The organism is Sphingomonas pseudosanguinis (assembly GCF_014196255.1).
Taxonomy (GTDB): Bacteria; Pseudomonadota; Alphaproteobacteria; order Sphingomonadales; family Sphingomonadaceae; genus Sphingomonas; species Sphingomonas pseudosanguinis.
In genome coordinates, this window is the sequence record NZ_JACIDH010000020.1 from 1 (window position 1) to 54,804 (window position 54,804).

The window sequence follows — 54,804 nt, forward strand, 5'->3', positions numbered from 1 at the left end:
AACCAAAAGAAATCGGCCATCACACCGCCTCCTCACAGAGGCAGTGAATCACCATCACGCACATAACGGAAGCCAGTTATTGGGTCCGGACCCTAGAGTGGCACTCCCAAAAAGCGCCGATTGCAGGGTCCGCCATACCCAACCCCCGTTCAGCCTGAGCGCAGTCGAAGGCCAAGGGAAGCTCTTTCCCAAAAGGGATCGCGGCTCGGGCGGAAGCATGGGCTTCGCCGTCGCCCAGGCTGAACGGCGGTTGGGGAGGTGCCATGCTCCTCTTCCCCAAAAAGAAAAGGGCGGCCTCCCTATCGGAAGGCCGCCCCAGGCGCTCACATTGGCAAATCCGGTCTCAATGCTTCACGTCGCGCCAGACATTCTGATACGCGCCCCAGGCCAGGAAGCAGAACACCAGGATGAACAGGAACGCGCCGATCCCGGCGGCATGGCGCGATTCCAGCTTGGGCTCGGCGGTCCAGGTCAGGAAGGCGGCGACGTCCTTGGCCATCTGGTCGCGGGTCGCCAGCGTGCCGTCGGCATACTGCACCTGACCGTCCTGAGTGATGGGCGGCGGCATCGCGATGTTCAGGTTCGCGAAGTACGGATTATAGTGCAGCCCGCTCGGTGTCTTGGCGTCGGGGAACTTGCGCAGCAGCTCGGCCGGCTGGTTGCGATAGGCGTCGGGGCCGACCAGCGAATAGACGTAATCGGTGCCCTCATGCCGCGCCTTGGTGATCAGCGACAGGTCGGGCGGCAGCGCATTGTTGTTCGCCGCGCGTGCCGCGACCTCATTGGCGAAGGGCGAGGGGAAGCGGTCGGCGGGGACGTTCTTGCGCGTCGTCGCTTCGCCCGTCTCGGGGTTGATCGACGGCTGCTCGATCGCCCATTGATTGGCGATCGCCTTCACCTCGGCCTCGTTATAGCCCAGATCGGCGAGGTCGCGGAACGCCACCAGCCGCAACGAGTGGCAGGCCGCGCAGACTTCCTTGTAGACTTGGAAACCGCGCTGGAGCTGGCGACGATCGAACCGGCCGAAGATGCCGTCGGACGCCAGATGCGCTTCCTTGGGATGAAGGTGGAATTCCTCCTCGGCGGTGGGAGCGGGCGGCTCGGAGATGAGTCCCGACACGCTGCCCCACAGCGCGATGGCGAGGACGAAGGTGAAGGCCGCCCCGACCAGGAATGCGATGCCACGAACCATGTTCTTTTATCCTCTCTCGGTTCGCGTCAGGCCGAGGCCGAAGGGGTCAGGGCCGACTTGGTGGGGGCCGTGCCGCCATGCTTGGCCAGCACCGCCTCGGTGATCGAGTTGGGCAGCGGCGCGGGCCGCTCCGTCCGGGCGATCCAGGGCAGGATCACCAGGAAGTGGAGGAAATAATAGGCCGCCGTCAGCTGGCTGAGGATGATGAAGAAGGGCGTTGCGGGCGAACCGCCGCACCAGCCGAGCAGCAGCACGTCGACCACCAGCACCCAGAAGGCGACCCGCGCCTTGGGCCGGAAATTGTTCGACCGCACCGGCGAGCTGTCCAGCCAGGGGAGGAAGAACAGCAGCAGGATCGACCCGAACATCGCCAGCACGCCCCACAGCTTGGCGGGCAGGATGAAGTCGGCGGTGAAAGCGCGCAGGATCGCGTAGAAGGGCCAGAAATACCATTCGGGCACGATATGCGCCGGGGTCGAGAGCGGGTTGGCCGGGATGTAATTGTCCGGATGGCCCAGATAGTTCGGGAAGAAGAACAGCAGGCTGGCGAAGACCAGCAGGAACACGCCCAGGCCCACCGCGTCCTTGGCGGTGTAATAGGGGTGGAAGGGCACCGTGTCCTGCTCGCCCTTCACATCGACGCCGGTCGGGTTGTTCGAGCCGGGAATGTGCAGCGCCCAGATGTGCAGGATGATGACGCCCGCGATGACGAAGGGCAGCAGATAGTGGAGCGAGAAGAAGCGGTTCAGCGCGGCATTGTCCGGCGCGAAACCGCCCAGCAGCCAGATGCGGATGGTGTCGCCGACCAGCGGGATCGCCGAGAAGAAGCCGGTGATGACCTGCGCGCCCCAGAAGCTCATCTGCCCCCAGGGGAGCACATAGCCCATGAAGGCCGTCGCCATCATCAGAAGGAAGATGACCACGCCGAGCAGCCACACCATCTCGCGCGGGGCCTTGTACGATCCGTAATAGAGGCCGCGGAAGATATGGGTGTAGACGACGATGAAGAACATCGACGCGCCGTTGGCGTGGGCATAGCGCAGGAACCAGCCTGCATTCACGTCGCGCATGATGCTTTCGACCGAGTCGAACGCGACGCCCGCATTGGCGGCATAATGCATCGCCAGCACGACGCCGGTGATGATCTGGATGGCGAGCGCGGCACCCGCCAGCACGCCGAAATTCCAGAAATAGTTCAGGTTGCGCGGCACCGGATAGCCGGCACCCACCGCATTGTAGACGAGGCGCGGCAGCGGCAGCTTCTCGTCCAACCAGCGCATGACCGGCTGTTTGGGTTGATAATGCTTGGCCCAGGGAAAGCTCATGTCTCGGGTCTCCCTTAAGCGGCCGCGCCGACCGTGACGGTCGTGTCGCTGTCGAATTTATAGTCGGGCACCAGCAGGTTCAGCGGGGCCGGACCCTTGCGGATGCGCGCGGCGGTGTCATAGGCCGAGCCGTGGCAGGGGCAGAAATAGCCGCCATAGGGGCCCTTGTTCTCGCCCTCGCCGGCGCCCAGCGGCACGCAACCCAGATGGGTGCACACGCCCAGCGTGATCAGCCAGTTCTTCTTGCCCGGCTTGGTCCGCTCGGCCAGCGTCTGCGGATCGCGCAGCTCGGACAGCGGCACCGCATCGGCCTCGGCGATTTCCTTGGGCGTCAGGTTGCGCACGAACAGCGGCTGCTTGCGGAAGCTGGCCTTGATCGCCTGGCCCGGCGCGATCTTGGACAGGTCGATCTCGGTCGTCGCCTGCGCCAACACATCGGCCGACGGGTTCATCTGGTTGATCAGCGGCAGGACGATCGCCACCGCGCCGACACCCGCGAACGACACGGCCGCGATGTTGATGAAGTCGCGACGGCGGGGATCATGGACCTCTTCCTGGAATGGCTCCGGCGCCTCGCCGGGGGGTACGGTATTGTCCGTCATCGCCATTCGTCCTGTCCCTCCACCTTCGATCGCGTGCGCAAACGGTACGCTCTTGGACGGTCGTGCCGGATTGATCCCGGTCATGCGCCGTCCTGTCACAGCCCGCCCATGATGAACGGTACGTCAGGTTAGCCTTGCTTGGCGGGCTTTGCCAATCCCCTTTGGGCCAATCCCCCCTTCGACCGGCCGGTTCAGCGCCGGTGCAGCGATGGGCGCGCAGGAACTGTCGTCATCACGGCGGGTTGACCGCTGATCGACGCGGATGACGGACCCCTGCCGCACCCGCCACGGATCGACAGGGGCATGGAGAGACAGGATGGTCTTGGGCAAGACGTGGAGCGCGTTGGTCGCGGCCGGTTTGCTGGCGCTGGGCGGATGCACCGATGGCTATGGCTATAGCGGCGTGTCGGTCGGCGCGGGCTATGGCGGCGGCTATGCGCCCGGCTATTATGGCGGCGGGCTGGGTTACGCGCCGTCCTATTATGGCTGGTACGACAATTTCTATTATCCGGGCACCGGCGTCTATGTCTACGACCGCTACCGCCGTCCCTATGCCTGGAATGACGGGCAGCGCGCCTATTGGCAGGGGCGCCGCGACGCATGGCGCGGCGGCGCGATCCGGGATCAGTGGCGCGGCTGGGGCCGGGGCGGCTGGCGCGGGCCGGTGCCCGGCGCGGCACCCGGCTGGCGTGGGCGCGGGGGCGTCGTGCCGACGCCGGGCGCACCGCGGGCCGAGCGCTGGCGCGGCAATCGCGGGACGCCGGGCACGTGGCGCGGCGGCCGCTGGGGCGGCGGGCGCGGCGGACGCGGCCCGCGCTGATTAGACTCTGATCCAGCAAAGCCGGATCAGTGCGGCACCGGCCCACTCCCCCTCCCGACCCCCAAAGCGTATCCTGAATGGATGGTCGGATGGGGAGCTGGCCAGTGTTGCTTCTACGTGAGTGGATCAGACTCTATAGCAGGATGACATAGAGTGAACTCACCCCTCCCCTTCAGGGAAGAGGCCGGGGGTGGGGCGCCTCCACAGGCGAGCAGTTCGCGGCGATGCCCCACCCCAACCCCTCCCCTGAAGGGGAGGGGCTCGCGTTGACTCGGCGCAATGTCATCACGCTCTAACCCGCCGGTTTCGTCCGCACCAGCAGGGTCGGGCGGAACCGCATCACGGCGACATCGCCCTGATTGAACACGGTCAGCTGGCTGATGACGAACCCCATTTCGGGCCGGCTGGCCGAGGTCCGCGTCTCCAGCACCTCGGTCTCGCAGCGCAGCGTATCGCCGGGATAGACGGGCTTCAGCCAGCGAAGCTCGTCGACGCCGGGCGACCCCAGGCTCTGAAAGCCCGTCTCGCGATAATAGGCGACGATCATCGCCATCGTCATCGACGCGGTGTGCCAGCCGCTGGCGGACAGCCGGCCGAAATGGGTGGCGGCGGCGGCTTCGTCGGACAGGTGGAAAGGCTGCGGGTCGAAGCGCTCGGCAAAGGCGATCACCTCGTCGCGGTCGACATGGCAGTTGCCGAAGCTCGCCTTGTCGCCGACCGTGACATCCTCCAGAAAAACCATTCCGCGCTCCTTATCGCTTGAACACACGCCGAACCGGCGCGTCGGTGCCGTCCAGCCCCCGGCCCGGCGGCAAGCCGATCAGGTCGCGCAGCATAGGCGCCACCGCGACATTGTCGAACGGGGCGAGGCGGATGCCGGGCCGGATCGCGGGGCCATGCGCGATGAACAGCGCCGCCATGCTGGGGTCGGCATTGTCATAACCATGCATGCCGCCGGCAAAGGGCTTGTCGGGGCGCTTCGCCCTGATCAGCCATCCCGCCTCCGCCAGGCAGAAATAGGGGGCGATGCGGGGGTTGCGGCCATAATGGAAGCGCGCGGGAATCTCGCTCTTGCGCCAGCAATCGACATGGTCGTGATGTCCGAGCAGACGGCGCTCCAGCGCGGCTTCATGCCCCGGCACCGCCTGAATCGCGGCGAAGGGGCCGTCCTCGATCAGTTGGTAATCGGCGGGGTCCGCGAACTGGTCGAGCGCGACGACCCGGTCGCTGGAGGTGGCGGCCATGCCGTGATCGGCGACGATGAGCAGATTGACCGGCTGGTCCAGCGCGGCCAGCCCGTCGCGCAGCCGACCGATGGCGGCGTCGACGGCGCGGATCGCTCCGGCGACCTCGGGCGAATCCGGCCCGGCCTCATGGCCCATATGATCGACTTCGTCGAAATACAGCGTCAGGAAGCGGGGGCGGGTCGCCGCCGGCCGCCGCAGCCAGTCGATGATGGCGTCGACCCGCTGGCGATCATTGACCGCGCCGCTGAACTGCTGCCAGTCATGGGGGCGCAGACCGCCCTCGAAATCGCCGTTGGGCTTTTGGGTGGCGCCCCAGGCGATATTCGAGCCGGGCCAGAACATCGTCGCGGTCGGTATGCCGGCCTTTTCGGCGGTGACCCAGATCGGCTCGGCGGCATTCCACCAATAGGGCTGCTCCGACGACATGGTGAAGCGCTCGCCGGGGTGCGCGGGGTCGAGGAAGCCGTTGGCGACGATGCCGTGCCGGTCGGGCACGACGCCGGTCACCAGCGTCCAATGGTTCGGAAAGGTCTTGGACGGAAAGGCCGGCCGCATCACGCCCGTCGCGCCGGTCGCCGCCAGCCTCGACAGGTTGGGGCTGAGCCCGCGCGCCAGATAGTCGGCGCGAAAGCCGTCGATCGACACCAGGATGGTCACCGGTGCCTTCGCCTCGCCAGTGGTGGCGGCAGCCGAGACGGGGGACGCGGGCGCCGCGCGTGTCACCGGTTCCAGCGCGGGCGGGGTATAGGGATAGGCGCAACCCCCGGCGAGCAGGGCCAGCAGGGCAGGGGCGATGGCGGTAAGCGAACGGCGGATCACGGTCGGGAAAGTCCTTTCGTCCGAGCCCGATAGCGTCCTCTTATGACACAGGCGAGGCGAATGATGCCGATGCCGCGTGGCAGGGACCGGCCGTGCCGGCACGGGTCAGTCGACCGGAAAGAACCGACGAATATCGGGATCGGCGTTGCGCAGCAGCAGGCGGAGCCGCTGCGCGGACTCGTCGGGGCGATCACCCGGCAGGCTCGCCATCGCCCAGTCGCCGAAGACCGGGGCGTCGGTCATGCGATCGTCGAGGATGCGGATGCCGGCATGGCGCGGATCGCACATGATCCGCGACAGGGTTTCGCGCACGCTGTCGGCCGGACCTTCGAGCAGCTGGCGATATTGCCCGCCGCCGGTCCACAGGATGCCGGATATGCCGTCCATGCCGTTGTTGCGCCGCGACACCGCCAAGATGTCCTGGTGATCGGCGCGCTCGTCACCGCCCACCGACTGGCTGCTGTAAATGATTCGGCGAACAGGGTTAACATGGATCATGACGAGATAGATATCGCGATATCTATCTCGTGCAAGGGCCAAGACGGCCGGGCGGAGCGATCACCGCCCGGCGCGTCTTCAGACGTTGAAGCGGAACAGCATCACGTCGCCGTCTTGGACGACATATTCCTTGCCCTCGGCGCGTAGCTTGCCCGATTCGCGTGCGCCCGCCTCGCCCTTGCAGGCGATATAGTCGGCAAAGGCGATCGTCTCGGCGCGGATGAAGCCGCGTTCGAAGTCGCTGTGGATCTCGCCCGCCGCATTGGGCGCCTTGGCGCCGCGATGGACGGTCCAGGCACGGGCTTCCTTCGGCCCGACGGTGAAGAAGGTGAGGAGGTCGAGCAGCGCGTAGCCGGCGCGGATGACGCGGGCGAGGCCGGTTTCCGACAGGCCCAGCTCGGACAGGAACTCGCCGCGATCTTCCGTTGGCATGGTCGCGATCTCGGCCTCGATCGCTGCCGACACGACGACGGCCTGCGCGCCTTCGGCGGCGGCCTTCTCGAAGACGCGTTGCGAATGCGCGTTGCCGTTCGCCGCGTTCGATTCCTCGACATTGCAGACATAGAGGACCGGCTTGGCGGTCAGCAGCTGTGCCTGTGAAAAGACGCGCGCTTCCTCGTCGTCCTTCGGCTTGGTCAGCCGGGCCGGCTTGCCCTCGCGGAGCAGCTCCAGCGTCTGGCCGAGCACCGAGGCGGCGATCTTGGCTTCCTTGTCGCCCTGCTGGCCCTTCTTGATGAAGGCGGGGACGCGCTTTTCCAGGCTTTCGAGGTCGGAGAGCATCAGCTCGGTCTCGACCGTCTCGGCATCGGCGATGGGGTCGACCTTGCCCTCGACATGGGTGACGTCGCCGTCCTCGAAGCAGCGCAGGACGTGGACGATCGCATCCACCTCACGGATATTGCCCAGGAACTGGTTGCCCAGCCCTTCGCCCTTGGACGCGCCGCGCACCAGGCCGGCAATGTCGACAAAGGCGAGCTGCGTCTCGATGATCTTGGCCGAACCGGCGATCTCGGCCAGCTGGTACAGGCGCGGATCGGGGACCGCGACATTGCCGACATTGGGCTCGATCGTGCAGAACGGATAATTGGCGGCCTGCGCCGCCGCCGTTTCGGTCAGCGCGTTGAAAAGGGTAGACTTGCCGACATTCGGCAGGCCGACGATGCCGCAGCGGAAACCCATGCGTCGCTTATCCTACAGGAAAGGGAGAAAGCGTCCCTCTAGCGATGATGGGGGGACTTCTCAACCGATGGTGGGGGCCGCCTGATGCCCAAACGGCCGTTCAGCCTGAGCGAAGTCGAAGGCCATGGGAATTGGTTGGCAAAGTGCCCCCTGAGGCGAAGGTCAGCCAGTGGCCTTCGACTTCGCTCAGGCTGAACGGGCCGGGGGAAGGGGTGATCAGGGTCAGGCGATCCCGACCATCATCGCGGCGGCCCACCCGAGCAGCAGCATGCCCAGTGCGCTCGAAAAGCCCATCATCACCAGGCCCATATAATGCAGCATCGGCGGATTGGCGCGCTGCGCCTTCTTGTTCCGGCCGAGGCCCGACAGCACGAAGCTCGCCAACATGCCAAAGGTGAAGACAGCGAATTCGAGCATCGGGGTAGCGTCCGGTCTGGGGTGCGATCGCTATCGCCCTTAACCAAGATAGGTTAACAGCACGATATCGCGTCGACGAAGCGCCTTTCATGTGCGACCGAATGAGGGAACTTTTCATCCGGTCGCGGGTGTGGTGCAGGTCGTCGACCCCGCAAGCGTCAGATCAGCGATAGTTGAAGCTGACGCTGATCCGCTCGCCCTTGGCACCATTGGGGACGACCTCGTGTCGCAACCAGCTTTCCCAGAGGAGCACCGTGCCCGGCTCGGGCGTGGCGGTGGCGAAGGTCGCCAGGTCGTCCGGCGCATCGGGACGGCGCGGGGGGGCCGCCATCAGCATCGGCAGGCGCGGGTCCTCCAGCTTCAGCGCGCCCGAGCCCTTGGGCATGGCGACATAGAGCGTGCCCGAGACGACCGAATGGGGATGGATATGCGCCGAATGATGCCCGCCCGGCTTCAGGACGTTCACCCACAGGCTGTCGAGCTTCAGCTTGCGCCCGCCCAGATCGAAGGCGCATTCCTCGACGAAGCGCGCGACATGGCGGTCGAGCTTCTTGCGCAGATCGGCGAATACCGGATCGCGGACCGGCAGGTCGTTGAGCGAGGCATAGCTGGTATAACCGCGATAGCCATGTTCCTTCGACCAGCGCCGCCCGGCGCGGTCGTCCTCGGCCAGCGCCCAGCAGCTCTGTTCGATCTCCTCCAGCAGATCGGCATCGTCGAGCTGGCCCTCATAGAGCAGCGAGGCGAAGAGACGCCGTACGCTCATGCCGCATCCCCCATCCGCAGTGCGACGTCGTTGACGAAGCGGATGTCATCGCCCTCCGCCAGCCAATGCGCCTCCGCCGATACCGCGCCGAGCAGGTCGGACAGCGGCTCGATCTCGGCCTTGGCATAGTTGCCGAGCACATAGCCCGTCACCCGGTCCTTATGCCCCGGATGACCGATGCCCAGCCGCACGCGGCGGAAGTCCGGCCCCAGATGCTGGTCGATCGAGCGCAGCCCGTTATGCCCCGCCGTCCCGCCGCCGGTCTTCACCTTCACGCGAAAGGGCGCGATGTCGAGTTCGTCGTGGAACACGGTCAGCGCCTCCACGCCCAGCTTGTAGAAGCGCAGCGCGTCACCGACGCTGCGGCCGCTTTCGTTCATGAACGTCGCGGGTTTCAGCAGCAGGATCTTCTGCCCGCCGATCCGGCCTTCCTGGGTCCAGCCTTGGAATTGCTTCTTCACGGGGCCGAAATCATGCACCTCGGCGATGGCGTCCATCGCCATGAAGCCGACATTGTGGCGGTGCATCGCATATTGCGGCCCCGGATTGCCCAGCCCGGTCCAGACCTGCATGTGGATTTCCTTGTTCGCTTGGTTGGGCAGGGCCCTAGCACCGGGGGCTTCGGGTTTCCAATGCGGGGTAGGAGCGTGGGCGAAGGTTGAGGCGTGGGCTTCGACTTCGCTCAGCCTGAACGGCGGTTAGGTGGCTTGGCCGGGTATCCAATTCTCCGTTCAAGCTGAGCCCTTCGACTGGCTGGCAAGCCAGCCGCTCAGGATAAACTTCGGCGCGTCGCGCCGAAGTCGAAGCCCAAGGGAATCCCCCTCAAATCAACCCCTGCGCCCGCAGACTCACATGCCCCGACGTGCCGATGATCAGGTGATCATGCACCGCGATCCCCAGCCGCTTGCCCGCCTCCGCGATCGCGCGCGTCACGTCGATGTCGGCACGGCTGGGCGAGGGGTCGCCGCTGGGGTGGTTGTGGACGAGGATGATCGCCGCCGATCCCAGCGCCAGCGCGCGCCGGATCACCTCGCGGATATAGACCGGCGCCTGGTCGATCGAGCCTTCGCCCATCAGCTCGTCACGGATCAGCATGTTGCGCGTATTCAGGTGCAGCACCCGGAACCGCTCGACCCCGTGATGCGCCATGTCGGCATGGAGATAGTCGAGCAGCGCCTGCCAGTTGGACAGGATGGGCCGCTTCGCCGCCTCCGCCTGCACCAGTCGCAGTGCGCAGGCGTGAGCGATCTTGAGCGTCGCCGCCGCAGTCTCGCCGACGCCGTCGACCTTTTGCAGCGCGACCGGATCGGCGGTCAGCACGCCGCCAATGTCGTGGAACTCGCGCAGCAGGGCCTTGGCGATCGGCTTGGTGTCGCGCCGGGGGATCGCGGTCGTCAGCAGATATTCGAGCAGTTCATGGTCGAGCAATCCGCCGCCGCTCAGTAATCGGTCGCGCAGCCGTGCGCGATGTCCGGCATGATCGCTCGCCCGGTCCTGATCGTCGTCACGCATGGCCTGGTCCCCCGGCCGGGTATCATAAGGGCCGCATCGGGAACTGTCGCGGGGCTTCGTGCGATTGCCTCGCGCGCGGCGGGACGGCTATGACACCGACCCATGCGGAGGGAGTAGTAGCGGGGTGGAGGGTACGGACGAGGAGGTCGAGACGTCCGTCAGCCCCGTTCGGCGCTTCCGGCGGCTGCAACGCATCCTGATCGGCATCGCGCTGGTCCTGCTGTTCGCGCTGATCGGCCTATGGATCGCGCGCAAGCCGCTCGCCAGCGATGTCGTCAACCGCGAACTCGCGCGCCGGGGCGTGCCCGCGCGCTATACCATCACCGATCTGGGATTCGGGCGACAGCGGCTGACCAACGTCGTGATCGGCGATCCGCGCCGGCCCGATCTGGTGGCCGACTGGCTGGAGACGCGCACGCGACTGACCCTGTCGGGACCGCAAGTGACCGGAGTGCGCGCCGGACGGGTGCGGTTGCGCGGACGGCTGGTCGATGGCCGGATCAGCCTGGGCGCGCTCGACCGGCTGATGCTGGCGCCCACGCCCGATTCCAGCGCGCCTTTCGTCCTGCCCAAGCTTGACGTCGTGGTCGAGGATGGCGGTATCCAGCTCGAAACGCCGTACGGTCTGGTCGGGCTGAGCCTGTCGGGGCGGGGGCGGCTGAACGACGGTTTCTCGGGCAGGCTGGGCGCGGTCGCGCCCGCCTTGCGCGTCGGGGATTGCGCCGCCACCGGGCTGGCCGCGCCGATGCGGGTGCGGATCGTCGACGAACAGCCGACGCTCAGCGGCCCGGTGCAACTGGATTCGCTGCGCTGTGGCGAGGTGGCGGTATCGCGTCTGTCCGCCCGGACCGAGGTGACCCTGTCGCGCGCGCTCGATCATTGGCAGGGACAGGCCCGCCTGCGCAGCGGTGCGATCCGGCACCCTTCGGTCGTGGCCGGGGCGATCGGCGGGTCGCTGGATTTCGCCGGCAATGCCCGCGCCACCACGGGTCGGGTGCAGATCATCGCGCGCAACGTCGCCGGCGAGCCGGGGCGCGCCGAACGCGCGACCATCGCCGGGCAATATCTGCTCGGCCGGGTCGCGCGCTTCGACGGCCGCGTACAACTGGGCGGCGCGCGGGTGGCGGGGACGTGGCTGAACCGGCTCGACGCATGGAGCGGTGCGGCGGCGGGTACGCCGGTCGGGCCGGTGGTGCGCAAGATGCTGGGCGCGGCGCAAGCGGCCGGACGGCGCTTCGCGCTCGACATGGCGCTGGCGTTCGACAGCGATCGGGGGCCGCGTGGTCCGGGTTTTGTCGTGCGCGTGCCCCGTATGTCGCTCGCCTCCGCCAGCGGTGGACGGCTGGCGTTGGCCGGGGACACGGGCCTGATCGTCGATGGTCGGGGCGTTCGGATCGATACGCGTCTGGCGATGCAGGGCGGCGGCCTGCCGTCGCTGCGCGCCACTTTGCGACAGGACGGGCCGCGCGCGCCGATGCGCGGCACCGCGACGCTGGCGCGCTACGATGCCGATGGCGCCAGCCTGGCGCTCGACCGGCTGGTCTTCCAGGCGGCGGCGAATGGCGAGACGCGGATCACCAGCCGCGTCGCGCTGTCCGGCCCGATCAGCGGCGGGCGGATCGACGGGCTGGTCCTGCCGGTCACCGCCCGCTGGGACGGCGGGCGGCGGTTGCGGATCAATCCCGATTGCCAGCCGCTGCGCATCCGGGCGCTGGCACTGTCGGGATTGCGGCTCGACGAGGTCGCGACGCGGCTGTGCCCCGTCGATGGCGCGCTGGTCCGGCTGGATGGCAACCGCCTGGGCGGTGGTGCGCGACTGGGCACGACCCGGCTGACCGGTCGGATCGGCAGCAGCCCGCTGGCACTGTCGGCGACCAGCGCGCGGTTCATGCTGGCGGATCGCCGCTTCGCGCTGACCGGGGTGAAGAGCCTGATCGGCCGGCCCGAATCATCGACGCGAATCGATGCCGAGACGCTGACCGGCCAGATCACCGCCAACGGCCTTGCCGGGCAGTTCACCGGCGGCGATGGCCAGGTGGGCCAGGTGCCGCTGCTGCTCAAACAGGCGGCCGGCGACTGGCGACTGGCGGGGGGCGTGCTGACCCTGAACGGCGCGCTATGGGTTCATGATGCGCGGGCCGACTCGCCGCGCTTCCTGCCGATGGAGGCGCGCGGCGTCGCGCTGACGCTGGATGGCAGCCGGATTCACACCACGGGCACGCTGTTCGAGCCGACCCATGATGTGAAGGTCGCCGACCTCGTCATCGACCATGCGCTCGACCGGGGGGCGGGCTCGGCCGATCTGGTGGTGCCTGGCATCACCTTCGGCAAGGATTTCCAGCCCGAACGGCTGACTCCGGTCACCTTCGGCGTCATCGCCGATGTCCGGGGCACGGTCGTTGGGCGCGGGCGAATCGAATGGGACGCGAACGGTGTGCGCTCGACCGGGCAGTTCGGCACCGAGGGCATCGACCTCGCCGCCGCTTTCGGTCCGGTGACGGGCATCGCCGGCACGATCCGCTTCACCGACCTGCTCGCGCTGGAAAGCGCGCCGCATCAGGAGGTGACGATCCGCACCGTCAATCCGGGCATCCAGGTAACCAACGGCGTCGTCCGCTATCAGACTCTGTCGGGCACGCGCATCCGGGTCGAGGACGGACGCTGGCCCTTTGCCGGCGGCACGCTGACGCTCGATCCGACGCTGCTCGACTTCTCGCAGCCGGTCGAGCGGCGGATGACCTTCCACGTCAATGGCGCGGCGGCGGACCAGTTCCTGCTCCAGTTCGACTTCCAGAATCTGAACGCGACGGGTGTGTTCGACGGCACGCTGCCGATGATCTTCGACGAGCGCGGCGGGCGGATCGAGGGCGGGCGGCTGGTCGTGCGGCCGGGCGGCGGCAGCATCGCCTATCTGGGCGAGCTGACCCAGAAGGATCTGGGATTCTGGGGCAATCTGGCATTCGGCGCGCTGCGCTCGCTCAATTATCGCTCCTTGCGGATCGACATGAACGGGCCGCTGGCGGGCGAGATGGTCACGGACGTCCGCTTCGCCGGGATCAGCCAGGGCAAGGGCGCCAAGTCCAACTTCCTGATCCGCCGCCTGCAAAGGCTGCCCTTTGTGTTCAACGTCCGGATCAAGGCGCCCTTCCGGGGCCTGCTCGACTCGGCGCAGTCCTTCTATGATCCGCGCCGCCTGATCCAGCGCAACCTGCCCGCGCTGCTCGAGGAACAGAATAAGCGCGCCGCGCCGCCCACATCCACCATTCAGCCCTTGGCAAGCGAAACCGTGCCATGACCGTAACAGGATTGAAAATGCAGGACAGGATGCCGATCTTGGGGGTAACACGATGGATGCCGGTCGCGCTGGCCATGCTGAGCGGGGGATGCGTCAACATCTCCGCGCCCGACAAGCCGATCGAGATCAATCTGAACATCAATGTGACGCAGGAAGTGGTATATCGCCTGGATGGCGAGGCCAAATCGCTGATCCAGCAGAATCCGGGGATATTCTGATGAAGACGAAGATGGTGATGGCAGCGTTGGGTGCGGCGGTGCTGCTGGGTGTATCGGGCATGGCGATGGCGCAGCGCGATCCGGCCTATGCCGCCGCGCGTGCGGCCGGCCAGGTCGGCGAACAGCCCGACGGCTACCTGGGCATCGTCGGCGGCGCCACGCCCGAGTTGCGCGCGCTGGTCAACAACATCAATATCCAGCGCAAGGCCGCCTATACCCAGAAGGCGCAGGCCAGCGGCGCGACCGTCGAGCAGATGGCCTTCACCAGCGGTTGCAACCTGATCGCGCAAACCGCGTCCGGCGAAAAGTACAAGACGCCGGAAGGCGTGTGGAAGACCCGCACCGGCGCCGCACCCGAGCGCGCGCCGGCCTGCGTGTAAGCGAGGTATATTTAGTGAAAAGCCTCTCCCGGCCATGGAATGACAGGGTCGGGAGAGAGCGATATGCGCGCCTCGTGGATCAGTCCGCGACCGGAACCTCGATGCTGTTTCCGGTCTCATCGATCGGATAGACCGAAGCGCTGAGCGATCCTTCAATATACAGGACACGCCCGCCGGGCATCTGATCGACGAATTTCCGTTGAAATGAGTCCAGTCTGCTCCAGCGGCCCAAGGCTTTCAGATCGGCGCTTCTGATCATCTTGGCCGTGACAGCCCTGCAGGGTTCCTCCCAAAATACGTTTTCGGGTTCGCGCCCCGCATACACGAAATCAATGTCGCAAACGTGCTTTCCGCCGGCAATCGTACGATCGCGTTTGCCGAGGACCTTTGAAGCGGTCTGGCTGTCATCGGTCGCGAGCGCTGGCGCGGGTGCGCCGGTCGGGTGAAGGTCGGACGTGCTCGGCGCTGGCGATATGGGTGTTTCGACCGTGATCGGTGCCACTGTATTGGACAGGTTGTCCGGCGGCGCGGGTTCCGAACACGCGCCTTGCGCTATCAAACCCAGTGGCGTCAGGCCTGTTAAAATCCACCGGCGCATAGCGCTCAACCGTCTAGTCCGGGTCATACTCGATATGGAGGTGATTGTTCGTGGCGTTACTGAACGTTTCGAATACCACGTCATAATTTTCTCCGAGACGATTGGTCACGCCTTGGCGCAACGCTTGGCCTTGACTGATGGAAATGTTATTTCCGCGGAAGTCGAGTGCGCGGTTTGCGTAATGCATGGAGCCTGCCCGATGCCGGCTGTCATTGCCTGAGGTGATAACGGGCGTCGGCAATTTCAGTTCGCGGGCAACCTCCGCCACAGTGCGGATAACCGACGCCATTGCCGGATCAAGTTGCCCCAAACGAACATTCGCACTCTTCACCGCGACTCCGTGCGCCGCCGCAATGGCGGCACCATCGATCCGTCGCCCCTGTGTCGATGGTTGGCGGATGGTGTCGAAACTTGGCAGGACAAGCGTGAAACGGCCCGGCCGATATCTCTGCAGGCTTGGCGTTGTCCCATGGTAGTGAATTGCCTGACCCTTTCCCAGACGCGGGCCATCAAGCGCATTGATCCACTCGAGATTTTTCGCGTCAGAATAATGTGGATTGGCATAGTTCAAGTGGGAGCCAACAATCGAGCCACGTCCTGTCGCCCTAGCTACAAGATAGTCATCCACCACTTGGTGGACACGGCGACTTATTATACTCGATGGCAGTTGCGATACTGCATTGCGTCCGCTTCGCCGTGATATGGGGCCGTTGATGTCGGAGAACTGGTTCCGAGAATTTACAACGTCAGCCACCGTCAAGCCCCAGTGGCGAGATGCCGTGCGGTTTAAAATAGTGTCAATTATACCGTGAGCCTGCTCGATGCCGGCAGATTGAACCCACTCCGTTTGCAGCGTCTTTTTACTGTCGATTACGTCAATAGGCGAAAGCGCAAGAATGCCGGCCGCATTATGTGTCTTGATCGCTTCAGGTCGGTTTGGCTGGGTCCGCTGTCGAGTATTCATTAGGCCGCGGCTATGGCTTGTCGAAACTCGCGGTATGATCAACCGCTGGCCAACGTTGATGAGATTGACGTTCTTCAAACCATTGTAGCGCGCAATAGCACGTATGGACGTCTGATAGCGCCGTGCGATTGACGAGAGCGTCTCGCCAAGCCTTACGATGTGGATCAGCGACGCGCTCATGCCGCTGTCTCACCATTCGGCGAAGGCGACGGGTGAACCATTGCGGTGCTCCTTTAGCAACATAGCAATTGGCATGCAGTCGTGATCGCGAACTTTGACGTCGCCAAATTGTTCCAATGGTCATCACAGTGTCTGCATGCCGACGATCGCTTGGGACCGGGGATCGGCCCAATATGCTAATCGATCGGGATGTTAGGCGTCCAGAGCTGGACTGCCCCATCGTCTCTCATTTAAAGTGATGACGATACAAGTCGATTGCGCAGCTGTTTGAAAGTCAGCGCAATGCGTTGCCCAAGATGACGCAGGAGATACAGGTCCTGTCGCTTGACAATAGCACCGGCCCTCTCCGTACTCCCCTGCCTGTGGGATGGGGGGGGCATCGGGCGTAGGACGGCCTCCTGTCGCTACCCGGCAACAATCCTTAACACATCTGTCACAACCCCACCCCCAGGCGGTTGACTTGGGAGGACACGCTTTCTAAACGGGCCTCGCCTTGGCGGGGTCGCTCGCCGTTCGCGCGCATTCTCCCCTTCGGTGACGAAATCAGGTGAGGGTGGCTGCGTGGCGGAGAAGGAACCCGGACAGGACTTTGGCGATGCGGACGATCCGCGTCTGGCCGCGCTGGATCAGCGATTGGCCAAGGCGAAAGCGGACGGCGTAGCGCGGCAGGGGGTGAAGGTGGACGCCGACAGGGGTTATTCCCAGGGCAGCCGCGTGATCTCCGCGCTGATCGGAAGTCTTGTCGGCAGTGCGTTGATCGGCTGGCTCTTCGACCGCTGGTTCGGCACCGCACCCTGGGCCCTGATCGTGATGCTGTTCCTGGGGATCGGCGTGGCGTTCAGGCAGATCATTCGGATTTCTGGTGAGCGCCCGGAGTAACCGGGCGTTCGTCATATGTGGGAACGAAGCAGCGTGGCGGCAGAATCGGGCGGCAAGATTGATCCGATGCACCAGTTCCTGATCGAGCCGGTGCTCGGTCAGCACTGGGTGGTCGGCGGCTACGACCTTTCCTTCACCAATTCCGCTCTGTGGATGGTGGCGACGCTGGTCGCGCTGTGGGTGTTCATGATCGGCGGCATGAAGCGCGATCTGGTCCCCGGGCGCTGGCAGGCGGCGGTCGAGGGCTTCACCGGCTTCGTCAATTCGATGCTGACGTCGAACATTGGCCCGGAAGGCAAGCGCTTCCTGCCCTACGTCTTCTCGCTGTTCATGTTCATCCTGTTCGCCAACGTGCTGGGCCTGCTGCCCTTCGGCGTGGTGCCGGGTGTCCATCCCTTCACCGTGACCAGCCATGTGACCGTCACCGGCGTGCTCGCGCTGATCTCGTTCGCGATCGTGCTGATCGTCGGCTTCGGTCGCCACGGCTTCCACTTCTTCGCGCTGTTCGTGCCGCACGGTACGCCCAAGCTGATGATTCCGCTGATCTTCGTGGTCGAGCTGATGAGCTTCCTGGTGCGCCCCTTCTCGCTGGGTCTGCGACTGTTCGTCGCGATGACGGCAGGGCACATCCTGCTGAAGGTTCTCGCCGCCTTCGTCATCAACGGCATCAACATGGGGCCCGGCTATGCCGCGCTCATCACCCTGCCGAGCTTCCTGCTGATGATCGGCATCACGCTTCTCGAACTGCTGGTCGCCGCGATCCAGGCCTATGTCTTCGCGCTGCTGACCTCGGTCTATCTGAACGACGCCGTCAACCTGCACTGATCCGGGGAGCCGGATCGGGCGGGCGGTCGCGCCGCCGACTTGAATACCCAAACGACCCTTTTTGAACTGGAGTGATTGAAATGGACGCAGAAGCCGCGAAGCTGATCGGTGCCGGTCTGGCCGCTATCGGCATGGGCATCGCCTCGCTCGGCGTGGGCAACGTGTTCGCCAAGTTCCTCGAAGGCGCGCTGCGCAATCCGGGTGCGGCGGACAGCCAGCAGGGCCGCCTGTTCATCGGTTTCGCCGGTGCCGAGCTTCTGGGCCTGCTCGCCTTCGTGACGATGATCATCCTGGTGTTCGTCGCCTAATCATTCGGATCGGCCGGGCGTGTCGCTGACGATGCGCCCGGTTGATATGGCAACGAGGACTCCATGCCCCAGATAGCACAGATCAGTGCGACCTATGCGTCGCAGATCTTCTGGCTCCTGATCACGTTCGGCCTGCTGTATTTTGTGGTCGGTCGTGGGATGGTGCCCAAGATTCAGGCGACCGTCGACGCTCGCGAAGGCCGTATCGCCGGCGATCTGGCGGCGGCGGAGGCCGCGCGTGCCGAGGCCGACCGGGTCGAGGAGGCATGGCGGGCCGAAATGGACGCCGCCCGTGTCGCCGCGATGGCCGAAACCAACGCCGCCAAGGCGCGGGCGACCCACGCCTTCGAGGCGCAGGTCAAGGCGGCCGACGCCGACCTGGCCGAGCGTCTGGGTCATCATGACCTGGCGATCGCCAATGCCAAGGCCGAGGCGATGGCCAATCTTCAGTCCGTGGCGGCGGAAGCCGCACGCGATCTCGTCGCCAAGCTGTCCGGCGTCCAGGTGGGCGAGGATGCGGCGGCCGACGCGGTGCGAAAGGTGAGCGCGCATGGCTAATCATTCCGCAGGCGGTGCGCTGACCAATGGCGATGCGCTGGTGGCGCAGAACCTGGCCGACGCGGCATCGGCCGAGGGCATGGCGCAGCGTCCGATCCGCGAGGGTGACGGCCTGACCGGCAACACGGTCGCCGCCGCCGAGACCGAGCATCATGCCGCCAGCCCGACCGCGCTGGGTTTCGATTCGACCGGCTGGGTGGCGCTTGCCGCTTTGGTCGTGCTGATCGGCATGCTGGTCAAGAAGGTGCCGTCGATGATCGGTCGTTCGCTCGACCAGAAGATCGCCGGCATCCGCGCCCAGCTCGACGAAGCGACCAAGCTGCGTCAGGAAGCCGAAGCGCTGAAGGCCGAATATGAGGCCAAGGCGAAGGCGGCGCATGCCGATGCCGAGGCGATGCGCGTCCAGGCGCAGCACGAAGCGGGTCAGCTGCTCAGCAAGGCCAAGGCCGATGCCGAGGCGCTGATGGAGCGTCGCGCCAAGATGGCCGAGGACAAGATCGCCGCCGCCGAGCGCGCTGCGCTGGCCGAGGTCCGCGCCCGCGCCGCCGAGGCTGCCGCCAAGGCCGCCGGTCTGCTGATCGCCGAGCACCACTCGGCCGATGCCGACCGGGCGATGATCGACCGCACCATCGCGGGGCTCGGTCGCCCGAACTGATCGGCGTCAGGGCCGGAGACAGGACCGCGCTTCGGGTTGGCCCGAGGCGCGGTTCGGTCGTTTTGGGACCTGCCCCCAAACCTCCGTTCAGGCTGAGCCCTTCGGCTGGCTGGCAAGCCAGCCGCTCAGGATAAACTTCGGCGTATGGCGCCGAAGTCGAAGCCCAAGGAAATCCCTTTCCTCCGCGCGGGGATAGGGCGGGGCGTGGGCTTCGACTGCGCTCAGCCCGAACGGAGCGTGGGGAAACGCATTCCTCCCCAAGCTCGGCTTGGGGAGGGGGACCGCCGGGCAAAGCCCGGTGGTGGAGGGGCAACTCCCCACAACACATAATCCGCCCCAATGGCGGGTCCGCATCGCCGTCTCTTTCGGGTTTCCGGCGACGATGCCCATATCCCCGAGCCCGTGACAAAGGAGACGCTTCCGATGGCATGGGTCATTCTGGGCATTGCCGTGATTACCGAGATCTGCTGGGCGCTCAGCCTGAAATGGGCGGCGACCGTCGCCACCTGGCAGGCGTCGAGCGTGCCGATCATCCTCAGCTTCGTGAACATGGGCCTGTTGGCGCTGGCGATGCGCGGGCTTCCGGCGGGCACCGCCTATGCGGTGTGGACCGGGCTGGGCGCGGTCGGCGTGGTGATCGGCGGGGCCATCGTATTCGGCGACAAGATCGCGCCGATCCAGGCGGGCTTCATGGTGCTGACGGTGATCGGCGTAATGGGCACCAAGCTCTTCGCGCAAGGTTGAACGCATTCCTCTCCTGCAAGGGGAGGGGGACCATGCGAAGCATGGTGGAGGGGTGTCCCCGCTTGCCGTGACACCCCCCCGTCAGTCCTTCGGACTGCCACCTCCCCTTGCAGGGGAGGAATTATCTCGCGCCCTTGCGCGCAAAAAACCTTCGCGTCTTCGCGGCTTCGCGTGAACCAAAGCGACCGCCCAGGGTAGCGATCCGCTCCCCGCACTCCTAAATCGCAGCGATGTCCGAGCCCCCCGTCGACCGCTTCAACGAAGAGAAATCCACCTTTACCTTACGCGGTGCCGATGCGCCCGATCTGAAGGCGGGGGTGGCGGCGATCCGCAACGTGCTGGCGACCTTGCCGCTGCGGCCGGGCGTGTATCGGATGCAGGATGCGCGCGGCGATGTGCTGTATATCGGCAAGGCGCGCGCGCTGAAGAACCGTGTCGCCAACTATACCCAGGTCGACCGGCTGCCTAAGCGCCTGCAGCGCATGGTCGCGCAGACCCGGTCGATGACGATCGTCACAACCAACAATGAGGCCGAGGCGCTGCTGCTCGAGGCGCAACTCATCAAGCGCTATCGCCCCGCGTTCAACGTCCTGCTGCGCGACGACAAGAGCTTTCCCTTCATCCTGCTGCGCAACGACCATGATTTCCCGCGCATCCAGAAGCATCGCGGGGCGCGGCGGGCGGTCGGCAATTATTACGGCCCCTTCGCCAGCGCGTGCAGTGTCAACAATACGTTGAACGCGCTGCAAAAGCTGTTCCTGCTCCGCTCCTGCACCGACAGCTTCTTCAAGGGGCGCGACCGGCCGTGCCTGCTCTACCAGATCAAGCGCTGCTCGGCGCCGTGCGTCGGCCGGATCGACGAGGCCGCTTATGCCGAGCTGGTCGCCGACGCCAAGAACTTCCTCGGCGGCAAGTCGACCCAGGTCCAGGCCAAGCTGGGCAAGCAGATGCAAGACGCGGCCGAGGCGATGGACTTCGAGCTGGCCGCGATCCTGCGCGACCGGCTGAAGGCGTTGACCTTCATTCAGGGGACTCAGGCGATCAACGCCGAGGGGGTGGGCGACGCTGACATCTTCGCGCTGGCATGTCGCGAGGGGGTGATGGGCATCCAGGCCTTCTTCATCCGCGGCGGCCAGAATTGGGGGCATCGCAGCTTCTTTCCCGCGCACACCACCGACGTGCCCGAGGAGGAGGTGCTGACCAGCTTCCTCAGCCAATTTTACGAGGAGGTGCCGCCCGCCAAGACCATCCTGCTCGACCGCGACCTTCCCGAAGGCGAGTTGCTGACCGAGGCGCTGGGCGAGCGTGCCGGGTACAAGGTGCAGCTGACCGTACCGCAGCGCGGCGATCGCCGCCGCCTGCTCGACCAGGCCAAGCGCAACGCGGTCGAGGCGCTCGAGCGGCGGCTGGCCGAGTCGACCACTCAAGCCAAGCTGCTGCGCGAGGTCGCCGATTTCTTCGACCTGTCCGAACCGCCGCAGCGGATCGAGATATACGACAACAGCCATATCCAAGGCACCAATGCGCTGGGCGCGATGGTCGTGGCGGGGCCGGAGGGGTTCCAGAAGGGCCAGTATCGCAAGTTCAACATCAAGGGGAACGAGGCGGCGACCAACGACGATTTCGGCATGATGCGCGAAGTCTTCCGCCGCCGCTTCGCTCGTCAGTTGGAAGAGAACCCGGATCGTGACGACGCGACCTGGCCCGACCTGGTCCTGATCGACGGCGGGCGCGGCCAGCTCAACGCGGCCAAGGCGGTGCTGGAGGATCTGGGCATCGAGGATGTCTGCCTGGTCGGCGTCGCCAAGGGCCCGCATCACGGCCGCGAGGGGCGCGAGGTCTTTCACATGATGGACGGCAGCGAACGGATGCTGCCGGTCAACGCGCCATTGTTGTTCTACCTCCAGCGGCTACGCGACGAAGTCCACCGCTTCGTGATCGGCGCGCACCGCGACAAACGCGCCAAGGCGATGGGGGCGAGCCCGCTGAACGAAGTGCCCGGCATCGGCCCGGCGCGGAAGAAGGCGTTGTTGATGCACTTCGGTACGGGGCGCGCGGTGCGGAATGCGAGCCTGGAGGACTTGCGGAAGGCGCCAGGGGTCAGTCAGGCGGTCGCGCAGCAGGTTTATGATTTCTACCATAGCCGGTAATTTAAGGCGAAAATCTTGAATTTCACCTATATCTAAGTAGATTGATTTACTTCTAGTTCCGGCTGCCAAATAATTTCCGTCAATATCAACGTATCGTTTGATTGAGATATGGTGGTCAAAAAAGCCGATTTGATGGCTGCTGATTTTATTGACTGTGCAACTTTTCGCGCGGCTGCCCTTGCGTCTCTTCCAGGTATAAGGCTTAGAAGCTCCTGTCCTAAGGGGGTTAGGACGCAAGTTTCATATTCAAATGTTTCTCCTGGTAATCCTTGTAGGAGAAGTGCAAGGGGCCCTTCTCGCATAATTGCGTTGCCAGAAGAGTCGAAGGTAACTTTGTTGGTTAAGCCGAGTCCGCTGGCACCCTGTATGAGTCCAGCAGACTCTAAGAAAATGAGGCTGCGAATATCTTTGTCTTTTTGCGGTTTTACAAGAGATTTTGGCGCTAGATCTCCAAACGCGGACGTACAAAATTCTGCAAATGTCAATCCGTCTGCTTGTGAGAACTCTGATGGAAATCTTAATATCCTCATAGAATAGCGGCCGGGCTTCCTTATCTCGCCCGCTAAAACTCGGCCCCACAGATTTTGCATGCGTTCTGTCGATGCATCTTCCGCGTATCGTTCAAAGACATTCAGCCAATCTTCGTCTAGGTTAGGGGGAGGTGCCTCGTTAGGTGTGTGTGAATTTTCCCCTGGGTTTGTACGCATATCCTCAACCATGGCTGTGGCAACAGATTCGCGATTGATTTGCTTTTGGTATGCTTTTCGAACCAATATATTTACCGCGTTCTGTACTGTGTCGGCATTGCCGCCAGCAATCTTTGCTGCTTCTTCCGCGATAGACTTTTCTATTGAAGTGTAAGATTGGGTTTGAGCCTCAATCTGTGCTTTTTTCTGGGCCATCCAAGCGACTGGTATATCTACTGCGGCCCCAATCAGCCTATCAAGTGCTTTCACGCTATTTGGAATCAACGCCTTGGGGACTCCAGCAATGACTTCAGCGATTTGTGCCGGGAGATTTGAATGCTCGGATGTCGACATACTCGAATGCTGACACACAGAACAAACGGAGACAATGCCAATTTGCACTTAAGTGTGAAGGCATAGATTGCTCGCCTTTTGATCTACGTGCTGCGCCATAGCATCCCACCCCATTCCCCCCTACATCCTCCCTCATGCATCGGGTTGCCCCCGCCATCATCCTGTCGGTCCGGCCGCATGGCGAGCATGGGGCGATCGTGCGGGCGTTGACCCGCGATGACGGTGTGCAGCCGGGCTATGTCCGGGGCGGGCGGTCGCGGGCTTTGCGGCCGGTGTTGCAGCCGGGGAACGACATTATCGGCGAGTGGCGGGCGCGGACGGCGGAGCAGCTGGCGGCGCTGACCATCGAGCCGGGGCATAGCCGCGCGGGGCTGCATGGCGAGCCGCTGGCCGCCGCCGGGATCGAGTGGCTGTGCGCGCTGACCGCCGCCGCCTTGCCCGAGGAACAGCCCTATCCCGTCCTCTACGATGCGCTGGACGCGGTGCTGACCGCTATCGAGTCGGCGCCCTCGGCGCGGGGCTGGGCGGGGGCGTTGGTGCGCTATGAATTGCTGCTGCTCGGGCAGTTGGGGTTCGGACTGGACCTTGAGCGATGCACCGTGACCGGCGCGGCGGACGACCTCGCCTATGTCAGCCCCAAGAGCGGCGCGGCGGTGTCGGTGGGGGCGGCGTTCGGCTATGAGGCGCGGCTGTTCCCGTTGCCCGCTTTCCTGCGCGAGGGCGGGGTGGCGGACTGGCCCGACATCTTTGCGGGCGCGCGGATCACCGCGCATTTCCTGACGCGCGATCTGCTTGCGGGTTTGCGCAACGATCCCATGCCGGCACGCGCGCGGTTGTTCGATCGGTTCAAAAGGGCGGTTGCGTGATGCCCGCCCGCTAAGGCAAAGGGCGCTCCGAACAGAGACAGGAAGGGGCCAGCCATGGCATTGATCGCGATCCTCGCCGGTGACGGCATCGGCCCGGAAGTGACGGCGGAAGCGCGGCGCGTGCTGGAGGCGCTGGACCTGGGCCTGACCTTCGAGGAGGCCAAGGTCGGCGGTGCGGCGTACGAGGCGGCGGGCCATCCGCTGCCGCCCGAGACGCTGGCGGTGGCGGAGCGCGCCGATGCGCTGCTGTTCGGCGCGGTCGGCGATCCGCGTTTCGACAATCTGGAACGCGCGCATCGGCCGGAACAGGCGATCCTAGGCCTGCGCAAGGCGTTCGGCCTGTTTGCCAACCTGCGCCCTGCGCGCCTGTTCGAGGGGCTGGAGGGTGCCAGCTCGTTGCGCCCCGACATCGCGCGCCGGATCGACATGGTGATCGTGCGCGAGCTGACCGGCGACGTCTATTTCGGCGCGAAGGGCCGTGGCACCACCGAGGCGGGCCTGCGCGAAGGCCATGACCTGATGCGCTATGACGAAGAGGAAGTGGCCCGGATCGCGCGCGTCGGCTTCGAGACGGCAATGCGCCGCCGCCGCCGCCTGTTGTCGGTGGACAAGGCCAATGTACTGGAAACCTCGCAGCTGTGGCGCGACGTGGTGATCGAGGTGGCGGAGGATTACCCCGAGGTCGTGCTCGACCATATGTATGTCGACAATTGCGCGATGCAGCTGGTGCGCGATCCGGGTCAGTTCGACGTGATCCTGACCGGCAATCTGTTCGGCGACATCCTGTCGGATCAGGCGTCGATGTGCGCCGGCTCGATCGGCATGCTGCCCTCCGCCGCGCTGGGTGCGACGGGCAAGGGGTTGTACGAGCCGATCCATGGCTCGGCGCCCGACATTGCGGGCCAGGGCAAGGCCAATCCGTGTGCGGCGATCCTGTCCTCGGCGATGATGCTGCGCCACTCGCTGGGTATGACCGAGGCCGCCGACCGTATCGACGCGGCGGTGGCGGGCGCGATCCGCGAGGGCGCGCGGACCGGCGATCTGGGCGGCAGCCTGTCGACCCGCGCCATGGCCGACGCGATCCTCGACCGACTCTGATCCGCATGGGCGCGCTCCTCGAACTCGCGGTCGTCATCCCGACCTTCAACGAGCGCGCCAATGTGCCCGTGCTCATCGCCAAGCTCGACCAGGCGCTGGCCGGGCGGCGGTGGGAGGCGATCTTCGTCGACGACAACAGCCCCGACGGCACGGCGGACGCCGCGCGTGAACTCGGCAAGGTCGACCCGCGTGTCCGGGTGATCCAGCGGATCGGGCGGCGCGGCCTGTCCTCGGCCTGTATCGAGGGGATGTGCGCCACCGCTGCTCCCATGGTCGCGGTGATCGACGGCGACCTCCAGCATGACGAGACGCTGCTCCCGAAGATGCTCGACCGGTTGCAGGCGGAAGGCGACCTCGATCTGGTGGTGGGCTCGCGCTTCGTCGATGGCGGCGGGACGGGCGACTGGGACCGCGACCGCGTCGCCAAGTCGGCCTTCGCCACCAGATTGTCGCAGCGCGTGCTGAACGTGAACCTGTCCGACCCGATGAGCGGATTCTTCATGGTCCGGACGCAAGTGGCGCGCGAGACGGTGCCGCATCTGTCGGGCATCGGCTTCAAGATCCTGCTCGACATCATGAGTGCCTCGCCGCGCCCCTTACGCGCCGCCGAGATGCCCTATGTGTTCCGCCTGCGGACCGAGGGCGAGTCGAAGCTCGATCATGTCGTGGCGATGGAATATCTGATCGCGCTGTACGACCGTCGCTTCGGCAAGGTGGTGCCGGTGCGCTTCGCCATGTTTTCGGCGATCGGGGTGCTGGGCGTCGGCGTGCACATGGCCGTCTTGAGCCTGTTCTTCGTCCTGCTGGGCGCCAGCTTCCTGGCCAGCCAGATCGTCGCGGTGGCGGCGGCGATGACGTTCAACTTCTTCCTGAACAACGCGCTGACCTATCGCGACCGGCGGCTGCGTGGGCTCAAGCCGCTGCTCGATGGCTGGGTGTCATTCTGTCTGGTCTGTTCGGTCGGGGCGATCGCCAATGTCGGCGTTGCGGCCTTTCTGCACGATGCGCGCGCCAATGAGTGGGCGGTATCGGCGCTGATCGGGGTGCTGATCGGCGCAGTGTGGAATTACGCGCTGTCGTCGCGGTTCGTGTGGGGGCGGTATTAAGGAAATTCCTCAGCGCCAATCCACAAACCAGGCCCAGCGCAGGAAGGCCCTCGGCCCGCCCAGCGCCCCGGCCGTCAGGATCGGGTAGAAATAGACGAACAGGCTGATCGCCGCGACGAGATAGACCTCGTCCCAATCGCGCAGCCAGCCGCGCCACCGGTCGATCGCCACCGCCAGCGCGACCGACAGCCAGATCGCCGGCAGGAAGTAATAATAGTAAAAGCCCAGCGACTTGGGGATGATCGCCCAGATCGCGAACCCGCCGATCCAAAGCGCGGCGGCGACGCCCAGCCGCACCTCGCGCGTCCGCAGCCAGCCCAGCGCACAGGCCGCCACCGCGACCAGTCCGCCCCACATCACCGCCGGATTGCCGAGCAGGAAAACCCCCCGTTGCGCCCCGTCCGCGACTTCGTAGAAATACCAGATCGGCCGCCCGATGACGGGCCAACTCCACCAGGCCGACTGATAGGCGTGCGGCGGCAGAATCTGGGTCTGGCGGGCATACATATCGAGCTGGAACGGGATCAGCCGCGCCAGCGTCATCGGCTCGGACGCGTAGAAAAAGGCCGGCGCGAAGGTCGCGGCATAGGCGAGGCTGGCCGCCAGCCCGAGCAGCCCCCAGGCCGACCACCAGCGCAACCCCGGCCAGCGCGACGGATCGCCGCGCTTCAGCAGGACGAACCCGATCGCCGCATAGCCCAGATAGGGCACGGCGGCCCATTTGGTGCCGACGGCCAGACCGAGCAGCACGGCCCCCAGCGTCCAGCGCCACCGGCTCTGGCCTGCGTCGCCGCGCATCGCCCAGGCCATGGCGGCGACCGCCAGCACGACGAAGGCCGCCATGAACCCGTCGAGCATAGCGATGCGCGCCTGCACCAGCACCACGAAATTGACGATGGTCAGCAAACCCGCGACCGCGGCCGCGCGCGTCCGCCGGGTCATCAGCCAGACGATCGCGAACACGCCCCCGACGATCGCCGTCCCCGCCAGCGTCGACAGCGCGCGCCAGCCCAGCGGATTGTCGCCGAACACCAGCATTCCGGCGGCGATCAGCGTCTTGCCGAGCAGCGGATGCTCGATATTCACCGGCCCCGACAGCGCCAGCAGCATGCGCGCGGCGGGGACATAATGGACTTCGTCGAAGACCAGCGTGTGCGGGGTGGTGAGTCGCCAGCTGAAGATGGCCTGGGCAATGGCGAGCAGCGCGAACAGCGCCGGGGCCGGGCGGCTGAAGGGGGCGAGCAGACGGCGCATGGCCATGGTCATGGCGCTGGCGCGGCGATCGGGCAATGACTTTGGTGGCGGGGGCTCCTACCGCCGACGACATTGAGGGATGACGGAGGGTGGGGCCCTCCGTCATCACGACTGGCCGGCTTAGCGGACCGCCGCGGCCTGGTTGGCGACGATCGCGTCGCGCTGTTCCTGGCTCATCGCGCTGGCGTTGACGTCCGCCGCCTTGATCGCGTCGGCGCGGTCCTCGGCATAGTCGCGGGTGTTCTCGGCGCGCTTGTCGAGCATCTTGGCTTCGTTGCGCAGCGCGTCGGCCTGCGACTCCATGGTGTCGGCGCGGTTGTCGGCGGCGTTCTCGACACGGTCCGCCAGCTTGTCCGTGCCCTTGCTGTTGCAGGCCGACAGCGACACCACGCTGGCCGCGAGCAAAAGGCCGATCCCAATCTTCATCGTCATTCTCCCTGTTGCAGGTCGCGAGCATAACCGGATCGGGCCGATTTTCGTTCCGATCGTGTAACGGTGACAGTTGGGAGGGATGCTGTCCGCCATGATAGGCGGAATATCCTTGAACCCCGTGTCCCGGACCGGCAAATGGGCTGGCATGAAGCGTAAGACTGGCCAGGACCGTTCGATCACCAACCAATGGCGCCCCGCGACGCAGGCCGTACGCGGCGGCACCGCGCGGTCGGAATATGGCGAGACGTCCGAGGCGCTCTTCCTGACCTCGGGCTATTGCTATGACCGGGCGGGCGATGCGGCGGCGCGGTTCGCGGGCGAGCAGGAGGGGATGACCTATTCCCGCCTCCAGAACCCGACCGTCGAGATGCTGGAACAGCGTATCGCGCTCCTCGAAGGGGCCGAGGCGTGCCGGACCATGGCGTCGGGTATGGCGGCGATGACCGCGGTGCTGCTCTGCCAGTTGCAGGCGGGCGACCATCTGGTCGGCGGGCGCGCGGCGTTCGGGTCGTGCCGCTGGCTGACCGACACGCTGCTGCCCAAGTTCGGCATCGCCACCACCGTCGTCGATGCCCGCGATCCGCAGGCGTTCCTCGACGCGGTCCGCCCCGAGACGAAGGTCTTCTTCTTCGAAACCCCCGCCAATCCGACGATGGACGTCGCCGATCTTCAAGCGATCTGCGCCATTGCGCGCGAACGCGGCATCACCACGGTCGTCGACAATGCCTTCGCCACCCCCGCGCTCCAGCGACCGATGGATTTCGGCGCGGACGTCACTGCCTATTCCGCCACCAAGATGATGGACGGGCAGGGGCGCGTGCTGGCGGGCGCGGTATGCGGGACCGAGGACTTCATCACCAACACGCTGCTGCCCTTCACCCGCAACACCGGTCCGACGCTGTCGGCCTTCAATGCCTGGGTGGTGTTGAAGGGGCTGGAGACGCTGGACCTGCGTATCCATCGCCAGTCGGAGTCGGCGTTGAAGGTCGCGACCTTCCTGGAGGGCCGCGTGCCGCGCGTCCTATGCCCGGCGCTGCCCAGCCATCCGCAGCATGAGTTGGCCATGCGCCAGATGAAGGCGGGGGGCAGCATCTTCGCGCTCGAACTCGATGGCGGTCGCGAACAGGCGCACGGCCTGCTCGACGCGCTGGAGCTGATCGACATCTCCAACAATATCGGCGACTCGCGCTCGCTGATGACTCACCCGGCCTCGACCACCCATGCCGGTGTCGCCGAGGACAAGCGCGTCGAGATGGGGATCGGCGAGGGGATGCTGCGCCTGAATGTCGGGCTGGAGGATGCGGACGACCTGATCGACGATCTCGACCAGGCCCTGCGCGCCGTGGGTCTGTGAAGGCGCTCTTCTCCCACGCGCTGACCAGCGGGCCGGTGACGGTGCGCGTGTCGGTCAGCTATCTGCCCGAACAGTCCGAGCCGCAGCGCGGGCGCTGGTTCTGGGCCTATCATGTCCGCATCGAGAATGACGGGGATCAGCCGGTGCAGCTGCTCACCCGCCGCTGGATCATCACCGACGGACGCGGCGCGCGCCATTCGGTCGAGGGCGAAGGCGTGGTCGGCGAGCAGCCGGTGATCCAGCCGGGCACCGCCTATGACTATGTCTCGGGCTGTCCGCTGGCGACGACCAGCGGGGCGATGCAGGGCAGCTACAGGATGGTCGGCGCGGACGGCGTGACCTTCGATGCCGCCATCCCCCATTTCGCGCTGATCGCGCCGGCGGTGGAATCGTGAAGCGCACGCACCTGCCGCTCAACGGCCTGCGTGTGCTCGACGCGGCCGCGCGCCATCTGAGCTTCACCCGCGCCGCTGACGAGCTGGCGGTGACCCCGGCGGCGGTGGGCCAGCAGATCCGTGCGCTGGAGGATACGCTGGGCGTCGTGCTGTTCCGCCGCACCACGCGCGGGCTGGAACTGACGCCCGAAGCGGAGGCGGGGCTGGCCCCCTTGCGCGCGGGCTTCCTGCAATTCGAGGATGCGGTGCGCGCGATGCAGGCGGGCCAGTCGTCCAAGTCGCTGACCATCGCCGCCCCGCGCGACGTGACCGAGAAATGGCTGATGCCGCGCCTCGCCGCCATCGCCGCGAGCGATCCCGACCTGCGCTTCTCGCTGATCGCGTCGGACGAGGGGCTGGACTTCACCGAGGCGAATCTCGACCTCGCCATCCGCTGGGGTGACGGCCCCGGCGGGCTGGAGGGGGAGGCGATCGAGTCGGACGGGATGATTCCGATTGGTCCCGCCGACGCACCGCTGATCGCCTGGCCGGGTGCGCCGGAGGAGGGCGCGCCGCTGGTCCGCGTCACCGATGCGGGCCTCGCCATCGATGCGGTGGCGGCGGGTCTGGGTCGCGCGACCGTGCCGCAACTGCTGGCCGAGCGCGATCTGGCCGAGGGGCGGGTGATCGCAACCGGTGAAGCGGTGCCGTCGCGCATGGGGTACTGGCTGGTCGCGCCGCTGCCACAATGGCGCCAGCAAAAGGTCAAGGCGCTGGTCGAGGCGCTGGGGGGCTGATCCAATCCTCCCTATCTCCGATGGGGAGGGGGACCGCCAGCCGTAGGCTGGTGGTGGAGGGGGCGGTTCCGATCGCAAATATAGGGGCTTTGCCAGACGGAATGCCCCTCCACCATGCTGCGCATGGTCCCCCTCCCCAAGCATAGCTTGGGGAGGAATAAGCGGTCAGGCCGCCGGCGCGGCGTCGAACGGCACAGGAAACTTCTTCGCGCAGAAGGCGCAATCGACCTGGATCAGGCCATCGGCATCGGCCATCTCGCGCCGTTCCTCGACCGAGAACTTCGTGATGACGCTGGCGATGTACTCCGCCGAGCAGCGGCAGCCGCGCACGATCGCGGGCGATTCCGATACGCGGACATTGCGCTCCTCGTTGAACAGCCGCCACACCAATGTCTCCAGCGGCAGCGCGGCGTCGGCCAGTTCCTCGACCTGCATGGTCTGGCCGAGCGCCTGGACATGCTCCCACTCGGGATGGTCGAGCTTGACGTGCAGCCGCTCGCGGCCTTCCTCGCCCTCAGGCAGATGCTGGAGGAACAGGCCGCCCGCGACGGTGCGGCCGTCCGGTCCCTTGGCGATCCCGACGCGCAGCAGGCTGGGGATCTGCTCCGACTGGATGAAATAGCTCTCGGCGGCGGCCGACAGCGTATCGCCGTCGAGCGGCACGATGCCCTGATAGCGCTCGCCCGTTACCGCCAGGTCGAAGGTGATCGCCAGATAGCCCTGACCGAACAGCGCGAACAATGTCGGCTCGGCAGGAAGCTCGGCCAGCCGGTCCTCGTCATACTGGATATAGCCGCGCAGCTCGCCGCCACGATAATCGCAGACCAGCAGCCGGATCACGCCGCTGTCGCTGCGCGTCTGGATGGTCAGCTGGCCGCTGGTATCCTTCAGCGTCGCGCCCATCAGCGCGGTCAGCGTCAGCGCCTCGGCCAGCAGCCGCTCGATCACCGGGGGATAGGCATGCGCCGCGAGAATTTCGTCCAGCACCGGGCCCAGCCGCACCAGCCGTCCGCGTGCGTGCTGCTCGGGAATAGTGAACGCGATCGCGCGGTCGAGGTCGGGCAGGGTGATGTCGGTCATGCTCGTGCCTTTACGCTCCGGAGGACGTCCGGGCGATATGGTGCCGGTCAGGCGGGAAAAGAGAAAAGGCCGACGAACCCGCCGGCCTTTCCATAGATAGTATGGGCTCGGCCGCGATCAACCGATCTGGCCAAAGCACCAGCGCAGCACCGATTTCTGCGCGTGGAGGCGGTTTTCCGCCTCGGGCCAGATCAGCGATTGCGGGCCGTCGATCACCTCCGACGTGACTTCCTCGTCACGGTGCGCGGGCAGGCAGTGGAGGAACTTGGCGTCGGGCTTGGCCAGCGCCATCAGTTCGGCATTGACCTGATACGGCATCATCGCGGCCAGCTTTTCCTCGGCATGGGCCTGGCCCATCGAGATCCAGGTGTCGGTGACGACGATGTCCGCGCCCTCGACCGCCGCACGCGGATCGGTGGTGCAGGTGGCGCGGCCCCGGCCCAGCTCCAGCGTGCCCGGCTCCGGGTGATAGCCATTGGGGCAGGCGGCCACGACGTCGAAGCCGAGCAGCCCACCCGCCTCGACGATCGAGTGCAGGACGTTGTTGCCGTCGCCCAGCCAGGCGACCTTCAGGCCGGACAGGGTCTTGCCCGCCTCGATCACGGTCAGCAGGTCGGCCATGATCTGGCAGGGGTGCGACAGGTCGGTGAGGCCGTTGATGACCGGGACGCTGGCATAATGCGCCATTTCCTCGACCTTGGCATGGTCATCGGTGCGGATCATGATCGCATCGGTATAGCCCGACAGGATGCGCGCCGTGTCGGCGATCGTCTCGCCGCGCCCCAACTGCATCGTGCCCGCATCCAGCACGATCGAGGTGCCGCCGAGCTGGCGGATCGCCATGTCGAAGCTGACGCGAGTGCGGGTCGAGTTCTTCTCGAACACCATGGCGAGCGTATGCCCGGCGAGCGGGGCGTCGGCATCGACGCGGCCCTTGGTGAAACCGGCGCGGGCGGCCTTGCGGGCCTGCGCGTCCTGCAAAATGGCGGTCACACCCTCGGGACCGGCGTCGGCGAGGTTCAGGAAGTGGCGGATCGTCATGGGTCTATACTCCGTCGCCCCGGCGGTTTCTCGCCGCCGGGGTGGCAGGGATCATCAGTCGTCGGCGGCGGGGACATAGACGCGCGCGGCGTCCGACAGCTTGGTCGCGAACTCGGTGATGTGGCTCTCGTCGATGGTCAGCGGCGGCAGGATGCGGATGACATTCTCACCCGCCGCGACCAGCAGCAGCCCGTGATGGTCGCGGCAATGCGCCACAAAACGACGGCTGTCGCTCTTCATCTTCAGGCCCTGCATCAGGCCGTGGCCGCGCACTTCCTCGAACAGATGATCGAAGTTCGGGATCATCTGCTCCAGGGTGGAGCGCAGGCGCTTGCCCATGGCCTCGACATGCTCGAGGAAGCCCGGCTCCTGCATCACGTCGAGCACCGCCTCGCCCGCCGCCATGGCGAGCGGATTGCCGCCATAGGTCGAGCCGTGCGTGCCGATCACCATGCCCTTGGCCGCTTCCTCGGTCGCCAGGCATGCGCCCAGCGGGAAGCCGCCGCCGATACCCTTGGCCGAGGCCATGATGTCGGGCTTCACGCCGTACAGCTCATGCGCGAAAAACTTGCCGGTGCGGCCGTACCCGCATTGCACCTCGTCCAGCACCAAGAGCAGGCCATGCTCGTCGCACGCCTTGCGCAGTCCTTGCAGGAATTCCATGCTGGCGGGGCGCAGACCGCCTTCGCCCTGGATCGGCTCGACCAGGAAACCGGCGGTGTTCTCGTCGATCAGCGCGAGCGCCGCCTCCAGATCGTCGAACGGCGCATAGGCGAAGCCGGGCAGCAGCGGCTCGAACCCGTCACGCATCTTGGGCTGGTTGGTCGCCGAGATCGCACCCAGCGTCCGGCCATGGAAGGCATTGTTGAAGGTGATGAGCGTATGACGCTGCGGATTGCCATTGGCGAAATGATAGCGGCGCGCGGTCTTGATCGCGCATTCGACCGCTTCCGCGCCCGAATTGGTGAAGAACACCGTATCGGCAAAGGTCGAATCGACCAGCCGCTGCGCGAAATGCTCACCCTGCGGACTGCCGTAGAGGTTCGACACGTGCATCAACGTCGCGGCCTGCTTGGCGATCGCCTCGACCAGCTTCGGATGGCCATGGCCCAGCGCGTTGACCGCGATCCCGGCGGCGAAGTCCAGATACTGCTCGCCGTCCTCGCCATAGAGATAGACGCCCTCGCCTCGGACCGGACGCACCCCGCACCGTGGGTAGACGGGCATCAGGGCGGTGATGGTCACGGGGATGTCTCCTTCAAACAGCAAAGGGCGGCTCAAAGGGCCGCCCTTTGCGATCATACGGGCTATTGCGCATGCGCGTCAACGCGCGGGATAATCGGCGGACAGGCACCAAGCCTGTGCTATGATGTTTTCGATGTGCCTCAAACCGGTGGGGTAACAGGCGTATGCAAAGCTGGCGTGCTTTCCTGTCGCTTGTTGGATGGCTGGGCAAGCAAATCCACTATGTCGACGCGGCGCTTGGTTTCCCGGGTCCTGATCCGTGAGCGCGGTGATTCCGTGAGATCAGCAATGAAGGAAATGCGCTCCATATGCATGACGCCTGAGGATTTCGGATTGGGTAGATAGCGTCGCGTCTCCAAGGCTCTCACAACGGGTTTGAGCCAAGCCTTATTCATATCTTCGGATTGGCGTACCGTGGAGATATCGGACACCCGGCCGTCCGCCGTCACCCAAAAGTTGATGTCGGCCCAAGGTGTCGCGTCGCCGGGTACCGCTCCGAAGGAAATATCATCCAACCTTATTGGGGGGTTGTAAATTAGAGCCTGGTCCATGCCTGGCATTGGCTCCATCTCCTTGATGACTTCGGCAATGGCGGCGTCACGTTCCGATTTTCTTACCAATCTCGCGCGCAACATACGAACGCCATTTCGATAGGGTAGGAATGCGGGGTCGTCGTTTGCAAGAATTGCGTCAGCTTTGCGCCGGGCATCAATGGCAAATTCGGGCACGGAGCTAGCCACCGCTGCCAGCAACACGGCTGCCTTGAATTGCGCCATGCCTTCGATCGAGGTTAGCCCAACTGAGCGAGCTTTGCGGGCTACTGAGCCGTATTGGGAAAGGGCTGCATAAAGTTGACCATTGATGGCAAAACCATCTCCGATGGCCAGCCTTTGCTGCATGACTCGACTATCGGTGTCAGGCAGGCCCGCTTTCAAGGCATCGACTGCATCAAACATGCTCAGCCGATTGCTGTCCGGGTTCCCCACCAGATTGGCAAACCGTCCCGTTGCATAATGGAGATCCGATACATCTTCGGGAAGTTCGGATGCGTAGCGAGCATTACGTCGCCGTGCGATCAGCATGGTTTTGCGGCCACCGCGATAATCGCCCATTAAAAATTGGGCTTCGGCATAGGCCAACGATCGGGCAATTTCATCCTTAGGTGGACATTGCTGCGCAAGGCAGTTTTCCAGATCGCGGCGTGTGTCGGCAAGGCTTCGCCCTGTAACCGTGACGGTGCCTCGATCCTCTCTTGGCAGTGTTAAGGGTGCGGAGGAAAGCAGGATGGCAAGAAGCATCATAACGCACGACCTTTCCAACCCGAGTGGCCTTTATTGGCCTGCATCGGAACACAAGTCGGATGGGAGAGAGCGAAACTTGCCGATCTTCCTGTGCTTTGCAAGATTGGTCCGCCCGATCAGGCGTCGATCACCTCTTCATCGAGCCGCGCCGCATTCTCCTGAATGAACGCAAACCGGTGCGCCGGGTTGTTGCCCATCAGCCGGTCGACCAGATCCTTCACGCCCGCGCGTTCCTCATATTCCTGGGGCAGGGTGATGCGGATCAGGCTGCGGCTCGACGGGTCCATCGTCGTTTCGCGCAGCTGGCCGGGGTTCATCTCGCCCAGGCCCTTGAAGCGCGCGACGTCGACCTTCTTGCCCTTGAACGCGGTGCGCTCCAGCTCAGCGCGGTGGGCGTCGTCGCGGGCGTAGAGCGACTTGGCGCCGACCGTCAGGCGATAGAGCGGCGGCTGCGCGAGATAGAGGTGCCCGCGCCGCACCAGATCGGGCATTTCCTGGAAGAAGAAGGTCATCAGCAGCGTGGCGATATGCGCGCCGTCCACGTCTGCATCGGTCATGATGACGATCTTTTCATAGCGCAGCTGGGTCGGGTCACAATCCTTGCGCGTGCCGCAACCCATCGCCAGCGTCAGGTCGGCGATCTCCTGGTTCTGCAGAATCTTGGTCGAGGTGGCCGAGGCCACGTTCAGGATCTTACCGCGGATCGGCAAGATCGCCTGCGTCTTGCGGTCGCGCGCCTGCTTGGCCGAGCCGCCCGCCGAGTCGCCCTCGACGATGAACAGCTCGGTGCCTTCGGGGCTGTCCGCCGAACAGTCGGTCAGCTTGCCCGGCAGGCGCAGCTTGCGCGCGGACGTGGCGGTCTTGCGCTTGACCTCACGCTCGGCCTTCCGGCGCAGGCGCTCGTCCATCCGGTCGAGCACATAGCCGAGCAGCGCCTTGCCCCGCTCCATATTGGCCGAGAGATAATGGTCGAAATGGTCGCGCACGGCCTTTTCGACCAGACCCGCCGCCTCGGGGCTGGTGAGGCGGTCCTTGGTCTGGCTCTGGAATTGCGGTTCGCGGATGAAGACCGAGAGCATCAGTTCGGAGCCGACCATGACGTCGTCGGCGGTGATGTCCTTGGCCTTTTTCTGGTTCACCAACTCGCCGAACGCGCGCAGGCCCCGGACCAGCGCCTGACGCAGGCCCTGTTCGTGGGTGCCGCCATCGGGGGTCGGGATGGTGTTGCAATACCAGCTATAGCTGCCGTCGCTCCACAGCGGCCAGGCGACCGCCCATTCGACTCGGCCCTGCTCGCCGGGAAAGTCCTGATTGCCGGCAAAGGCATCGGCGGTGGCACATTCGCGGCCGCCCAGCTGCTCCTTCAGATGATCGGCGAGGCCGCCGGGGAACTGGAACACCGCGTCGGCCGGCGTGTCATCGGTGATCAGCGAGGGCGCGCAGTGCCAGCGGATCTCGACGCCCGCGAACAGATAGGCCTTGGAGCGGACGAGCTTGTGCAGCCGCGCCGGCTTGAAGGCGAGTTCGGGGCCGAAAATCTCGGTATCGGGGGTGAAGGCGACGCTGGTGCCGCGCCGATTGGGGGCGGCGCCCACCGTCTCCAGCGGACCGAGCGTCGCGCCCTTGGCGAAGCGTTGGCGATAGAGGATGCGCTCGCGCGCCACCTCGACCACCGTGTCCGACGATAGCGCGTTGACCACCGAGATGCCGACGCCGTGCAGGCCGCCGGAGGTCGCATAGGCCTTGCCGGTGAACTTGCCGCCCGAGTGGAGGGTCGAGAGAATGACCTCCAGTGCCGACTTGTCGGGGAATTTCGGGTGCGGGTCGACCGGGATGCCGCGACCATTGTCGACGATGGTCAGGCGGTTGCCCGGCTCCAGCTTCACCTCGATCCGGGTGGCATGGCCTGCCACCGCCTCGTCCATGGCATTGTCGAGCACTTCGGCGGCCAGATGGTGCAGCGCGCGCTCGTCGGTGCCGCCGATATACATGCCCGGGCGGCGACGCACCGGCTCCAGCCCCTCCAGCACCTCGATCGAGGAGGCGTCATAGGCGGGTTGGGGGCGGGCGCCGCCCGCGAACAGATCATTGGACATAACGGGAACTATAGGGGTTGTGGAGCCCATGCGCCAGCACCGGGTGGCGTGGCGCAAATGCAACAAAACTTTGCCCAGATTAAGCGGCGGGATATTCCGCGCCCGCCGCCCGTTCCACCGGCACCTTAAGCCAAGGGTATGGGAGTGTTTATGTTCAAGTTTTGGATGGCGGGCGTCGCCGCCACGGCGCTGTTCGCCGCGCCGGCGATGGCGCAGGACAGCTATACGGCCGATGACGATGTCGCGCCCTTCTCGGGTGCCTATGTCGGCGGCAGCTTCGGCTATGACGTGCAGCCCAACGATGTCGGCTCGCGCCTGCTGTTCGATCGCAACCTGGATGGCCGCTTTGGCGATGTCGTGACCACGGCGGCCGGCGCCAACGCCTTCTCGCCCGGTTTCTGCAACGGTCGCGCGCGCAGCACCATCTCGCCGCAGAACGGCGCGACGGGTTGCGATAACGACAAGGACGGCATCGCCTATTATGGCCGCGTTGGCCTGGACCATCAGGCGGGCAACATCGTGTACGGTGTCGTCGGCGAATTCGGTAAGTCCGAGATCACCGACAGCGTCTCGGGCTTCTCGACCACGCCGGCCTGGTACACCTTCACCCGCAGCATCGACTGGGAAGCCTCGGTCCGTGGTCGCCTGGGCTATGCGGCGAACAAGACGCTGTTCTACGGCACCTTCGGCGGCGGCTATGCCCGCATCAACCGCGAGTTCGCGACCTCGAACGGTGCCAACGCCTTCGCGATCAGCGGCGACCGCAACCAGTTCGGCTTCCTCGGCGGTGGCGGTATCGAGCAGAAGATCGGCCGCAACTTCTCGATCGGCATGGAATATATGTACCACCAGTATCGCGACGACGACACGCGCGTGCGGGTGACGCAAGGGTCGGCCGCGGCGAACAATCCGTTCGTGCTGACGCCCAACACCACCGGCACCGACATTCGTCGGTCGGACGACAAGTTCCGCTGGCACTCGCTGCGCGCGACGGCAGCGTTCCGGTTCTGATGTGAGGGGGCGGCTTCTCTTGAGGAGTCGCCCTTTCCTTTGAGGCGGGCGTTGGGGCGTGGGCTTCGACTTCGCTCAGCCTGAACGGAATGAGGGATGAGGGCATAGCACCAAACCCCGTTCAGCCTGAGCGAAGTCGAAGGCCATGGGAATCAGCCAGCCACGAAAAAGCCCGCCGGTCGCGAAACCGGCGGGCTTTTCTCATCGGCCTCGAATCAGCGGACGCGCGGGCCACCGAAGGGGAGGGGCGGCGGCGGACGGCGATCGCGGCGGGGCAGCTGCGCCTGATAGGCGTGGCCGCAATGCGCAACGCAATACGGGAAGCCCGGATTCACTTTGTCGCCGCAGAAGTGGAAGTCCGGCTCGCCCGGATGGCCGATCGGCCACTTGCAGATGCGGTCGTTCAGATCGAGCAGCGAGGTCTTGCCCGCGATCTCCGCGCTCGGCTTAGCGGGGACCAGGCGGCGCGGCGGGGCGGGCGAGGGCGGGGGCTGCTGCTCGCCCGGCGACTGGCGCACGAAGCCGCCCGGGCCGACCGAGCGGAGCACCGGCTGCTGCGGTTCGCGCGCCGGCTCGGCGGCGGGTTCGGGCGCCGCTTCGACGACCGGTTCGGGCTGAATGGGTTCGGGTTCGGGCTCGACGACCGGTGCCGGCGCGACGGGCGCGGGGGCCGGGGTTTCCACAGCGGCCGGCTCATTGGCGCGGACCGGCGACGGGCGCGCCTGCAGGCCCAGGCGATGCGCCTTGCCGATCACGGCGTTGCGGCTGACCCCGCCCAGGGCTTCGGCGATCTGGCTGGCGGTCTGACCCGCTTCCCACATCGTCCGGAGCGTATCGATCCGCTCATCGGTCCACGACATTCGAAACCTTTCCTCACTTCATCATCGCACCGGGTTGCGGGCGGGCACGGCAGCGGTTACGCGCTATTGCGATGAGCAGCCAGCCCCCAATCGGCGAAATCCCGTCCGCTATACGCGCCGCCCCCGGTGAGCCCGTGATCCGGAACATCAACTGGGGCGGCCTTCGAACCCTCTATATCAAGGAGGTGCGCCGGTTCTTCAAGGTGCAGCTCCAGACGATCTGGGCGCCGGCAGTCACGACGCTGCTATATCTGATCATTTTCACCACCGCGCTGGGCGGGCGTCACGCCGTGCCGGTCGCGGGCGCGCAGGTGCCCTTCGCCGATTTCATCGCGCCGGGCCTGATCGTCATGGGCATGATGAACAACGCCTTCGCCAATGCCAGCTTCTCGCTGCTGGTCGGCAAGATCCAGGGCACGATCGTCGATTACCTGATGCCGCCGCTGTCCACCGCCGAGCTGCTGGCCGCGCTGGTCGGCGGCGCGGTGACGCGCGCGGTGCTGGTCGGGGTGACGGTCTGGGTCGCGATGGTCATCTGGCCGGGCGTGCATGTTACCCCCCACGCCTTTTTCGCGGTGCTGTGGTTCGGGCTGCTCGGCTCGATCTTCCTGGCGCTGCTGGGTGTGCTGACCTCGATCTGGGCGGAGAAGTTCGACCATGCCGCCGCGGTCACCAATTTCGTGGTCGTGCCGCTCTCGCTGCTGTCGGGCACCTTCTACTCGGTCGATGGCCTGGCACCGGCGTTCCGCGCGATCAGTCATGCCAATCCGTTCTTCTACGTCATTTCCGGCTTTCGATACGGCTTTCTGGGCCTGGCCGACTCGCCGGTGACGCTGGGCGGGTTCGTGGTTCTCGGCATCGATGTGGTGATGGCCGTCCTCTGCTATGCGCTGCTGCGCAAGGGCTGGAAGCTCAAGAACTGAGCCGTGCCGGTTTAACGCGGCCTTTACCGGCCGCGTGATAGCCCATGGCTTCCACTTCAGCAGTGGACTCTCCCTTGTCCGGGTCTTCAGCATGCCCGGTGTCAGGTCCTGAACGGGACCGCCAGCCCCGAACGGGCCTGTCGCGGTCCCGATTTTTTGCCACCGTCACAGGTCTTTAGACGCGCGCCATTGCAAGATGGCGGCAATCGGCGTAGCGGTCGCGCCCATCATGACATCTTCTGCTCCCATGGCGGTCGTGCTCGTTTCGGGCGGGCTGGACTCGATGATTTCCGCTGCTTCGGCCAAGGCCGCCGGCTATCGCGTGCTCGCGTTGTCGGTCGATTACAACCAGCGCCACAAGGTCGAACTCGCCGCCGCCGCGCGAGTCGCCGAGGCACTGGGTGCCGAACGCCACATCGTCCTGCCGCTCGACCTGTCGGCCTTTGGCGGCTCGGCGCTGACCGCCGACATCGATGTGCCCAAGGACGGCGTGCAGCCGGGCATTCCGGTCACCTATGTGCCCGCACGTAACACGATCTTCCTGAGCCTCGCGCTGGGTTGGGCCGAGGCGGCCGGCGCGCGCGACCTGTTCATCGGCGTCAATGCGCTGGACTATTCGGGCTATCCCGATTGCCGGCCGGAGTTCATCGCGGGGTTCGAGAGCCTCGCCGAGATCGCGACCAAGGCGGGCGTCGAAGGTCAGCCCTTCAAGATTCACGCGCCGCTCCAGCACATGACCAAGGCCGATATCGTGCGCGAAGGCACGCGACTGGGCGTCGATATGGGGCTGAGCTGGTCCTGCTACGACCCGACGCCCGAGGGGCTGCATTGCGGTGAATGCGACAGCTGCCGCCTGCGCTCCAAGGGTTTCGAGGAAGCGGGCATCCCCGACCCCACCGCCTATGCGGTCAAGCCGCAGGGCTGATCCGGTGAGCTACGCCGTCAAGGAGATGTTCCTGACGCTCCAGGGCGAGGGCGTGCAGGCCGGGCGGCGCGCGGTGTTCGTGCGCTTCGCCGGCTGCAACCTATGGTCGGGCCGCGAGCAGGACCGCGGAACCGCGATCTGCCGGTTCTGCGACACCGATTTCGTCGGCGTCGATGGCCTGGGCGGTGGACGTTTCGCCGATGCAGCCGCGCTGGTCGCGGCGGTCGAGGGCTTCTGGGGCGGGGCGCGGGACGAGCGTTTCGTGGTGCTGACCGGGGGCGAGCCGATGCTCCAGGTCGACGATGCGCTGGTCGATGCTCTGCACGACGCCGGCTTCTGCATCGCGATCGAGAGCAACGGGACGATTGCCGCGCACCCGCGACTCGATTGGGTGTGCATCAGCCCCAAGGCGGGGTCGGAGGTCGTTCAGCGATCGGGTCAGGAATTGAAGCTGGTCTGGCCGCAGGCGGGGATCGATCCGGCCGAGGTCGAGGGGTGGGATTTCGCGAACCACCTGCTCCAGCCGCTTGATGATCCCCGGGCGGAGGCGAATCGTGAGGCGTGTATTGCCATGGTCATGGAGCGGCCGCGCTGGCGGTTGACGCTTCAGACGCACAAGATGCTGGGGTTGCGGTAAGCCTGTTTGGCGGAGGTCGGAGCGTGCGCTTCGACTTCGGCGCTATGCGCCGAAGTTTATCCTGAGCGGCTGGCTTGCCAGCCAGCCGAAGGGCTCAGCGTGAACCGCTGTGGGGCTTTGGGGTTTGCTCCCAACCTCCGTTCAGCCTGAGCGAAGTCGAAGGCCACGCCACGCACGCCAACCCAGCGCGGAACGTGCACTTCGACTGCGCTCAGTGCGAACGGAGATCAGTGAACGAACCGCGCCACCACGTCGCGGTAGCTGCGCGACACCTTCACCTGCGCGCCCGATTCCAGCAGCAGGAAGCATTCGCCATTGGTATGCGGCTTCACCTGCTTAACCAGGTCCAGATTGACGATGGTCGAGCGATGCACCCGCTGGAAACGCCGCGGATCGAGCCGCTTCTCCAGGTCCTTCATCGTCTCGCGCAGGACCAGCGAATTGTCGCCGGTGTTGATGACCATATAGTCGCCCGCCGCCTCGATCATCTCGATCGTGTCGACATCGACGCGGAAGATCTGGCCGCGATCCTTGATGTTGATGAGCTTCTCGAACCGGCTGGACGCCACCTCGCCGCCCTCATTCAGGTCGGCGACCGCTTCGGGCGCATGTTCGGCGAGCACTTCCTTCAGCTTCTCGACCTCGCCCGCGCCGCGCTTCTCGTTCAGGCGCTGGCGCACGCGGTCCAGCGTGTCGGCGAGCCGCGCCTCCTCGACCGGCTTCATGAGGTAATCGACCGCCTGCGCCTCGAACGCGCGCAGGGCATGGTCGGAATAGGCGGTGACGAAGACGAACAGCGGCGGCTCGACCTCCATCAGGCCCTGGATCACCGAAAAACCGTCGAAACCCGGCATCTGGATGTCGAGGAAGACGAGGTCGGGCTTGTGCGTCTTGATCGCGCGGATCGCCTCGCGCCCGTTCGAGCAGCGCTCGATGATCTCGACGTCGTCGTGCGCCTGGAGCCTGATCTCCAGTCCCTGGATCGCCAGGGGCTCGTCGTCGACGAGGATGGTACGGATGGTCATGCGGCCTCTCTATTCACATTCTCGAGCTGGAACGGGATCTCGATCTCGACCGAGTACCCACCAGCCGGCGCGGAGCGGGATTCGAAACGATGGTCCGGGCCATAAGCCTGGGCCAGTCGCTCGCGGATATTGGACAGTCCGACGCCGGTCGAAACGCTTGAGGAATGACGGGTCTCGTGCAAGCCGGGGCCGGTATCCGATACGGCGATCCGCACCCGTTGCCCGACCAGTCGCACATCGACGCGGATTTCCGCGCCTTCCTCCTGCGGCGTGACGGCGTATTTGATGGCATTCTCGACCAGCGGCTGCAGCAGCAGCGAGGGCAGACGGGCGCGTTCGGCGCGCGGGTCGATCTCGAAACTCGGGCGCAGGCGGTCCTCGAAGCGCATCTTCTCAATTTCGAGATAGAGTTTCAGGGTTTCAACCTCTTGCGCCACGGTCACATGCGCCGTGGGCTCGTTCGCCAGCGTGTAGCGCAGAAAGGCTGACAGCCGGCTTAACATCGCGTTCGCCCGCTCGGTCTGCTTGAGCAGCACCAGCGTCGAGATGGAATTGAGCGTGTTGAACAGGAAATGCGGGTTCAACTGATAGCGCAGCATCGCCAGCTGCGCCGAGGAGGCCTGCAATTCCAGCGCGCGCATCTCGTCGATCTGGCTCTCGACGATCAGATAATAGTTGATCGCGAAATAGAGCGCCGACCAGCCTGCCAGCACGACGAAGGTGATGAACAGATTGCCGATCAGCAGCGTGACGGTGACGCCCGGCTGGGTCGTGGTGATGAACGAGAAGGAAAAGGCGTTGAGTGCCGCATAAAGGAACGTCGCCGCCGCCAGCGTCGCCAGCGTCAGGAACACCCCCATGATGCGCGGGATGCGCCGGTAATAACCATAGAGCGTCGAGAGCAGCAGGGTGATGCAATAGCCCAGGATCGCCTCGATGATCACGGGGATGATCTTCTCCAGCGAAAAGCCGTTGGAGATGCCGACCACCGAGCGCAGCACCAGATAGCCCGACCAGCCGGCCGCCTGCAGCGTCCAGAAGGCACGCGCCTTGTTCTCGAAAAACGGCCGCACCGACAGGGGATCGGTGGCGGCGGGTGAAGCGGCGGAGGTCGCGACGGGCGAATGCATGGCCATGGCCGGGCGACATCTACACGGCCTGACCGGCAAGGGCAAAGATTGGGGGCGGGCGCAAAAAGAAGGGCCGCCCTTCCCGAAGGAGGGGCGGCCCCATGAGCAGTTTTCTAATGTTGATCAGAAGCCGAAGTGGATCGTTCCGATCACAGTACGCGGCGCACCGAAGGTGTAGCGCGTCGTGCTGGTGTTGGTCGTGCCGGTGCTCAGGTTGCCGAAATAGCGCTCCTTCAACAGGTTCGACACGTTCAGCTGGAAGAAGGTGTCCTTCAGGCCCAGCGACGCCATGCTAAATCGCGCGTCCAGATCGACCAGCGTGTAGCCCTTGCTGATCAGATCGTTGACGTCGGTGACAAAGCGGTCGCCGATATGCTTGGCCTGGAGGCCGAGCGAGAAGGGTTCGAAATCGAACTGCGCACGGCCGCCATACTGCCACTTGGGCGTTTCGACGACGAACTTGCCCTTGGTCGCGGCCAGGACCTGGCCGTTCTGCGGGTTGATCGCGTCCGACAGCAGCTCGGAGTCGAGGTACGATACAAAGCCATAGACCGAGAAATGACGGCTCGGGCGGATGCCCAGGCTGGCGTCGATGCCCTTGGTCTTGGTCGCACCGACGTTGCGGTCGATGCTGAGCGTGCCGCCGCCATCAAGCTGAACCAGCGAGGAGATGATGCGGTTGTCGTACTTGATGTACCAGCCGGCGACCTGTGCCTGGATCAGACGCGAGGTGTAGCGCAGGCCGAGATCGAACGAGTCGGTCTTCTCGGGCTTCACGGCTGCGACCGGCGAAATCTCGACATCGTCGAAGCCGTACAGATTGTCGGTGCGAGGCACCGAATAGCCCTTCGAGTAGCTACCGAACATGCTGGTCGTGCTGCTGAAGTTGTAGGTGTAGCCGACGTTGGGCAGCAGCGCGCTATAGGTCTCGATGCGGTTCTTGTAGGGAGCCGCCAGCGTCAGATTGGCGTTCGATGCATCGAGAGCCCGAACCTGCGCAGCGGACTGCGAGGTGCAATAGGCGTCGTTCGAGCTGCCGGCGATCGTCCAGCAATTGTTGGTCAGGTTGCGGCGGAAGAACGGCGCGCGCAGACCCAGGGCAACCTTGAAACGATCTTCGAAGAACGAGCCGCGATATTCACCCGACACCTGATGAAGGATCGCATAGGACAGACGGTCACGCTTGTTCAGGACGTTGCCAGCCGCGTCCTTGACCGCGAAGGGGCCTTCGCCATCGAGGGCACTGAACGGCAAACGCGGATCGCCCCAAGGCTGGAGCAGGCTGGCCTCGCCGGTCTGGCGATGGCGCGCACGGTCCCAGGTATAGGCCAGACGAACCAGATTGTTGTCGTCGATCTGGTAGCGCAGGCCCGCGATCGCCGTGAAGCGCTGGGTGCGAGTGTTCGAGGGGAAATAGACGCGGACATAGTCCAGCTGATCCCCGTCGCCGTTCAGATCGGCGCCATTCGCGATCCCCGCGCCGACGCGCGTGAACTGGTTGGTGTAAACGTTCTGCAGGGCGTTATCGCGTTCAGAGAACACCGCCGTGCCGCCGCCGTTGGCGCGCGTGAACGAGTAGGCGCCGTCGAACGTGAAAAGCAGCTTGTCGCTCAGCGTCCAGCGCGAGTTCAGGCGGACATTGCCCGTGTTCGACGGATTGGCGTTGTAGCCGTAATAGTTACCACAGGCGCTGCGATCGTCCTGCGTGGTGTTGTTGCCGCGAGCGACATTGGCCGAAGGCAGGGTGCAATTCGCGTCGTAGCGATACAGCGACGAGGTGTTGTCGAACACCGTATCGAACTGATCGCGATTCAGGTCCAGCGTATACGGATTGGCGGGCGAAATGCCCGAAGCCGGAACTACGGTGTTGCCCAAAACGCTGCGGATGTTTGCAAGGCTGGGATTGCTGTAGAAGTTGTTACGGTTCTGATTGTAGTGCGCCGCCAGCGAGATAAAATCGCCGCCGTTGCCGATCGGCTGGTAAATCTTGCCGTTGAACTGGCTCTTGTGGATTTCGCCCGGACCGCGGAATTGTTCATACCGCTGGTTGCTGGCCGAAACCCAGGCCTTGGTGCCAAACGAGGTCAGCTGGCCGAGGTTCAGAAGACCAAACACGCGGTTCATGTCGTTCGTGCCGCGCGAATATACGGCCACGGCCCGGCGTTCGTCCGTGGGGATCAGCGAACGATAATTGACCGTGCCACCCGAAGCACTCGCGGTCGGCGAGTCGACGTCCGTCGCACCGAAGTTCACGTTCACCTGCTCGATCAATTCGGGGTCGAGCTGCTGGTTCGAATAGATCGCGTAGTTACCAGAGTCGTTCAGCGGGATGCCGTCGAACGTCAGCGAAACACGATTGCCGTCGAAACCACGGATACGAATCTGACCACCCGACGAACCATAGGCGTCGGAATTGGTGAAGCTGACGCCCGGAACCTGGTTCAGCGTGTCCAGAATGGTCTGACCGGGTGCACGGCGCTCGATCAGTTCCTGATTGATGACCGCCTTCGCCTTGGGCGTGTCCGGGATCGAGATGCCGTTGACGCTGGTGGGGCCACGAGCGCCGGTGACGACGACGTCCTCTTCGGCGTCCACGGTGCCGGTCGACTGGGCGAATGCCGTCGCAGGAAAGGCCAGCGCGGCCACAGCCGTGCTCAGAAGCAGAATGTTTCGCATATAAGGTCCCCTTTTCGCGCAGGCGCGCGGTCCGACCGTTATTCGGTTCGGTTGAGCGGCCCCCTGCGGTACGAACATTGCCATTATGTGACAAAATTCATTCGCGCGACAGGGGGCGTTCACTCCGTGGCGGGGCGTTGCAGATTGGCAACGGTCGGCGGGGGCGGCCGTCGTGCATGTCGCTTGAATTGTTGCGATTTTCTCGAGGGGCGCCGCGCCCCTCGTCCTTCCTCAGCTCGCGGCGACCAGCGCGTTCCAGGCGGCCTCATCGATCACCGGAATGCCCAGGTCCTGCGCCTTTTTCAGCTTCGAGCCCGCACCCGGCCCGGCGATGACCAGGTCGGTCTTGGCCGATACCGAACCCGATACGCGCGCGCCCAGCGCCTCGGCCTGCGCCTTGGCCTCGTCGCGCGACAGGGTTTCGAGCGTGCCGGTGAAGACCAGGGTCTTGCCGGTGACGTCCGATTCGCGGGTCTGGTGGACGACGTCGGCCGGCGTCACCTCGGACAGCAGGTCGTCGACGACCGCGCGGTTATGCTCCTCGGCGAAGAAGTCGAGCAGCGCGTCGGCGACCTCGGGGCCGATCTGGGGCGTGTCGATCGCGGCGACGATCGCGCGCTGGCGGCGCAGTTCGTATTTGCGCTCCGGCTCGCCCAGCGCCGGCACCGTATCGGCACGAACCTGCAATGCGGCGTCGATCATCGCGCGGAAGCCGGCCATCGACACGAAGCGGCGCGCCAGGTCGCGTGCGGTGATCTCACCGACATGGCGGATGCCCAGCGCGAAGAGGAAGCGGTCGAGCGATATGTCGCGCCGCGCGTCGATCGCCGCCAGCAGCTTGTCGACCACCAGTTCGGACATACGCTCGCGCTGGATCAGCGCCTCGCGATGCTGATGCAGACGGAAGATGTCGGCGGGCGAGGCGATCAGGCCGTCGCGGAAGAAATCCTCGATACGGACCAGGCCCAGGCCGGTGATGTCGAACGCATGGCGCGACACGAAATGGATCAGCCGCTCCACCCGCTGTGCCGGGCAGATCAAGCCGCCGGTGCAGCGGATGACGACCTCGCCCTCCTCACGCGTCGCGAGACTGCCGCATTCGGGGCAATGATCGGGGAAGACGAAGGGTTCGCGGTCCACGTCGCGTGTCAGATTCTCGACGATCTGCGGGATGACGTCGCCGGCACGTTGCAGGACGACGCGGTCGCCTGGGCGAACGCCCAGCCGCTCGATCTCGTCCGCATTGTGCAGCGTGGCGTTGGTCACGACGACGCCGCCGACGGTCACCGCCTCCAGCCGCGCGACGGGGGTCAGCGCGCCGGTGCGGCCGACCTGAATGTCGATCCGCTCCAGCGTGGTCTGCGCGCGCTCGGCCGGGAATTTGTGCGCGATCGCCCAGCGCGGCGTGCGCCCGACGATGCCGAGCCGCGCCTGCCAGTCGAGCCGGTCGACCTTGTAGACGACGCCGTCGATGTCGAAGGGCAGGTCGGCCCGCTGCGCCTCGATCGCGCGATAGATGGCGAGCGCGGCGGCGGCATCGGGCACGCGGGCAAAGGCGTCGGCGATGGGGAAGCCCCAGCGGCGCCACGTCTCGACCATGTCGAACTGCGTCTCGACCGACACCGCGCTCGCCTCGCCCCAGCCATGCGCCAGGAAGCGCAAGGGGCGGCCGGCGGTGATCGCGGGGTTCTTCTGGCGCAGCGAGCCGGCGGCGGCGTTGCGCGGATTGGCGAACTGGCGCGCTTCCTTGCCGGTCTCCGCCGCCTCCTGGGCGAGGCGGGCGTTGAGCGCGGTAAAGTCGGCCTTGCTCATATAGACCTCGCCGCGCACCTCGAACACGCCGGGCGCGGGGATGGTCTGCGGAATGTCGGCGATGGTACGGACATTCTCGGTCACGTCCTCACCGATCGCGCCGTCGCCGCGTGTCAGCGCCTGGACCAGCCGGCCGTCGACATAGCGCAGCGAACAGGACAGGCCGTCAATCTTGGGCTCGGCGGTCAGGACGACGGGTTCGTCGTCGGGCAGCTTCAGATAGCGGCGGACGCGGCCGACGAAGTCCTCGACCTCCTCGTCGCTGAACGCGTTGTCGAGGCTGGTCATCGGCCGGGCGTGCGGCACCTTGGCCAGATGCGCGGCCGGGGCGGCGCCGACCTGTCGGTTGGGCGAGTCGCTGCGGACCAGATGCGGGAAGGCGGCCTCGATCGCATTGTTGCGGCGGACCAGCGCGTCATAGTCCGCGTCCGAAATCTCGGGCGCGTCCTCGGTATGGTAGAGCCGGTTATGATGCGCGATCTCGCGGGCGAGCGCCTCCAGATCGGCGGCGGCTTCGAGATCGGTTTGCGGCAAGGCGGGGAGGGCAGTCACGCCGCCCGTGCTAGTCCAGCATTCGCCAAGGGATCAAGCCGCAGCGGACGCGGCCGACACCGGTTCAGCCGATCGGCGCCGGGCGCGGGTCGCTCTGGTCACGGGCACTCGCCATCCCGTCATGGCCGTTCGCGACCAGCCAGGCACAGGCCTGTTCGATATGGATGCCGACCATCGGCAGGTTCAGCTTGTCGGCCAGCGACAGGCAGGATCGCAACTCCGCCGTCAGCATGGTCACATCCCTCGTGTCATCGATCGCGGCGGATTTGAGCGGAGACACAGGCATTCGGCGCTTCCAGCATGACCGTCAGGACCATCTGACGATCGCCGTATACCATTATTTTCTCAGCTATAAAATAGCATTCGGCCGTGCAACTCAGGCGGTCTCGATCAGCCGGTCCGCCTGCGCGCGCGCCTCGTCGGTGATGGTCGCGCCCGACAGCATGCGTGCGATCTCCTCGCGCCGCTCGTCCGACGCCAGCGCGCGGACGCCGGTGCGGGTGACGGTGCCGTCATGGCTCTTGGCGATCAGCAGATGCGCGGCGCCGCGCGCGGCGACCTGCGGGCTATGGGTGACGACCAGCAACTGGGTGCGCTGCGCCAGCCGGTGGAGCCGGTCGCCGATCGCCGAGGCGACCGCGCCGCCGACACCGCGATCGATCTCGTCGAAGATCATCGTCGATGCGCCGCCTTCCTCAGCCAGCGCGACCTTCAGCGCGAGGATGAAGCGCGACAATTCGCCGCCGCTGGCGATCTTCATCAGCGGCGCGAAGGGCGCGCCGGGATTGGTCGAAATCTCGAATTCCACCCGGTCCTTGCCCGCCGCCGACCAGCCCGCATGTTCGACGGGCACGACCATGGTGCGGAAGCGCGCCGCGTCGAGCTTCAGGGGCGCGAGTTCGCTCCTCACCGCCTGATCGAGTCGTTCGGCGGCCTTGGCGCGCGCGCTGGAGACGGTGGCGGCGGCCTTGTCATAGGCGGCGCGCGCGGTGGCGACCGCCGCTTCCAGCCGACCGATGCCTTCCTCGCCGGCATCGAGCCGCTCGAGTCGCCCGCGCAACTGCTCGGTCAGGTCGGCGAGATCATCGGGCTGGACACGATGCTTGCGGGCCATGCCGCGCAGCTCGAACAGTCGCGCCTCGTCGTCCTCCAGCGCGCGTGGATCATAGGCGAGTTCGCGCTGCGCCTCGATCAGCCGTTCCTCGGCCAGCGACGCCTCGATCACCGCGCGGTCGATGGCGGCCAGCGCCTCGCCCAATATGGGGTGATCTTCCCCGATTCGCTCCAGCACGCGGGCGGCCTGGCGCAGGCCCGCCAGCGCGCCGTCCGATCCTTGCAGATGCTCCTCGATCGCACCCAGTTCGCCCGCAATCTTCTCGGAACGCTGCATGGTGCGGCGGCGATCGGCCAGCGCCTCTTCCTCCCCCGGCTCGGGGGCGAGCTTGGTCAGCTCGGCAACCGCATGTTCCAGCCATTCGCGGTCGCGCGCCGCTGCCTCGATCTCGTCGCGGGCGGTGGTCAGCGCTGTCTCGGCCTCGCGCAGGCGGGCCCAGGCGGCGGCGACCGCCTGATTGTCGATTCGGCCGAAACTGTCGAGCATCGCGCGGTGGCCGCGCGGGTTCAGCAGGCCGCGATCGTCATGCTGGCCATGGATCTCGACCAGGAACGGCGCGATCTCACGCAGCAACGCGGCGGAGGCGGGCTGGCTGTTCACGAAGCCCCGGCTGCCGCCATCGGCCTTGACCTGACGTCGGACGATCAGCGGTTCGCCCGGTTCGATCTCGATACCGGCCTCGTCCAGAATGGCGGCCAGCCGGCTGTCGGGGGCGGGCGCCTCGAAGCTGGCGGTGACGACCGCCTGGGCCGAGCCGTGGCGGACCAGCCCGCTATCGCCGCGCCCGCCCAGCGCCAGGCCCAGCGCGTCGAGCAGGATCGATTTGCCCGCGCCGGTCTCACCCGTCAGGACACCCAGGCCCCGGCCGAAATCCAGGTCGAGCGCCTCGATCAGCACGACATCGCGAATGGACAATGCGGTCAGCATGGCGGGCGATATAAAGCCAAACGCCGCGCGATGTTATCCCCCCGATGCGAAAATGATCCCGATTTGTTCGGGAGCATTCATCCATTCCTCCCCTGTAAGGGGAGGTGGCAGGCCGAAGGCCTGACGGAGGGGTGTCCCGCTTGGAGAGGAAACCCTGATCTCACGACCGGGGACACCCCTCCACCAGCTTCGCTGGTCCCCCTCCCCTTGCAGGGGAGGATAGGCGAAAGCTCAGCCCGTTGGTGCGCTGTTGTTGCCCGTCGGGGTCGGACGGCCCGGCGCCGCGGCGCTGGGGGTGACGGTGCCGCCGCTGCCCGGCAGGCCGATATTGACCGAACCCGGCGTGCCGGTCGGGACCACGGGCTGGCCCGGCTGGATCGCGGGGATCGGCTGCACCGGGTTCTCGCCCATCAGCTTATAGGCGCGGTTGTACCAGTCGGTGCCCGGATAGTTGGCGCCCAGCACGGCGGCCGAGCGCTGCGCCTCTTCGCGCACGCCTAGCGCCAGATAGGTCTCGGTCAGCCGCATCAGCGCCTCGGGCGTGTGGCTGGTCGTCTGGTACTTGTCGATGACGGTGCGGAACCGCATCGAGGCCGCCAGCCACTGGTGGCGATCCTCATAGAAACGGCCGATCTCCATTTCCTTGCCGGCCAGGTGATCGTTGACCAGATCGACCTTCAGTCGCGCATCGGCGGCATAGCGGGTGTTGGGATAGCGGCGCATCAGCTCGCCCAGCGCGTCGAGCGCCTGGCGGGTGATCTTCTGGTCGCGGGTCACGTCCTGGATCTGCTCGTAATAGCCGAGCGCGATCAGATAATAGGCGTAAGGCGCGTCGCGATTGCCGGGATGGACCGCCAGGAAGCGCTGCGCCGACTGGATCGACTGGGTATATTCGCGACCCAGATAATAGCTGAAGGCGCTCATCAGCTGCGCACGGCGCGCCCAGATCGAATAGGGGTGCTGACGCTCGACCTCGTCGAACAGCAGCGCGGCCTCCTTGTACCGGTGCTGGTCCAGCCGCGTCTTGGCGGCGGTGTACAGCGTGCCCACGTCGCGCGCGACATAGGGCAGGTCGGTGCGGGTACGGTTGCGGGCGCAACCCGCGATCGGAAGGGCCAGAGCGGCGATCAGCGCCAGCGACAGCGCACGGGAACGGGGGTTACGCATCGCGCATGTCCTTAGCGCAGCCGGAGGGCGGGGAACAGTCCCCGCGCGCATCGTCGCGTGGTGGGACACGACAGACCGCTTGAACCCCGCCGGGGCACGCGGCATGGGACGCGCGAACGGGCGGAACGGCCCAACCCCCGGACGGTTGAACCGTCGCCCGAACGAAGCGCCCGAACGAAGAGGTTGTCGCCCATGCCCGCCACGCTGCTCCATACCCATCGCGTCGAAAAGCCCTGGGGCCGTCACACCCTGTATCCGGGGTTCGAGGATGCCCCCGCCGACGGCGCTCCGATCGGCGAGGTGTGGTTCCAGGAACCCGGCGACACCTCGCCCGACCTGCTGATCAAATATCTGTTCACCAGCGAGAAGCTGTCGGTGCAGGTCCATCCCGACGACGAACAGGCGCAGGCGCGCGGCCTGCCGCGCGGCAAGGACGAATGCTGGACGATCCTGACCGCCGAGCCCGATTCGACCATTGCACTGGGCCCCAAGGCGCCGATGACCAAGGAGCAGCTGCGCGCCGACGCGCTGGACGGGTCGGTCGAGGACGATCTCGACTGGGTGCCGGTGAAGGAAGGCGATTTCTATTATGCACCCTCGGGCACCATCCATGCGATCGGTGCCGGCCTGACCGTGATCGAGGTGCAGCAGAATAGCGAGACGACCTACCGCCTCTATGATTATGGCAGCGACCGCGAGCTGCATCTGGAGGACGGCGTCGATGTCGCGCATCTGACCCCGTACCAGCCGATCGTCTCGCCGGGTCCGGCGGGTGAGGGGCGCGACATCCTGGTCGAGGGGCCGAAATTCGTCCTCGAGCGCTGGGCGGCGGGCGATCACGCGGTGGCCTTGCCCGAGGGACGGACGGCCTGGCTGATCCCGATCACCGGCAGCGGTTCGGTCGCGGGCGTGGACTTCAAGGCGGGCCAGTGCCTGACCGTCACCGGTGCCGAGACGGTGCGCCTGTCGTCGGACGGCGACGCACTGTTCGCCTATGCGGGCACGCAGCGGCTTTGACCTCGGCAACTTGAACCAGAATCACCCCTCCCCTTCAGGGGAGGGGATGGGGGTGGGGCGCTTCCCCGAGCTCTACGCCAGCGGAAAGGCCCCACCCCAACCCCTCCCCTGAAGGGGAGGGGCTCTTTCACATTCTTCCCCCTTAAAAATACCCCGGCACTTCCCGCTGGGCGGGTGAAGGGGCCAGCGGCTGGACCAGTTTGCGCGGGCCGGCCTCCACCGACTGGGCGCTGGCGCTCGAGGCGCTGATCGGCGTGCAGCTCTTGCCCTGCAGGAAGTCGAGCGCGGCGCGGGTCGAGGCTTCCTGCGGATCGCCCATGCGCCGCGTCAGGTCGTCGCCCGCGCGGCAGCTCGCCGGCACGGTGCTGGCCAGACCGTTATAATAATCGCCCTGGCGATTGGCGTTCTGTACCGCAAGCGCGATGACGCGCAGCCGATCGTCGCACTCGCTCTTGTCCAGTCCGATCTGCCCCACCGGCTTGCCATAGGTGTTCGCGCCGATCAGGCCCGACCGCGCGCCGAGATAGGGCAGGGTGCGGTTGAGCACGAGCTCGCTGGCCGAGGCGGTGCCGCCGGTGCCGATAAAGGCGAGGCGGGCCGGCACGATCGATTCGGGCTGCGGTGCGAAGAAGGTGGTCGTGTTGTTCGACGCCTTGCTGGCGCGGAAGGCGGTATAGCCCATCACGTCCGAGGTCTGGCGATCGCCGCCCAGCAGGTTGTTGAACAGGTCCGCGATGCTCAGGCGGCCGCCGCCATTATAGCGGAAATCGACGATGACCTGATTGATGCCCTGCTGCTTGAAGGTGGAGAAGGCGGCGCGCAGCTGCGGATCGGCGGCGTCGATGAAGGTGCGCAGGTTGATATAGCCATAGCGCTGGCCATTCTCGGTGATGACCTGCGTGCCGTAATTGGGCGAGACGGGTTGCAGGTTGAACTGCGCCTTGGTCAGGGTGACGGTGCGGACATTGCCGGCCGTATCGGCGACGCGCAGCGCGCGCGCCGTGCCGACCGTGTCCGGCCCCAGGGCGTTGGAGATGCCGTTATTGGGATCGGCGCGAACGATGTCCTGAATCGAGCGGATGTTGCTGGTCGAGGTGCCGATGCCCTGGATCTCGGTGCCGCGATCGATCCCGGCGGCCAGCGCCGCGCCGCCCTCGAACGATTCGGCGATCATCAGCTTGGTCTGGCTCGAATCGCTGGTCAGGCGGAAGCCGAAGCCGGCATCGGCGCCGGTCGCGTTGAACGCTTCCTCTTCCTTGATCGAGGTGATGTAGGTGAAATAACGATCCTTGCGCTTCGACCGTGCGACGGCGGTCAGCGCGTCGATATAGTCGCTGACGCTCGAATAGGGGCCGGGGTCCAAGCTGGCGGGCAGCGTCTCGGGGAAGAGATACCATTCGTTCAACTGCGCCGCGACCCAGTTCTGGCGGGCGCGCAGCGAACAGCCGTCGATCGAACCGCCGCTGGTGCCCGTACCGGTGCCGCCGTTATTGGCCACGATCTGGCCGCCATCGCCGCCGCCGCACCCGGCCAGCGTCGCCGCCAGCGCCAGCACCGCACCCAGCCGTCCGAATCGCACCATTATGTCCCCCATCACAAGATACGGGCTAGATAGCCCATCGGCGTGACTGTGTCAGGCGCGATATTGCACGTTGATGAACGGATGATAACTTCAACCTCGGTCGGCTAATCTTTGTCTCGCAAGTGTTGGCACAATCTATGGTCGAGACTCAATCAGAGCCAGAATGCGAGCGCGGTTGCGATGGCGACGCCTGAGAGGAAGTTGACGGCGAGTTTGTCGTAGCGGGTTGCG

The 54,804-nt window shown here is 65.6% G+C and carries 52 protein-coding genes; 22 read left to right on the top strand and 30 right to left on the bottom strand.

The window, feature by feature from the left end:
- Window positions 1-343: 343 nt before the first annotated feature.
- The 3 genes from GGR48_RS15540 to petA are packed head-to-tail and all read right to left on the bottom strand — an operon-like array spanning window position 344 to window position 3,125.
- Complete coding sequence (locus GGR48_RS15540; RefSeq protein WP_183952762.1) at window positions 344-1,192, bottom strand: cytochrome c1; 849 nt, start codon at window positions 1,190-1,192, stop codon at window positions 344-346.
- A 26-nt stretch (window positions 1,193-1,218) separates the two neighbouring features.
- Window positions 1,219-2,517, bottom strand: a complete 1,299-nt coding sequence (locus GGR48_RS15545) for a cytochrome b (RefSeq protein WP_183952763.1) — start codon at window positions 2,515-2,517, stop codon at window positions 1,219-1,221.
- 14 nt (window positions 2,518-2,531) lie between these two features.
- Window positions 2,532-3,125 (bottom strand): ubiquinol-cytochrome c reductase iron-sulfur subunit, encoded by a 594-nt coding sequence (petA, locus tag GGR48_RS15550; protein ID WP_183952764.1) that lies wholly within the window; start codon window positions 3,123-3,125, stop codon window positions 2,532-2,534.
- Window positions 3,126-3,435: 310 nt separating this feature from the next.
- On the opposite strand from petA, the gene GGR48_RS15555 reads away from it, so the two are divergent.
- Complete coding sequence (locus GGR48_RS15555) at window positions 3,436-3,939, top strand: hypothetical protein (RefSeq protein ID WP_183952765.1); 504 nt, start codon at window positions 3,436-3,438, stop codon at window positions 3,937-3,939.
- A 292-nt stretch (window positions 3,940-4,231) separates the two neighbouring features.
- Here GGR48_RS15555 and GGR48_RS15560 read toward each other — a convergent pair whose 3' ends face one another.
- The 8 genes from GGR48_RS15560 to radC form a co-directional block, all read right to left on the bottom strand.
- Window positions 4,232-4,681, bottom strand: a complete 450-nt coding sequence (locus tag GGR48_RS15560; RefSeq protein WP_183952766.1) for a MaoC family dehydratase — start codon at window positions 4,679-4,681, stop codon at window positions 4,232-4,234.
- 10 nt (window positions 4,682-4,691) lie between these two features.
- A complete protein-coding gene (locus GGR48_RS15565; RefSeq protein ID WP_183952767.1) occupies window positions 4,692-6,005 on the bottom strand; it encodes an alkaline phosphatase family protein in 1,314 nt (437 codons plus the stop codon).
- Between the two features lie 105 nt (window positions 6,006-6,110).
- Window positions 6,111-6,503, bottom strand: a complete 393-nt coding sequence (locus GGR48_RS15570; RefSeq protein WP_183952768.1) for a BLUF domain-containing protein — start codon at window positions 6,501-6,503, stop codon at window positions 6,111-6,113.
- A gap of 78 nt (window positions 6,504-6,581) precedes the next feature.
- Complete coding sequence (gene ychF, locus GGR48_RS15575) at window positions 6,582-7,682, bottom strand: redox-regulated ATPase YchF (protein WP_183952769.1); 1,101 nt, start codon at window positions 7,680-7,682, stop codon at window positions 6,582-6,584.
- 222 nt (window positions 7,683-7,904) lie between these two features.
- The gene (locus GGR48_RS15580; protein WP_183952770.1) at window positions 7,905-8,099 is read right to left on the bottom strand and encodes a hypothetical protein; all 195 of its coding nucleotides are present in this window, start codon (window positions 8,097-8,099) and stop codon (window positions 7,905-7,907) included.
- A 163-nt stretch (window positions 8,100-8,262) separates the two neighbouring features.
- Window positions 8,263-8,865 (bottom strand): TIGR02466 family protein, encoded by a 603-nt coding sequence (locus GGR48_RS15585; RefSeq protein ID WP_183952771.1) that lies wholly within the window; start codon window positions 8,863-8,865, stop codon window positions 8,263-8,265.
- A complete protein-coding gene (pth, locus tag GGR48_RS15590) occupies window positions 8,862-9,437 on the bottom strand; it encodes an aminoacyl-tRNA hydrolase (RefSeq protein WP_183952772.1) in 576 nt (191 codons plus the stop codon). Before pth ends, GGR48_RS15585 begins: the two co-directional genes overlap by 4 nt.
- 250 nt (window positions 9,438-9,687) lie before the next feature.
- Window positions 9,688-10,377 carry a RadC family protein gene (gene radC, locus GGR48_RS15595; RefSeq protein ID WP_183952773.1) on the bottom strand — a complete coding sequence of 230 codons (690 nt, stop codon included), beginning with the start codon at window positions 10,375-10,377 and terminating at the stop codon, window positions 9,688-9,690.
- A 124-nt stretch (window positions 10,378-10,501) separates the two neighbouring features.
- Here radC and GGR48_RS15600 point away from each other — a divergent pair, with 124 nt between their 5' ends.
- The 3 genes from GGR48_RS15600 to GGR48_RS15610 are packed head-to-tail and all read left to right on the top strand — an operon-like array spanning window position 10,502 to window position 14,270.
- Window positions 10,502-13,672: an intermembrane phospholipid transport protein YdbH family protein gene (locus GGR48_RS15600; RefSeq protein WP_183952774.1), complete on the top strand. Its 3,171-nt coding sequence runs from the start codon at window positions 10,502-10,504 to the stop codon at window positions 13,670-13,672.
- 56 nt (window positions 13,673-13,728) lie between these two features.
- Window positions 13,729-13,890 (top strand): YnbE family lipoprotein, encoded by a 162-nt coding sequence (locus GGR48_RS15605; protein ID WP_183952775.1) that lies wholly within the window; start codon window positions 13,729-13,731, stop codon window positions 13,888-13,890.
- Window positions 13,890-14,270: a YdbL family probable chaperone protein gene (locus tag GGR48_RS15610; protein ID WP_183952776.1), complete on the top strand. Its 381-nt coding sequence runs from the start codon at window positions 13,890-13,892 to the stop codon at window positions 14,268-14,270. The genes GGR48_RS15605 and GGR48_RS15610 overlap by 1 nt, the downstream gene beginning before the upstream one ends.
- A gap of 79 nt (window positions 14,271-14,349) precedes the next feature.
- Here the strand turns inward: GGR48_RS15610 and GGR48_RS15615 are convergent, their stop codons facing one another.
- Window positions 14,350-14,868 (bottom strand): hypothetical protein, encoded by a 519-nt coding sequence (locus GGR48_RS15615; protein ID WP_183952777.1) that lies wholly within the window; start codon window positions 14,866-14,868, stop codon window positions 14,350-14,352.
- A 13-nt stretch (window positions 14,869-14,881) separates the two neighbouring features.
- On the bottom strand, window positions 14,882-16,012 hold the full coding sequence (locus GGR48_RS15620) for a LysM peptidoglycan-binding domain-containing protein (RefSeq protein WP_206362443.1): 1,131 nt from the start codon (window positions 16,010-16,012) through the stop codon (window positions 14,882-14,884).
- 561 nt (window positions 16,013-16,573) lie between these two features.
- Here GGR48_RS15620 and GGR48_RS15630 point away from each other — a divergent pair.
- The 7 genes from GGR48_RS15630 to uvrC all read left to right on the top strand — a co-directional run bounded on the left by GGR48_RS15630 (window position 16,574) and on the right by uvrC (window position 22,131).
- Complete coding sequence (locus GGR48_RS15630) at window positions 16,574-16,891, top strand: AtpZ/AtpI family protein (RefSeq protein WP_183952778.1); 318 nt, start codon at window positions 16,574-16,576, stop codon at window positions 16,889-16,891.
- Between the two features lie 33 nt (window positions 16,892-16,924).
- Window positions 16,925-17,716: a F0F1 ATP synthase subunit A gene (locus tag GGR48_RS15635; RefSeq protein ID WP_056431901.1), complete on the top strand. Its 792-nt coding sequence runs from the start codon at window positions 16,925-16,927 to the stop codon at window positions 17,714-17,716.
- 80 nt (window positions 17,717-17,796) lie between these two features.
- On the top strand, window positions 17,797-18,024 hold the full coding sequence (locus GGR48_RS15640) for a F0F1 ATP synthase subunit C (RefSeq protein ID WP_007406947.1): 228 nt from the start codon (window positions 17,797-17,799) through the stop codon (window positions 18,022-18,024).
- 63 nt (window positions 18,025-18,087) lie between these two features.
- Window positions 18,088-18,582, top strand: coding sequence for a F0F1 ATP synthase subunit B family protein (locus GGR48_RS15645; RefSeq protein WP_183952779.1), 495 nt, complete (start codon window positions 18,088-18,090; stop codon window positions 18,580-18,582).
- On the top strand, window positions 18,575-19,237 hold the full coding sequence (locus tag GGR48_RS15650) for a F0F1 ATP synthase subunit B family protein (RefSeq protein WP_183952780.1): 663 nt from the start codon (window positions 18,575-18,577) through the stop codon (window positions 19,235-19,237). The genes GGR48_RS15645 and GGR48_RS15650 overlap by 8 nt, the downstream gene beginning before the upstream one ends.
- Before the next feature lie 423 nt (window positions 19,238-19,660).
- Entirely contained in the window at window positions 19,661-19,981 is a 321-nt protein-coding gene (locus GGR48_RS15655; RefSeq protein WP_042484285.1) for a DMT family transporter, read from the top strand.
- A 230-nt stretch (window positions 19,982-20,211) separates the two neighbouring features.
- Entirely contained in the window at window positions 20,212-22,131 is a 1,920-nt protein-coding gene (gene uvrC, locus GGR48_RS15660; RefSeq protein WP_183952781.1) for an excinuclease ABC subunit UvrC, read from the top strand.
- 32 nt (window positions 22,132-22,163) lie between these two features.
- Here uvrC and GGR48_RS15665 read toward each other — a convergent pair whose 3' ends face one another.
- The gene (locus GGR48_RS15665) at window positions 22,164-23,171 is read right to left on the bottom strand and encodes a DUF2806 domain-containing protein (RefSeq protein WP_183952782.1); all 1,008 of its coding nucleotides are present in this window, start codon (window positions 23,169-23,171) and stop codon (window positions 22,164-22,166) included.
- Between the two features lie 134 nt (window positions 23,172-23,305).
- Here GGR48_RS15665 and recO point away from each other — a divergent pair, with 134 nt between their 5' ends.
- From recO to GGR48_RS15680, 3 genes are read left to right on the top strand one after another with little or no spacing between them, the layout of a single operon-like run.
- Window positions 23,306-24,037 carry a DNA repair protein RecO gene (gene recO / locus GGR48_RS15670; protein WP_183952783.1) on the top strand — a complete coding sequence of 244 codons (732 nt, stop codon included), beginning with the start codon at window positions 23,306-23,308 and terminating at the stop codon, window positions 24,035-24,037.
- Window positions 24,038-24,091: 54 nt separating this feature from the next.
- On the top strand, window positions 24,092-25,135 hold the full coding sequence (leuB, locus tag GGR48_RS15675) for a 3-isopropylmalate dehydrogenase (RefSeq protein WP_183952784.1): 1,044 nt from the start codon (window positions 24,092-24,094) through the stop codon (window positions 25,133-25,135).
- Between the two features lie 5 nt (window positions 25,136-25,140).
- Entirely contained in the window at window positions 25,141-26,241 is a 1,101-nt protein-coding gene (locus GGR48_RS15680) for a glycosyltransferase family 2 protein (RefSeq protein ID WP_183952785.1), read from the top strand.
- A 9-nt stretch (window positions 26,242-26,250) separates the two neighbouring features.
- Here GGR48_RS15680 and GGR48_RS15685 read toward each other — a convergent pair whose 3' ends face one another.
- Both GGR48_RS15685 and GGR48_RS15690 read right to left on the bottom strand, forming a co-directional pair.
- On the bottom strand, window positions 26,251-27,495 hold the full coding sequence (locus tag GGR48_RS15685; RefSeq protein WP_183952807.1) for a phospholipid carrier-dependent glycosyltransferase: 1,245 nt from the start codon (window positions 27,493-27,495) through the stop codon (window positions 26,251-26,253).
- 120 nt (window positions 27,496-27,615) lie between these two features.
- Window positions 27,616-27,927, bottom strand: a complete 312-nt coding sequence (locus tag GGR48_RS15690) for a hypothetical protein (RefSeq protein ID WP_240455935.1) — start codon at window positions 27,925-27,927, stop codon at window positions 27,616-27,618.
- 145 nt (window positions 27,928-28,072) lie between these two features.
- Between GGR48_RS15690 and GGR48_RS15695 the strand changes: the two genes are divergently transcribed.
- From GGR48_RS15695 to GGR48_RS15705, 3 genes are read left to right on the top strand one after another with little or no spacing between them, the layout of a single operon-like run.
- On the top strand, window positions 28,073-29,281 hold the full coding sequence (locus tag GGR48_RS15695; RefSeq protein ID WP_183952787.1) for a trans-sulfuration enzyme family protein: 1,209 nt from the start codon (window positions 28,073-28,075) through the stop codon (window positions 29,279-29,281).
- Entirely contained in the window at window positions 29,278-29,676 is a 399-nt protein-coding gene (apaG, locus tag GGR48_RS15700) for a Co2+/Mg2+ efflux protein ApaG (protein ID WP_183952788.1), read from the top strand. Before GGR48_RS15695 ends, apaG begins: the two co-directional genes overlap by 4 nt.
- Window positions 29,673-30,452, top strand: a complete 780-nt coding sequence (locus tag GGR48_RS15705) for a LysR family transcriptional regulator (RefSeq protein WP_183952789.1) — start codon at window positions 29,673-29,675, stop codon at window positions 30,450-30,452. The genes apaG and GGR48_RS15705 overlap by 4 nt, the downstream gene beginning before the upstream one ends.
- Before the next feature lie 165 nt (window positions 30,453-30,617).
- Here GGR48_RS15705 and hslO read toward each other — a convergent pair whose 3' ends face one another.
- From hslO to parE, 5 genes are all read right to left on the bottom strand, one after another.
- Entirely contained in the window at window positions 30,618-31,532 is a 915-nt protein-coding gene (gene hslO, locus GGR48_RS15710; RefSeq protein WP_183952790.1) for an Hsp33 family molecular chaperone HslO, read from the bottom strand.
- A 117-nt stretch (window positions 31,533-31,649) separates the two neighbouring features.
- Window positions 31,650-32,573, bottom strand: a complete 924-nt coding sequence (gene argF / locus GGR48_RS15715; protein WP_183952791.1) for an ornithine carbamoyltransferase — start codon at window positions 32,571-32,573, stop codon at window positions 31,650-31,652.
- 54 nt (window positions 32,574-32,627) lie between these two features.
- Complete coding sequence (locus GGR48_RS15720) at window positions 32,628-33,818, bottom strand: acetylornithine transaminase (RefSeq protein ID WP_183952792.1); 1,191 nt, start codon at window positions 33,816-33,818, stop codon at window positions 32,628-32,630.
- 140 nt (window positions 33,819-33,958) lie between these two features.
- On the bottom strand, window positions 33,959-35,119 hold the full coding sequence (locus tag GGR48_RS15725; RefSeq protein ID WP_183952793.1) for an energy transducer TonB: 1,161 nt from the start codon (window positions 35,117-35,119) through the stop codon (window positions 33,959-33,961).
- Window positions 35,120-35,235: 116 nt separating this feature from the next.
- Window positions 35,236-37,215 carry a DNA topoisomerase IV subunit B gene (gene parE, locus GGR48_RS15730; protein WP_183952794.1) on the bottom strand — a complete coding sequence of 660 codons (1,980 nt, stop codon included), beginning with the start codon at window positions 37,213-37,215 and terminating at the stop codon, window positions 35,236-35,238.
- Between the two features lie 150 nt (window positions 37,216-37,365).
- Here parE and GGR48_RS15735 point away from each other — a divergent pair, with 150 nt between their 5' ends.
- The gene (locus GGR48_RS15735; protein WP_183952795.1) at window positions 37,366-38,226 is read left to right on the top strand and encodes an outer membrane protein; all 861 of its coding nucleotides are present in this window, start codon (window positions 37,366-37,368) and stop codon (window positions 38,224-38,226) included.
- A gap of 215 nt (window positions 38,227-38,441) precedes the next feature.
- Here the strand turns inward: GGR48_RS15735 and GGR48_RS15740 are convergent, their stop codons facing one another.
- Window positions 38,442-39,086 carry a GcrA family cell cycle regulator gene (locus GGR48_RS15740; protein ID WP_183952796.1) on the bottom strand — a complete coding sequence of 215 codons (645 nt, stop codon included), beginning with the start codon at window positions 39,084-39,086 and terminating at the stop codon, window positions 38,442-38,444.
- A 71-nt stretch (window positions 39,087-39,157) separates the two neighbouring features.
- On the opposite strand from GGR48_RS15740, the gene GGR48_RS15745 reads away from it, so the two are divergent.
- From GGR48_RS15745 to queE, 3 genes are all read left to right on the top strand, one after another.
- Window positions 39,158-40,009, top strand: a complete 852-nt coding sequence (locus tag GGR48_RS15745; protein ID WP_183952797.1) for an ABC transporter permease — start codon at window positions 39,158-39,160, stop codon at window positions 40,007-40,009.
- 196 nt (window positions 40,010-40,205) lie between these two features.
- Entirely contained in the window at window positions 40,206-40,934 is a 729-nt protein-coding gene (gene queC / locus GGR48_RS15750) for a 7-cyano-7-deazaguanine synthase QueC (protein ID WP_276207986.1), read from the top strand.
- Between the two features lie 4 nt (window positions 40,935-40,938).
- Window positions 40,939-41,571 carry a 7-carboxy-7-deazaguanine synthase gene (gene queE / locus GGR48_RS15755; RefSeq protein ID WP_183952799.1) on the top strand — a complete coding sequence of 211 codons (633 nt, stop codon included), beginning with the start codon at window positions 40,939-40,941 and terminating at the stop codon, window positions 41,569-41,571.
- Window positions 41,572-41,798: 227 nt separating this feature from the next.
- Here the strand turns inward: queE and GGR48_RS15760 are convergent, their stop codons facing one another.
- The 7 genes from GGR48_RS15760 to GGR48_RS15790 all read right to left on the bottom strand — a co-directional run bounded on the left by GGR48_RS15760 (window position 41,799) and on the right by GGR48_RS15790 (window position 51,974).
- Window positions 41,799-42,596, bottom strand: a complete 798-nt coding sequence (locus GGR48_RS15760; RefSeq protein ID WP_007406732.1) for a LytR/AlgR family response regulator transcription factor — start codon at window positions 42,594-42,596, stop codon at window positions 41,799-41,801.
- Window positions 42,593-43,726, bottom strand: a complete 1,134-nt coding sequence (locus tag GGR48_RS15765; RefSeq protein ID WP_183952808.1) for a sensor histidine kinase — start codon at window positions 43,724-43,726, stop codon at window positions 42,593-42,595. Before GGR48_RS15765 ends, GGR48_RS15760 begins: the two co-directional genes overlap by 4 nt.
- Before the next feature lie 123 nt (window positions 43,727-43,849).
- Window positions 43,850-46,402 (bottom strand): TonB-dependent receptor, encoded by a 2,553-nt coding sequence (locus GGR48_RS15770; protein WP_183952800.1) that lies wholly within the window; start codon window positions 46,400-46,402, stop codon window positions 43,850-43,852.
- Window positions 46,403-46,633: 231 nt separating this feature from the next.
- A complete protein-coding gene (gene ligA / locus GGR48_RS15775; protein WP_338110486.1) occupies window positions 46,634-48,766 on the bottom strand; it encodes an NAD-dependent DNA ligase LigA in 2,133 nt (710 codons plus the stop codon).
- A 64-nt stretch (window positions 48,767-48,830) separates the two neighbouring features.
- Window positions 48,831-49,004 carry a hypothetical protein gene (locus tag GGR48_RS15780; protein WP_206362442.1) on the bottom strand — a complete coding sequence of 58 codons (174 nt, stop codon included), beginning with the start codon at window positions 49,002-49,004 and terminating at the stop codon, window positions 48,831-48,833.
- 138 nt (window positions 49,005-49,142) lie between these two features.
- The gene (gene recN, locus GGR48_RS15785) at window positions 49,143-50,807 is read right to left on the bottom strand and encodes a DNA repair protein RecN (protein WP_183952802.1); all 1,665 of its coding nucleotides are present in this window, start codon (window positions 50,805-50,807) and stop codon (window positions 49,143-49,145) included.
- A gap of 231 nt (window positions 50,808-51,038) precedes the next feature.
- A complete protein-coding gene (locus GGR48_RS15790) occupies window positions 51,039-51,974 on the bottom strand; it encodes an outer membrane protein assembly factor BamD (RefSeq protein WP_183952803.1) in 936 nt (311 codons plus the stop codon).
- Window positions 51,975-52,166: 192 nt separating this feature from the next.
- On the opposite strand from GGR48_RS15790, the gene GGR48_RS15795 reads away from it, so the two are divergent.
- Complete coding sequence (locus GGR48_RS15795) at window positions 52,167-52,991, top strand: class I mannose-6-phosphate isomerase (protein ID WP_183952804.1); 825 nt, start codon at window positions 52,167-52,169, stop codon at window positions 52,989-52,991.
- 142 nt (window positions 52,992-53,133) lie between these two features.
- Here GGR48_RS15795 and GGR48_RS15800 read toward each other — a convergent pair whose 3' ends face one another.
- Window positions 53,134-54,573 (bottom strand): S41 family peptidase, encoded by a 1,440-nt coding sequence (locus tag GGR48_RS15800; RefSeq protein WP_183952805.1) that lies wholly within the window; start codon window positions 54,571-54,573, stop codon window positions 53,134-53,136.
- Between the last annotated feature and the right edge of the window lie 231 nt (window positions 54,574-54,804).

What these genes read in the sequence shown, in the direction of transcription:
- parE (WP_183952794.1), bottom strand. Translation starts at nt 37,215, where the DNA reads ATGTCCAATGATCTGTTCGCGGGCGGCGCCCGCCCCCAACCCGCCTAT.
- GGR48_RS15555 (WP_183952765.1), top strand. Translation starts at nt 3,436, where the DNA reads ATGGTCTTGGGCAAGACGTGGAGCGCGTTGGTCGCGGCCGGTTTGCTG.
- uvrC (WP_183952781.1), top strand. Translation starts at nt 20,212, where the DNA reads ATGTCCGAGCCCCCCGTCGACCGCTTCAACGAAGAGAAATCCACCTTT.
- pth (WP_183952772.1), bottom strand. Translation starts at nt 9,437, where the DNA reads ATGCAGGTCTGGACCGGGCTGGGCAATCCGGGGCCGCAATATGCGATG.
- GGR48_RS15585 (WP_183952771.1), bottom strand. Translation starts at nt 8,865, where the DNA reads ATGAGCGTACGGCGTCTCTTCGCCTCGCTGCTCTATGAGGGCCAGCTC.
- GGR48_RS15680 (WP_183952785.1), top strand. Translation starts at nt 25,141, where the DNA reads ATGGGCGCGCTCCTCGAACTCGCGGTCGTCATCCCGACCTTCAACGAG.
- GGR48_RS15580 (WP_183952770.1), bottom strand. Translation starts at nt 8,099, where the DNA reads ATGCTCGAATTCGCTGTCTTCACCTTTGGCATGTTGGCGAGCTTCGTG.
- GGR48_RS15740 (WP_183952796.1), bottom strand. Translation starts at nt 39,086, where the DNA reads ATGTCGTGGACCGATGAGCGGATCGATACGCTCCGGACGATGTGGGAA.
- recO (WP_183952783.1), top strand. Translation starts at nt 23,306, where the DNA reads ATGCATCGGGTTGCCCCCGCCATCATCCTGTCGGTCCGGCCGCATGGC.
- ychF (WP_183952769.1), bottom strand. Translation starts at nt 7,682, where the DNA reads ATGGGTTTCCGCTGCGGCATCGTCGGCCTGCCGAATGTCGGCAAGTCT.
- GGR48_RS15610 (WP_183952776.1), top strand. Translation starts at nt 13,890, where the DNA reads ATGAAGACGAAGATGGTGATGGCAGCGTTGGGTGCGGCGGTGCTGCTG.
- GGR48_RS15620 (WP_206362443.1), bottom strand. Translation starts at nt 16,012, where the DNA reads ATGAGCGCGTCGCTGATCCACATCGTAAGGCTTGGCGAGACGCTCTCG.
- GGR48_RS15570 (WP_183952768.1), bottom strand. Translation starts at nt 6,503, where the DNA reads ATGATCCATGTTAACCCTGTTCGCCGAATCATTTACAGCAGCCAGTCG.
- GGR48_RS15605 (WP_183952775.1), top strand. Translation starts at nt 13,729, where the DNA reads ATGCCGGTCGCGCTGGCCATGCTGAGCGGGGGATGCGTCAACATCTCC.
- GGR48_RS15685 (WP_183952807.1), bottom strand. Translation starts at nt 27,495, where the DNA reads ATGCGCCGTCTGCTCGCCCCCTTCAGCCGCCCGGCCCCGGCGCTGTTC.
- radC (WP_183952773.1), bottom strand. Translation starts at nt 10,377, where the DNA reads ATGCGTGACGACGATCAGGACCGGGCGAGCGATCATGCCGGACATCGC.
- GGR48_RS15655 (WP_042484285.1), top strand. Translation starts at nt 19,661, where the DNA reads ATGGCATGGGTCATTCTGGGCATTGCCGTGATTACCGAGATCTGCTGG.
- GGR48_RS15725 (WP_183952793.1), bottom strand. Translation starts at nt 35,119, where the DNA reads ATGATGCTTCTTGCCATCCTGCTTTCCTCCGCACCCTTAACACTGCCA.
- GGR48_RS15665 (WP_183952782.1), bottom strand. Translation starts at nt 23,171, where the DNA reads ATGTCGACATCCGAGCATTCAAATCTCCCGGCACAAATCGCTGAAGTC.
- GGR48_RS15650 (WP_183952780.1), top strand. Translation starts at nt 18,575, where the DNA reads ATGGCTAATCATTCCGCAGGCGGTGCGCTGACCAATGGCGATGCGCTG.
- GGR48_RS15690 (WP_240455935.1), bottom strand. Translation starts at nt 27,927, where the DNA reads ATGACGATGAAGATTGGGATCGGCCTTTTGCTCGCGGCCAGCGTGGTG.
- GGR48_RS15735 (WP_183952795.1), top strand. Translation starts at nt 37,366, where the DNA reads ATGTTCAAGTTTTGGATGGCGGGCGTCGCCGCCACGGCGCTGTTCGCC.
- GGR48_RS15545 (WP_183952763.1), bottom strand. Translation starts at nt 2,517, where the DNA reads ATGAGCTTTCCCTGGGCCAAGCATTATCAACCCAAACAGCCGGTCATG.
- petA (WP_183952764.1), bottom strand. Translation starts at nt 3,125, where the DNA reads ATGGCGATGACGGACAATACCGTACCCCCCGGCGAGGCGCCGGAGCCA.
- argF (WP_183952791.1), bottom strand. Translation starts at nt 32,573, where the DNA reads ATGACGATCCGCCACTTCCTGAACCTCGCCGACGCCGGTCCCGAGGGT.
- hslO (WP_183952790.1), bottom strand. Translation starts at nt 31,532, where the DNA reads ATGACCGACATCACCCTGCCCGACCTCGACCGCGCGATCGCGTTCACT.
- GGR48_RS15760 (WP_007406732.1), bottom strand. Translation starts at nt 42,596, where the DNA reads ATGACCATCCGTACCATCCTCGTCGACGACGAGCCCCTGGCGATCCAG.
- GGR48_RS15800 (WP_183952805.1), bottom strand. Translation starts at nt 54,573, where the DNA reads ATGGTGCGATTCGGACGGCTGGGTGCGGTGCTGGCGCTGGCGGCGACG.
- recN (WP_183952802.1), bottom strand. Translation starts at nt 50,807, where the DNA reads ATGCTGACCGCATTGTCCATTCGCGATGTCGTGCTGATCGAGGCGCTC.
- GGR48_RS15795 (WP_183952804.1), top strand. Translation starts at nt 52,167, where the DNA reads ATGCCCGCCACGCTGCTCCATACCCATCGCGTCGAAAAGCCCTGGGGC.
- GGR48_RS15695 (WP_183952787.1), top strand. Translation starts at nt 28,073, where the DNA reads ATGAAGCGTAAGACTGGCCAGGACCGTTCGATCACCAACCAATGGCGC.
- leuB (WP_183952784.1), top strand. Translation starts at nt 24,092, where the DNA reads ATGGCATTGATCGCGATCCTCGCCGGTGACGGCATCGGCCCGGAAGTG.
- queC (WP_276207986.1), top strand. Translation starts at nt 40,206, where the DNA reads ATGGCGGCAATCGGCGTAGCGGTCGCGCCCATCATGACATCTTCTGCT.
- GGR48_RS15540 (WP_183952762.1), bottom strand. Translation starts at nt 1,192, where the DNA reads ATGGTTCGTGGCATCGCATTCCTGGTCGGGGCGGCCTTCACCTTCGTC.
- GGR48_RS15765 (WP_183952808.1), bottom strand. Translation starts at nt 43,726, where the DNA reads ATGCATTCGCCCGTCGCGACCTCCGCCGCTTCACCCGCCGCCACCGAT.
- GGR48_RS15790 (WP_183952803.1), bottom strand. Translation starts at nt 51,974, where the DNA reads ATGCGTAACCCCCGTTCCCGTGCGCTGTCGCTGGCGCTGATCGCCGCT.
- GGR48_RS15615 (WP_183952777.1), bottom strand. Translation starts at nt 14,868, where the DNA reads ATGCGCCGGTGGATTTTAACAGGCCTGACGCCACTGGGTTTGATAGCG.
- GGR48_RS15645 (WP_183952779.1), top strand. Translation starts at nt 18,088, where the DNA reads ATGCCCCAGATAGCACAGATCAGTGCGACCTATGCGTCGCAGATCTTC.
- GGR48_RS15560 (WP_183952766.1), bottom strand. Translation starts at nt 4,681, where the DNA reads ATGGTTTTTCTGGAGGATGTCACGGTCGGCGACAAGGCGAGCTTCGGC.
- GGR48_RS15770 (WP_183952800.1), bottom strand. Translation starts at nt 46,402, where the DNA reads ATGCGAAACATTCTGCTTCTGAGCACGGCTGTGGCCGCGCTGGCCTTT.
- GGR48_RS15745 (WP_183952797.1), top strand. Translation starts at nt 39,158, where the DNA reads ATGAGCAGCCAGCCCCCAATCGGCGAAATCCCGTCCGCTATACGCGCC.
- GGR48_RS15640 (WP_007406947.1), top strand. Translation starts at nt 17,797, where the DNA reads ATGGACGCAGAAGCCGCGAAGCTGATCGGTGCCGGTCTGGCCGCTATC.